Source organism: Mesorhizobium sp. YL-MeA3-2017 (assembly GCF_030814575.1).
Classification (GTDB): domain Bacteria; phylum Pseudomonadota; class Alphaproteobacteria; order Rhizobiales; family Rhizobiaceae; genus Mesorhizobium; species Mesorhizobium terrae.
Genome location: NZ_JAUSVH010000001.1, coordinates 5,478,151 through 5,526,534 on the forward strand (window position 1 = coordinate 5,478,151; position 48,384 = coordinate 5,526,534).

Genomic DNA, 48,384 nt, shown 5'->3' on the forward strand with positions numbered 1-48,384 from the left:
GCTCGACCGCACCCGCTTCGTGCCGATCATATTGCTGGCCAACCAGGGTGAAGAGGACAGGGTCATTCGCGGCCTGGAACTCGGCATCAACGACTATCTGACCAGGCCGATCGATCCGCATGAGTTGATCGCGCGGTTGCGCACGCAGGTTCGCCGCAAGCGCTACAATGACCAGCTGCGCGCTTCCGTGACCCAGACCATCGAGATGGCGGTGACGGACGGGCTGACCGGCCTGCACAACCGTCGCTACCTGGATAGCCATCTGCAAACCTTGTTCGACCGGGCTGTGGCGCGGCGCCGGCCGTTGGCGGTGATGATAACCGACCTCGATCGCTTCAAGACCATCAACGACACTTTTGGCCATGACGGTGGCGATGACGTGCTGCGCGAGTTTGCCTATCGCCTGCGCAAGAACGTTCGCGGCATCGACCTTGCCTGTCGTTTCGGCGGCGAGGAGTTCGTCGTGGTCATGCCGGATACGGAAGGCGCGATCGCCGAAAAGGTTGCCGAGCGCATTCGCGCCGAAATCGCGAAGGTGCCGTTTGCAATCGGGCGAGACGGACAGACCGCGGAGATTACGATCAGCGTCGGCGTTTCCTCGCTGCTGCACGGGCGCGATACGGTCGAGGCCTTGATGAAGCGGGCTGATCTGGCCCTCTACGAAGCCAAGAACAGCGGCCGCAACAGGGTGGTGGCCAACGCAGCCTGACGGCAAGCAGCCGCTCCGTGCTCGCCGATAACGCTGACTGTTTACCTTAACCCCGGCGATTCGCGGTCCGTGGTTAAGAAAGTGTTGATTTTTGAATAAGCTTGGGCAAATGTGCTCGCGCAAATGAGGGACGGTCGGTGCGGGGGCAAATCCGGCAGTTCCACTGATACCCCATGATGCTCAGGTCCGCCGCATCTCCTGGGTCCGTGGGGTCGGCCGGCCGGCGCTGGCATATAGTGGCCTCCTCGTACCGCTGCCATCACGCCGACCGGCCCCCTTATTCTTCACTCTCGACATCAACAAAATGTCCTAGAGGGTGGAGAATGCCGGTTTTCCGTCCGCGCAAACAAAAACGCCGCCCAGAGGGCGGCGTTTTGCATTTCATGACGGAAACCAGATTACTTGATCTTGGTTTCCTTGAATTCGACATGCTTCTTGGCGACCGGGTCGTACTTGCGGAACGACAGCTTGTCGGTCTTGGTGCGGCTGTTCTTGCTCGTCACATAGAAGAAGCCGGTGTCGGCGGTCGAAAGAAGCTTGATCTTGATGTTCGCGGCTTTGGCCATGATGTTCGTCCGTTGATTTCGTGGAGTTCGAGCCGCTGGGACACGGGAAGAAAACCCCGGACGCGGAAAACTTGGCCGGACACATAAAGAAAGCGCTCGGAAAGTCAAGTCCGGCCAAGGGCTAGGCCGGATTTTCATGCGTCTGCCGGCGTCCGTCAGCTCGTATGCGCGACGAGTTTGTTCACCGTTTCCGGGAAGAAGTCGGGCGCGGACCAGCGCTTGCCGAACATCATGTCGTACTGCAGGTAGCGATAGTCGCGGATGAGCGGGGCGATCTCCTTCTGCCTCGCCCAGTCGGCCGTGGCGGCGCCGTCGGTGGCAAGCAGCAGGTTGCGGTCGACAACGTTGTATCGTTCGCTGATCTGGCCGAGGAAGTCCGTGTAGTAGGGGTGCGTGATGCCTGCGGCCTTGAGCAGATGATAGGGCAGGAAGGCCGGGCTGATCGAGCCGACGTCCTTCGCCGGCCCCGTCCGGTTGGACCAGACGACCAGCGGCGTTTCGCGGTGCAGGCGCATCTGATCGGGCGCTTCCTTGCGTGGCGCCACATTGTCCTTCAGGAACCCGGTCTCGACATAGACCGGACCGAGCGGCGGCAGATGATCGCCGAAGAACACGATGACAGTCGGCCGCTCACGCTTCTGAGCCCAGTCCATCAGCCGCTTGAGATTGATATCCGCGTCAGCCGCACCCTCGGCATAAGAAGCCAGCGAATCCCGTGCCCATTGGCTGATCGGCGCCTGCACGACACGCGTGGTGTCGGAGTAGCGGGTGGGTTCGTAGGGGCCGTGATTCTGCAGGCTGACCGCGAAGTAGAAGAACGGCTCCTCCGAAGCGTCCGCCGCGCTGATGAGCTGGTCGGTCATCGCTTCGTCGGAGGCGAGCGGCCCGCGCTTTGCCATGTAAGGCATGGTCTCTTCCGACTGGAAGTCGTCGAAGCCGAAATCGGCATAGACCGCAGTGCGGTTCCAGAACCAGTTGGTGCCCGGATGGAAGGCCCGTGCCGAATAGCCTTCGCTCTTCAGAAATGTTGCCAACGAAGGAACCGGCGCGCGCACATATTGCTGGTAGGGAATGGAGCCGGCCGGCAGGAAGGCATTCGAGAAACCGGTCAGTGCTTCGAATTCGACATTGGCCGTCATGCCACCGAACTCGGGCGAAAACACCGAGCCAGCGCGGGCCGCACGTACCGTCGGGATGGGGTCAGGCGTGACGGAGACGTTCGGCAGCGTCATCGGATCCCAGAAGGATTCGCTCATCACCATGATGATGTCGGGCTTGTCCTCGGGCACAACCGCGCCCACCTCGGGTCTGGCGATCGTCTCGATTGCCTTGTCTGAATAGCCCAGGGGAGCCACGACATGGGCCATAGGCACGTTGAGTGCGAAGGCCAGCGCGAAGCCGTTCGAATTGTAGTTTTCCTTCTGGTCCCACATCATCGGGATGATCTGCAGACGATCGCGCGTCCACGAGAAAGCGGCGTAGTCCATGATCGAAACGAAGAACGCCAACAGGGGAATAGCCACGGTGAGGCGGGCGAGACGGGCCTTGTAGCGCAATGTCGAGGTGCGGCGGCGCCAGCCGAGCCACAATGCGATGAGCAAGGCAATCGTCGCCAGGATGCCTGCGCCGAGCGCAACGCCTGTCCAAGGGCGTTCGCGCACCAGGAGCGGCATCAGTTCCACAATCTGCCGCGCGTAAAGAAAGTCCGTGGGATAGAGCGGATCGCCGAGATAGCGCGATTTCTGGTGGCCGATGAAAGCGAGCGCCAGCGTCACCGGCGCGAAGATCATCACGCCCTGGTAATTGCGTCCAAGCAGGGCATCGAGGCCGATGAGGATGAGGGTGAACAGAACGACCGTCGTCCAGCCGGGCTTGAATGGCTGCACGAAGAAGCCGAGTGTGCTGACGATGTCGCCGCGGAAGATGAGCTCAATGGCGAAAACCAGCACGGCCGACGCCACCAGGGTGACCAGGCAATACCGCATGGCACGCCTTTCTTCTCCCGGCTCGAAGCCGGGGAAGGCGCTGTCATACTTATGCTTCGGCGCAGTCATACCGCTCCCCGACAAACCTTTCGCCAATTCGTAGATCCCCACCTGCATTATGAATGCGTCATCAAACTGTCATTCAAATGTCACGGAAAGCTAGCGCCTGTGGCAAAATTTAGAAGAGCCAGCAAACGAATCGTGTTCGGTTTTTATCATGATTGATCGCTGCAAAACTGGCTGGCGCCGCTCCGCGTGTCTCGCCCGGCGGGCACGCTGGGCTCTTGACTTGTGGGCTGGGCTTGCGCACAGGCAGGCGTGATTAACCAGTTGGAGCTCTCTATGGCGGTGGCATTCACCTTTCCGGGGCAGGGCAGCCAGGCTGTCGGCATGGGCAAGGACCTGGCCGAGGCATTCCCCGAGGCCCGGCGCGTCTTCGAAGAAGTCGATGAGGCCCTTGGTGAAAAACTGTCTTCCCTGATCTGGGAAGGGCCGGAGGAGACGCTGACGCTGACGGCCAACGCCCAGCCGGCGCTGATGGCCGTGTCGCTGGCTGCCGTCCGTGCGCTGGAAGCCCGTGGCTTTTCACTGAAGGACAAGGTTGCCTATGTCGCGGGCCATTCGCTTGGCGAATATTCCGCGCTCGCCGCTGCCGGTTTCGTCTCGGTGGCCGATGCCGCACGCCTGCTGCGCATTCGTGGCAATGCCATGCAATCGGCCGTTCCGGTGGGCGAGGGCGCCATGGCGGCCATTATCGGCCTTGAGCAGCCAGACGTCGAAGCCGCCTGTGCCGAAGCTGCAAAAGGCTCGGTCTGCCAGGTTGCCAACGACAATGGCGGCGGCCAACTGGTGATTTCCGGCGCCAAGGCGGCCGTGGAACTGGCCGCCAAGCTTTGCACGGAGAAGGGTGCCAAGCGTGCGCTGATGCTCCAGGTGTCGGCGCCTTTCCATTCCGCTTTGATGGCGCCGGCCGCCGAAGCCATGCGCGAGGCGCTGGCCGGGGTGGCGAAGAATGTCCCGATCGTTCCCGTTGTTTCCAATGTCTCGGTGTCGCCGACCACCGATCCGGATGCCATTGCCGCCCGTCTGGTCGAGCAGGTCACCGGCCGCGTGCGGTGGCGCGAGACGGTCGAATGGTTCGGCGCCAACGGCGTGACCGCGCTTTATGAAGTCGGCGCCGGCAAGGTGCTGTCCGGCTTGGCGCGGCGTATCAATCGCGATATCGCAACCGTTTCCGTCGGAACGCCTGCCGATATCGATGCCGCACTCGCGGCACTAGCCTAGAAAGCCTGATGACCCCACCCGTGTGAAGGGTGTGCTTGAGAGGGGACGAAACATGTTCGATTTGACCGGCCGCAAGGCGCTCGTCACCGGAGCCACCGGTGGCATTGGCGAGGCCATTGCACGCCTGCTCCATAGACAGGGCGCCATTGTCGGCCTGCATGGCACGCGCGTCGAGAAGCTGGAGACACTCGCTGCCGAGCTGGGCGACCGCGTGAAGATTTTTCCGGCAAACCTGTCCGACCGCGATGAAGTCAAGGCGCTCGGCCAGAAGGCGGAGGCCGATCTGGAGGGCGTGGATATCCTCGTCAACAATGCCGGCATCACCAAGGACGGCCTGTTCGTGCGCATGTCCGATGCCGACTGGGACAGCGTGATCGAAGTCAATTTGACCGCCGTGTTCCGGCTGACCCGCGAACTCACCCACCCGATGATGCGCCGCCGCTACGGCCGCATCATCAACATCACCTCCGTCGTGGGCGTCACCGGCAATCCCGGCCAGGCCAATTATTGCGCTTCCAAGGCCGGGATGATCGGCTTCTCAAAGTCGCTGGCGCAGGAGATCGCCACCCGCAACGTGACCGTCAACTGCGTCGCCCCCGGCTTTATCGAATCGGCCATGACCGACAAGCTGAACGAAAAACAGAAGGAAATGATCATGGCCGCCATTCCGGCCAAGCGCATGGGCACGGGCGAGGAAGTTGCGTCGGCGGTCGCCTATCTTGCGTCGACGGAAGCGTCCTACGTCACCGGCCAGACGCTCCACGTCAATGGCGGCATGGCGATGATCTGACGTTCCGACGCGACCCGTGATCGCGTTGGAAAAACACCCTTACCGCCTTGGATGCCAAGCCGTTTTCGTGTAATGCGGCCCGCAACCCGGCGGTTCGGGCAAAAGCCGGCCAGTTATTGTTGTATTCAGCCCGGCCTATCTTTCAGCTTGATTAGCGGCATTGTGCCCGCTAACGAAGACAAGACAATAGAACGAAGGATGCCAAAATGAGTGACACCGCAGAGCGCGTCAAAAAGATCGTTATCGAGCATCTGGGCGTCGATGCCGACAAGGTGACTGAGCAGGCCTCCTTCATCGACGATCTCGGCGCGGACAGCCTCGACACGGTTGAGCTTGTCATGGCGTTCGAGGAAGAGTTCGGCGTTGAAATCCCGGACGACGCGGCAGAGACCATCCTCACGGTCGGCGACGCCGTGAAGTACATCGACAAGGCCTCGGCCTGATTTTTCCGGCTTACGTCTTCGGAGAGGGCATGCAATGAGGCGCGTCGTCGTTACGGGCCTCGGCCTGCTTTCACCATTCGGCGTTGGGGTCGAGCACGGCTGGCGAGAATTGCTCACCGGCCGTAGCGCCGCGCGGCGCGTCACCGAGTTCGAGGTCGAAGATCTTGCCTGCAAGATCGCGCACGTGATTCCACGTGGTAACGGCGAGGACGCCACCTTCAACCCGGAAGCCTTCCTGGAACCCAAGGAACTGCGCAAGATCGGCGACTTCATCCTGTACGGGATTGCGGCCGCCGATGAAGCGCTGAGGGATTCCGGCTGGCAGCCGAAGACGCATGAAGAACAGTGCGCGACCGGCGTGATGATCGGTTCGGGCATTGGCGGCATCGAAGGCATCGCTGAGAATGCGCTGATCCTTCAGGAAAAAGGGCCGCGCCGTATCAGCCCCTTCTTCATTCCTGGGCAGATCATCAATCTGGTCTCTGGCCAGGTGTCGATTAGGCACGGTCTGAAGGGACCGAACCATGCCGTGGTGACGGCTTGCTCGACCGGCGCGCATGCGATCGGCGACGCAGCCAGGCTGATCCAGTTCGGCGATGCCGATGTCATGGTTGCGGGCGGTGCCGAAGCGCCGGTCACTCGCCTTTCGCTGGCTGGTTTCGCGGCTTGCCGCGCGCTTTCGACCGAGCGCAACGATACACCTGAAAAGGCTTCGCGCCCCTATGATCGCGACCGCGACGGTTTCGTCATGGGCGAGGGCGCCGGTGTGGTGGTTCTGGAAGAACTGGAACACGCCAAGGCGCGTGGCGCCAAGATTTACGCCGAGGTCACCGGTTACGGTCTCACCGGCGATGCCTATCACATCACCGCGCCGGCGGAAGACGGCGACGGTGCTTTCCGCTGCATGACGGCGGCGTTGAAGCGTGCCAAGCTGACGCCTGCCGACGTCGACTACATCAATGCCCATGGCACCTCGACCATGGCCGACACGATCGAGCTCGGCGCCGTCGAGCGCCTGGTCGGCAATGCAGCTTCGAAAGTTTCGATGTCGTCCACCAAATCGTCGATCGGCCATCTTCTGGGCGCCGCGGGCGCCGCGGAAGCGATCTTCTCGATTCTGGCCATTCGCGACAACATCGCACCGGCTACCATCAATCTCGACAATCCTGAACGCGAGACGGCAATCGACCTCGTGCCGAATAAGCCGCGCGAGCGTCAGATCGATGTGGCGCTGTCCAATTCCTTCGGATTTGGCGGCACCAACGCATCGCTGGTTTTCCAGCGCTACAATGGCTGATTGACCGGCTCCCAACGGTCTTTCGACAGCTCCAGGGCGGACAAGTCCGTCATTTTTGCCACAATCCCCTCTACTGTCCCGAGGGGATTCGTCGATAGAACCTATGGCAGGGCGTTATGAACACCACACCGGCGAACAACGAAGACGGCGGCCAGGTCACCACGCAGCCGACGACGATCATACCGAAGACCGCAAGCGAGGCCTTGCGCCCGGAAGCCGGTACGCCGCCGCCGTCCAAGCGTTCGCGCGCTTCGCGCGGCCAGATCGTGGTTTTCATGAACTTCTTGGTATCCTGCGTCATGCTCGCCGTTCTGGCGACCGGCGCCGCCGTCTATTTCGGTCGGCAGGAGTTCTTTGAGGCAGGCCCGTCGGCCAATGGCGACACCTTCCTGGTCAAGCCAGCCACCGGTGTCCAGGACATTGCCGATCAGCTCGAGCGGCGCGGCTTCATCAGCGATGCGCGCATCTTCCGGCTCGGTGTGCGGGCCTATGGCAACGACCAGGCGCTCAAGGCCGGCGAGTATGAGATCAAGCCGCATGCGTCGATGCGCGAGATCATGAATCTTCTGAAAAGCGGCAAGTCGGTGATGTATTCACTGACCATTCCGGAAGGTCTGACGGTCGAGCAGGCGTTTGCACGCGTCGCCGCGGAGGATGCCCTGACGGGCAACATGCCGACGCAACTGCCTGCTGAAGGCAGCCTGGCCACTGACACGCTGCGTTTCACGCGCGGTGCCACCCGCCAGCAGATGGTCGACAAGCTGCTTGCCGATCAGAAAGAGCTGGTCGATGAAATCTGGAAGCGTCGTTCGCCCGATCTGCCGTTGGCCAATGCCGACGAATTCGTCACCCTGGCTTCGATTGTCGAAAAGGAAACGGGCCGTAGCGACGAGCGCTCGCGCGTTGCAGCGGTCTTCCTCAATCGCCTCAACAAGGGTATGCGCCTGCAGTCGGATCCGACGATCATCTACGGATTGTTCGGCGGCAAGGGCAAACCCGGCGACCGGCCGATCTATCAGTCGGACATCGACAAGCAGACACCCTATAACACCTATCAGATCAACGGTTTGCCGCCGACGCCGATCGCCAATCCTGGCCGCGCTTCGCTTGAGGCCGTGGCCAATCCATCCAAGACCAAGGATCTCTATTTTGTCGCCGACGGCAATGGCGGGCATGTGTTTGCCGAAACGCTCGACGACCACAATCAGAATGTCGCCCGCTATCGCGCACTCGTGAAGAAGCAGGCGGAGGACGCGGCGAAGTCCGGCAATTCCGAGCAACCTGCTGACAACGGCGACAATGCCGGCACCGGGGCCAACGCGGCCCAATAATATGCGCTTGGGGGCGCCTGGCATGAATCTGCAAAGTATGACGGGCTTCGCACGCGCGGTTGCCGACCATCAGGGAACTGCGATTGCCTGGGAAGTGAAATCGGTCAACGGCAAAAGCGTTGAAGTTCGCTTGCGCCTGCCGCAGGGTTTCGACCGGCTGGAGCCTCTCGTCCGGCAGGTCGTGCAGAAGCGTTTCGCGCGCGGCAATTTCCAGGCGACACTGACTGTTGGTCGTCCCGGCGGTTCATCCGCGCAACCTGTGGTCAATGAGGCTTTCCTCAAAGACATCGCCGGTCTCGCCAAGCGGCTGCAGGATCAATTCGGCGCGTCTCCAGCTTCAGCTGACGGACTGCTCGCGTTGCGGGGTGTTCTTGAGGTTCCGGAGGCGGTTGAAACCGAGGAAATGCGCGGTGCGCTTGATGCAGTCATCGAACGCGCGCTCGACGAAGCGCTTACGGGGCTTGTGACTGCACGTCAGAACGAGGGCGAGGCCTTGCGTTCGGTGCTGTCCGGTCATCTGGATGTGATCGAAGCGCTGACCTTGCGCGCCGAGGCCGACCCTTCGCGTCAACCCGGTGTCATACGCGAGAAGATCGCCGAACAAGTGCGCCTGCTGATGGACACTGCTGCGGGGCTGGACGAGGCTCGTCTCAACATGGAAGCGGCCTTTCTGGCGACCAAGGCGGATATCCGCGAAGAGATCGACCGGCTCAAGACACATGTGGTCTCGGGCAGGGCGCTGCTTGCTGGCGGCGGTGCCGTGGGCCGAAAGCTCGATTTTCTGGCGCAGGAATTCAACCGCGAATCGAATACGCTGTGCTCGAAGTCGAACGCCGCAGCAGTCACCGCGATCGGATTGGAACTGAAGGCCGTCGTCGACCAGTTTCGCGAACAAGTTCAGAATCTGGAGTAGCAGATGGCCATCAAGGACACCGGTTCCCGCATCCGTCGCCGGGGCCTGATGCTCGTTCTGTCGTCGCCATCCGGTGCCGGCAAGTCCACCATCGCGCGCAATCTCCTGGAAGCCGACCATGGCTTCGAGCTGTCTGTCAGCGTGACCACCCGCCCGCGCCGCGGCAGCGAGATCGACGGTCGTCACTACCATTTCCGCACTAGGCGCGAATTCGAGATCCTGCGCGACAATGACGAACTGCTCGAATGGGCGGAGGTGCACGGCAATTTTTACGCGACCCCGCGGGAGCCGGCGGAACGAGCCATGGCCGAAGGCCGCGACATGTTGTTCGACATCGATTGGCAAGGTGCCAAGCAGCTGCGTGAGAAGATGCGCGGTGACATCGTGTCGGTCTTCATCTTGCCGCCGTCCATGGCTGAATTGAAGGCGCGACTGAAGCGGCGCGCCGAAGATCAGGAAGCCGTGATCGAAACCCGGCTGAAGAATGCTCGCGACGAGATCGAGCATTGGACCGAATACGACTTCGTTGTCATCAATGATGATCTGGATCGGGCTTTTACCGAAGTGAAGGCGATCATAAGCGCCGAACGGCTGCGGCGGGACCGCCGTCCCGGCCTGTTCGATTTTGTTTCCGGTCTGCTCGACGAGGCGCTCTGAGCCCCACGTCTTGCGATAGATCGCTAAAGCGAATTCGCCAGGCGCACAAATTCTTCGACACTGAGCGTTTCGGCACGGCGGGTCGGGTCGATACCGACACGATCCAGCAGTGCTTCACCGCCAAGGCTTTTCAGGCTTTGTCGCAGCATTTTTCGGCGTTGGCCGAAGGCCGCCTCGGTGACACGACCGAGCAATTTCACATTGACGGGCGAAGGCGCCGGTCGCGGCGTCAAATGCACCACCGACGACGTTACTTTCGGCGGCGGCGTGAAAGCCTGCGGCGGGACGTCGAAGGCGATCCTGGCTTCGGTGCGCCAGCCGGTGAGAACCCCAAGCCTGCCATAGGCATCGCCATTGGCCTTGGCCACGATCCGTTCCGCCACTTCGCGCTGGAACATCAGCGTCAGCGATTCGTAATAAGGCGGCCAAGTGTCGACGGTTAGCCAGCGAACGAGCAATTCCGTACCGATATTATAGGGCAGGTTGGCGACGATCTTGACGGGACCGTCTGGGACCAACGTTTCGAAATCGGTCTTCAGCGCATCGCCTGCAATCACTTCCAATCGACCCGGATAGTGGTTCGACACTTCCGCCAATGCGTCGAGGCAACGCTCGTCCCGCTCGATGGCGACGACGCGGCGGGCACCATTGAGCAACAATGCGCGCGTCAATCCACCAGGGCCGGGACCCACTTCGATAACCGTTGCTTGCGACAGATCGCCAGCGGTCCGTGCCACCTTGCTGGTCAGATTGAGGTCGAGCAGGAAGTTTTGACCCAGCGCCTTCTTTGCCTGAAGTCCGTGGCGCTCAATGACCTCGCGCAGTGGTGGCAGACCGTCAATGCTCATATCGTCACCGGCGCTCGGACATTATCGGCAAGTTTTCCAGCCAATGTCAGTGCAGCGATCAGGCTATCGGGGCGTGCGATACCCTTTCCCGCGATGTCGAAAGCCGTGCCATGGTCGGGCGAGGTACGAATGAACGGCAGGCCTAGCGTAACATTGACGGCTTCATCGAAGGCCAGCGTCTTGGCCGGGATCAGCGCCTGGTCATGATACATGCACAGTGCGACGTCGTAGCCGGAACGAGCCCGCGCGTGAAAAAGCGTGTCGGCCGGCAGCGGACCGCGCGCATCGATACCTTCGGCCCGTAAAATCTCAACAGCCGGGCGGACGATCTCCAGATCCTCCTTGCCCATGGAGCCATCCTCGCCAGCGTGCGGGTTGAGGCCCGCGACAGCTAGGCGCGGGTTCTTGATGCCGAAACGCGCCCTGAGATCCTGCGCCACGACCCGCGCGGTTGTCGTGATCAGATCGGTGGTGAGCACCTCCGGCACAGTTGCCAGCGCTATATGAATGGTGATCGGGACTGTGCGCAACTCAGGTCCAGCCAGCAACATGACTGGCGTCACCGTCTCGCCGGTGCGCCTGGTGGCGAGGTGCGCCAGGTATTCAGTATGGCCGGGGAAGCCGAAACCGGCGTCGTAGAGCGGCTTCTTGGCGATCGGGCAGGTGACCACGGCCGCTGCCTTGCCATCGAAAGTGTCGCTGACTGCCCGATCGATCGCCTCGATCACACCTTGCGCATTGGCAGGATCAGGCTGGCCCGGTGTGTCGACAAAACGGGCCGCCAGCGGCACGACAGGCAGGCTGTGCTCGAAGGCACGCGACGCTTCCTCCTGCGCAACTTCCTCGACCTTGACCCCGATGCCAACGCTACGCGCACGTGCAGCGACCAGTGCAGGATCACCAAGCAGATAAAACGGCCGAATGGAATGACGATGGCGGTTTTGCCAGGCAGCAAGGGCAATCTCGGGACCAACACCTGAGGGGTCGCCGATACTCAACGCGAGCGGTAGTTCGGTTGCGCCCACGGCCGATCAGCGCTGTACGATGACGGCCTTGGCCTTCAGCTCGGAAACGTATTTTTTGCTCAGTGCGTCGGCTGCGTCGTCCTTCTTGCCGCCGCCAAAGCCTTCGGTCTGCAGCACCATCTGGGCGACTTTGTCGTCCGAGACTTCGCGCGCCGAACACACGCCAATGAATTCGATGCCGCGATCGGTTTCGCGCACGCTGGTCGCGCCACCGGCCTTGGTTGCCTTGACCTGGTCGGCCCAATCCGCGGGCAGCTGCGGCGCCAACACGCGACCGAGATCACGTACTGTGACGTCGATCAGTCCCTTGGCGAATTCGCGCGTGGTGTTGCAACCATTGAACCGGGCGCGCATCGCTTCCGCTTCGCGCTTGCGTTTGGCCATCGACGAACCGCGTTCTGCAGGGGGTACGACGAAGATGATCTGCTGCAACAGATACTCGGTGGCGGAGGGCTTGCTGCCGCCTTTCTGCAGCATCTTGCGCACGGCATCCTGCTCGCTCAGCCCGCCTTGCTCGGAGCGGTTGCGCATGGTGAGCGCCTGATTCCAAGCCATCTGCGCGCGAATGAATTCCTTGAAATGCTGCTTGGTGACGCCGGACTTGTCCATGATCCCGTCGAGCTGGGCAAGTTGCATCTTGTTGGTCGAGGCAAAGCGCGCATAAGCGTCCTCCACCTGCTTGTCCGAGATGCGGATGCCCAACCGCCTGGCTTCGGCAAGACGCAGGGTCTGGTCGATCATCTCCTGGGAGGCGTCACCCTTGCGCTTCTGCAGGCGCAGGAAAGCGGCGCGATGCTGAATGTCGCCACTGGTGATGGCAAGGTTGTTGACGACATATTTGATTTCACTGGCGAAGACCGATTGCGTCGACAATGTCAGCGATATGCCGGCCGTTGCCACTAGGAGCGCCAAGCTCGCGGAAAAGAGCTGTTTCCTCATCGTCCGTTCCAAATCCAATCCGATTCCGGCTCAAATCTTAGCCAGATTTGTCGTTTGCATGCCTGTCCTATGCGGCGAAACCGTGTCCTGCAAGGGCTGGCTATTGGAAACTGCTGGTGGTCGAGCCGAAATCGCCGATCGTGCGGAACGAGATGTTGAAGCCGAAATTGCGAGTCACTTCCTTGGTCACGCGGTCACGGCTTTCCGAAACGGTCATCAGGTAGGTGAAGCACTCGTCGTCATAGGCAAAACCAAGACCATCGCTGGTCAGCACTTCGGCCTTGATGTCGTATGTGCTCGATCCGAAGATGCGCCAATTCTGGTTGAGGCGTGTCGAAGCACCGAATGTCACCTCATGGCGATCGACCGGGAAGCCATAGTCCGGCTGAGCCTGGATGAAGGCGTATTGCGCCGAGACCGAAATCGGCGACGAGCCGCTATAGGCCGTCCGCAGTTCTGTCCGACGGACTTCGAAAGTGCTGGCGTCGAAGCGCCCGCTGACTGACGCCGACAAACCACCGGGGCTAGTGAAGCCAGCCAGGCCGACGAAATCGGATGTGTCGGTCTGCAGGCCGGAATAGGCGCCGACATTGACGAGATCCGGCTGAGCGAAGGAATTCGTGCCCGACAGCTGATAAGATTGGCCAAACAGCGCGTTCGTCGTCCAGCCATTAGCGTAGCTGCCGGAATAACGCACACCCACATTGGCGCGGGTACCACCCTCGATCCGATCATAACCTGAGAATTTGTCGCGCTCGAACAGGGTCGTGGCGTCGAACACCATGCTCTGTGCGTCCTCATTGGGAACGCGCAGGCCACCGACATAAGGCTCGTTGGGGCGCAGGAACAGCTGAGCCATCGGCTCGACAACATGCGAGCCACCGGTCAGGCTGGAAAACAAAACCGGCCAGCGCATTTCAAGACCAGCCGTCGCCATGGTCCTTGCGAAGGACGAGCGCATGTCGGTAGCCACACCCTGTGCAACTGCCATCTGATTGATGGCGTTGATCGAACCCGAGGAGGCATTCAAGTAGTTTGCGTCCGCTTGGAAAGCGAGCAGCGGGGTGAGCACCAAACCGCCGTCGGTGACGAAACTACGCTTCCATTCGGCTTCTGCTGTCAGACGCCCGGATTCACCCTCGATGCCACGAACGCGCTGAACAGCCGACAGCGTATCGTAGGGCGTGACGAAGGCCTGATCGAGACGGTCGCGCCTGATAACGCGTGCATTCAGATTGACCGACAATTGGCCGCCAGCCAGCGGTGCGTCGGGGATGTAGGCATAGTCCAGCGACGGCAGTACCCACGGCTGGAATTCGTCGCGCGCACCGGTCTGATAGCGTGCGCCAGAGGTCTGCGGCAACGTCTTTTCTTGCACTTGGAAGTGCATCGCGCGCAAGTCGAAATAGTTCCTGTCGTTCAGGCCGGTCAAATAGACTTCCGACCGATGTACGGAGTCATTGTAGCCCTGAATATGATAGGTGCTCGAAAAGTTTTTATCCGTCTGTACCAGAATGTTCCAACCGAAATTCCAACGCGAATTGATCGCAAACTGGCCTTTGGTGCCCATCATGCCGCGGAGTTTGTTCGGGTCGCCATCTGGTCCGGAGTCGACGGTGTTCGCATCGAATTTTCCGGGTTGTTTCTGGTTGATGCCGGCAATGCGCAAGCTGTACTGGCCGTTGTCGAAACGCTGGCGCCACTCAGCCTCGCCCAGAAAGCCCTGATTCGTATAGTACGTGCCGCGCGCAGTGACGTCGTAGGTCGGTGACAGCGCCAAGTAGTACGGAATACTGATTCCCGTGCCAAGTTTGCTGTTGATAGAGATGCCTGGCATCAGGAAGCCGGTCTTGCGCTTTACGGTCGGGTCGGCGATTTCGAAAGCCGGCAGGAAGGCGAGGGGGAAGCCGAAGAACTCGAAATTGGAGTTCTCGAACCGCACCGTCTTCTTCTGGCCGTTCCAGATGATCTTGCGCGCCTTCACACGCCAAATCGGCGCCTTGTCCGGCTTGTCCTCACATGGCTCGCAGGCCGTATAGACACCATTGTGGAATGTGGTCAGGACGCCACCGATACGTTCGGCGCTTTCAGCGCCGAAATAGGTTTTGTCCGGGGTCTCGACACGCAGGGCGTTAACGAATCCGTCGGCGAAATCGTCGGTAAGATCGATGTGCTCGGAATTGATCTTGGTGCCATCGCTCTGCACCAACTGAGCGTTACCTGAGGCAACAAGGCGTTTCGTTTTGCGATCGTAGTCGACGCGCTGAGCGACAAGTTTGTTGCCGCCATATTCGATCTGGACGCCGCCGACCGCGGTCACCGTCTGCTTGTCGTTGTCGTAGACCAGCGTGTCTGATTCCAGGAGCATCTGGGAACCAGCCGGAACAGTGGGTGTCTCCACCTTTTGGGCCGCCGCCGGGGTGACAAAAACGCTGCCTGCAACAAGGCATGCCAAGACGCTCACGCCGCACAGCAACGCAGCGCGCATTGAATTACGGCCGTGCAAAACCGCCCTCACCACTAGCCGTCTTCCCTGTAAAGCAGGAACGTTACCCCAAAGAACATCGCCACGACCACCGGAAACCATGCAGCTACGATGGTCGGGACGAATCCCGCCACTCCAAACGCTTTGACCAAAACAGATACGACATAAAGCAGAAACCCCGCAACGACGCCACCCAGAATCATCGTTGCCGATTGTCCCATTCGTGCAAATCTCATCGAGACGGTTGCCGCAATAAGCGTCATCGCAATCAGAAGGAAGGGCATCGCGACCAACGAATCGAATTGCATGGCGAACGCATTTGCCTTCAGACCGAAAGATCGAGCAACTTCAATCTTCTGCGGCAGATCGTAAAATGGGATTGTCTCCGGCCGAGCCAACCGCTCTTGAACGAATTCCGGCCTGAGGTCGGTCGGCAGCCGGTCGGAATCCCGCTTGCTGGCGTTGCCGTCTTTCAGGATGGTTACGTCTTGCAGATCCCAATAGCCGTCGCGGAGGAATACCTTTTTGGCGTCCTTGCGTTCGATGATGTTGCCCTGGGGATCGAGCAGGAAGAACGACGCGTCCGCCATCTCCAATCCCTGGTTCAGGATGGCGCGAGCACCGATGATTGTGTCGCCTGCCGATGTTTTCTGCCGGATCCACGGGGCTGCGCTTGCCGAGACATCGTTGGATGAACCCGATCGAAGATCGCTTTCGATCTGCTCGGATTGAGAAAATCCATAAGCAGCCAGCGGGTTGAGCACGCCTACCGCGACGGCTCCGAACATCAGTGCGCCGATGCAGCAGGGGAGCAGGAACTGCCAGGCGGAAATGCCGGCGGAACGCGCGATCACCAATTCATATTTGCGGTTGAGCGACACGAGCGTGGCCATCGCCGAGAACAGACCGACGAACGGTACGGTCTGCAGCATGATCATCGGCACGCGCAGCGCCGAGATCGCGAAGCCGAGTTGATATGAAAAACCGGGCAGGCCGGCAATTCGGCCGGTCAATTCGGTAAAATCGATCAGGAAAACGAGCGCGAATAGCCCGAGGAAAATCCAGATGGTGATCCCGAGGTAACGGAAGAAGAAATAACGACCGAGCGTCCAACCCATCACGCTCTCCCTTGTCGGGAAGCGACCCGATTGGCCCACCAAAGTCGCAGGCGCGGACCGAAGTCACCCATTCGGGAAAACATGTTCGTCAGCCAGTCAGCCCAGCTTACCGGTAGCTCCATGCGATGATTGGAATAGATCACCCAGCCGGCCACGACCGACGCGGCAAAAGGCACGGCCAGCACAACATAGTTGTAAAATGGATTGGTGCTCGCTTTGCCGGCGGCGAAGAAACCCAGCCAACGCACGAACAATGCAATGCAAACGGCAGTGATCAGTGGATGGATGCGCGCCTCGCGATGCGATCGGGCATCGCCGGCGACGGCAAGGGCGATCATCGCGAAGGCCAGCGTATAAGCCCATTCCGAGAACCGCAGCGCCAGTTCGGCCCGGTACGTGTCCGGCGATTGCTGGTAGATCTTGTCGTTCGGGTTCGGATTGAGCAGGTACTGAGTCGTCTGGTCTTTTGGATAAAGCGTGGTTTGTGCCGCAGTCGCGAAGGCCGACAGGTCGAAGGCGTAGGATGTGAAACGAATGACCGAAACGTCGCCGGCTGGTGCCTTACGATGGACGACGCCATCGTTCATCAGCAGCACCTTTTCCTTGCCCTTGTCGATTACCGCCCCGGTCTTGGCGTAATACACCAGATCAGTCCCGGGCTGGCGGGAGTCCGCGACGAAGATGCTGCCCAGCCCGCCATCGGCAAAACGTTCGCCGATCTGCACGAACAGCCCATCTTCGATTTTCCGGAAGGTGCCTTCCTGAATGATCAGCGACAGGAAATCAGCGCGGGCGCTGGCGATGAGTTCCCGGTTCTTTTGACGGGCATAGGGCTCGACGCCATTATCGACGATGAAGGAAAATACGCCTGCCGCCAGCGCCAGGATCAGGATCGGCTTGATGACGGTCATACGCGACGAGCCGGCGGCGCTGATGACCACCAGTTCCGAATCGGAATTCATCACGCTCAGCGTCTGCGCGACCGCCACGATGAGGGCAAAGGGGACCACGATCGGTATGATCGTGGGCAAAATGAGAGCGGCGACCTGAAAAAAGGTAGCAGCCGACTGTCCGTTATCCGTGACCAGATTGATGCGCGTGAGGACCTGGGTCGTCCAGACAATTGCCAGCGTCCACGCCAACGCCGCGAGAAAGAGCGAGAGCGCACGCCGGAATATGTAGAGCTCGGCGACCTTCATTCAGGGCAGTTCTTCTCGATTGATCTCGACGTGTGTCGCTGGTTTGAAGTTATCTTTCCGGTGACACCCACACAACCGGCCTGATTTGGTTCCGTTTCAAGTCATCGTATCCCGTGAGCCGAGTCTGGTCGGCAATGGATAAGAAAAGGCGAAGAGGCATGGTTAACGACAAGCTCAGCCAGACATTTGTGCAATGCACAGTCGAACGTCAAGTGTCCGGTGCGGTCAAATCGTCTCGTCGGCATTGATGGTCCCCGCAGCCAACAGCTGTTGACCTATGGGCTCTCTTCATTACGCCAACCTTGCGCTGGCCAGTCTTGCCAAACGTCCCAAAAGCGCGAAATGTCGCAACTCGCTTCGAACAGAAAATCACGCAGGATCTCATGGCCGCCAGATACTCCATCGCCTTTTCCAAATTTGCTGCCGTGAAAAAAGGTGCGGTCTTCGTCCTGTCGGCGGAGGACGCCGGAATTTCGGAAACCGGCAAAGCACACGATCCTGCCAACACGCTTGCGCGGGCGCTGCCAATTGCCGACTTCTCCGGTAAATTTGGCTCTGTCGCCGAGGTGCTGGCACCTGAAGGTGCAGAAATCGGTCGATTGGCAGTGATCGGCGTCGGCAAGATATCGGCGCTGGACGAATATGCCTGGATGAAGCTTGGCGGGCAGATAGCGGCCTCGCTGCGCAAGGCGGAAGAAGTGGCGATCATACTCGATCTGCCCGGCGTGGAAGTTGGCGCAGCCGAAGCGGCCGGCCTGGCTGCCGGCATTCTTCTGCGCGGCTACTCCTTTGACAAATACAAGACGAAGAAGGGGGACGACGCCAAGGACGATAGCAAGGCTCCGGTGAAGATCACCATCCAGCTCTCGCATCCGAGTGCCGCCAAGAAGGCGTTTGCGGAAATCGAAGCCGTCGTGGACGGCGTGTGCCTGGCGCGCGACCTGGTCAACGAGCCGGCCAATATTCTGGGGCCGGTGGAATTCGCTGACCGGGCCAAGGAGCTGGAAGCGCTCGGCGTCAAGGTCGAAATCCTGGCCGAGAAGGAGATGAAAAAGCTCGGTATGGGATCCTTGCTCGGCGTCGCGCAGGGGTCGCCACGTGGCGCACGCCTGGCTGTGCTGCAATGGAATGGCGGCAAAGCCAAGGACAAGCCGGTGGCATTTGTCGGCAAGGGCGTGACCTTCGATACGGGTGGCAACTCGATGAAGCCGGCCTCCGGAATGGAGGAGATGAAGGGCGACATGGGCGGTGCCGCTGCCGTGACCGGCCTTATGCATGCACTGGCCGCCCGCAAAGCCAAGGCCAATGTGGTCGGCATTCTCGGCCTGGTGGAAAACAGCGTGGATGGCCATGCCCAGCGGCCGGGCGATATCGTCACCTCGATGTCGGGCCAGACCATCGAAGTGCTCAACACCGACGCGGAAGGCCGTCTCGTTCTGGCCGACGCGCTCTGGTATTGCAATGATCGCTTTCATCCCAAGCTGATCGTCGACCTCGCGACACTCACCGGAGCGATCATGGTGGCGCTTGGCCAGCATCATGCCGGGCTCTTCGCCAATGATGATGAACTTGCCAACCGGTTGCTGCAGGCGGGCACGGTCACGCAGGAAAAGCTCTGGCGCATGCCGCTCGGTTCCGAATACGACAAGCTGCTGGACTCAAAAAATGCCGATATGAAGAACATCGGCGGACGCTATGGCGGCGCCATTACGGCCGCGCAGTTTCTCCAGCGTTTCATCAAGGAGACCCCTTGGGCTCATCTGGACATTGCCGGTACGGCCATGGGGGCACCCTCCAGCGAGATCAATCAGTCCTGGGGATCGGGGTTCGGCGTCAGGCTTCTCGACCGGTTCGTGCGCGATAACTACGAAGGCTGAGTTCTTGGCCGAGGTTCTCTTTTATCACCTGACGGAATCGACGCTGGAGGAGGCGCTGCCAGGCCTGCTGGAGCGAAGTGTCGACCGCGGCTGGCGCGTCGTCGTGCAAACAGGCAGCGAAGAGCGTCGCGACGCGTTGGATCAGCACCTGTGGACTTTCCGCGACGACGCCTTCCTTGCGCATGCGACGGACCATGAAGCCCATCCCGCGGAGCAGCCGATCTTGCTAACTACCGGAGGGGCAAATCCAAACGGCGCGCAAATCCGTTTCCTGGTCGATGGTGCCTTGCCGCCTGATCTGTCGGGTTATGACCGAGCGGTCTTCCTGTTTGACGGGCACGATGCAGGGCAGGTGGAAGCCGCTCGCATGCATTGGAAAGACATGAAGGCGGCTGAGCATACCGTGACTTACTGGCAGCAGACCGCCGACCGGCGCTGGGAGCGAAAGGCGTGACCCGTTGAGTGGGTGAGTGCCTGCCTAGGCGCTTCCAGCAGCTCACCAAACGCTCTAAGGACACTCCATGCGCGCGTTCTTTCTGTTGATCATCGCTGTCGGTATTGCTCTCGGCCTTATTTATCCGTGGGCGGTCCGGAATTTTTCCGGGGACGCGATCGGTACCTGGAGTGTCTATGAAAATGGCCGCTTCAAGCCGGTTTCGGTGCCCCTGAAAGCCGACAACGGACCGGTGCGGATGTTGGTCGACCTGACAACCAATGCCGATCGCATCAATGCTTTTGACCGCACTGTGTTGACCCTTACAGCTGCTGTCGGAGGTCGCACGGTGCTCGCCAAGACGTTGCATTTCAGCGGCAACCCGACGCCACGTGAGCAGAGCCCGCAACTCACGGACAAGATCTTTCGCGAAGAGGTCGGACCATTCGATGTCGAGAAGCCCGGTGTCTACGTGTTCACCATCGGACCAGGCGACGCCGACAATATCCAGATCAAATCGGTCAGTCTCAATCTGCGCGCCGGCGCTGCGGTTCCGGATGAGAGAGGCAGCCAGATCGGATTCGGCATGATCGGAGTTGGTATCGTTGGCTTGATGCTGGCGATCCGCCTGGGCGGTCCGCGACGACCCAACGACCCGGACATGCCACCCAAGCCGCGCTGGGGCAGGGCGGGAAGCTCCGCTTGAGGTCATGAACTGAAGCCATGAACTATCGCCACGTCTATCATGCCGGAAATTTCGCTGACGTCGTCAAGCATGTCGTGCTGACGCGCCTGATCGAATATCTGAAACGCAAGGACAAAGCCTTCCGTGTCATGGATACGCATGCAGGCATCGGGCTCTACGATCTCTCGTCGACGGAAGCGCAGAAGACCGGCGAGTGGCGGGACGGCATTGGACGGCTGGCCGGCATCGATGCCGGTGCGGAGGTGGCGGCGTCGCTCGCGCCGTATCTCGACGCGGTGCGTGCCTGCAATCCCCAGGCAGGCCTGCAGTTCTATCCCGGTTCGCCATTGATCGCGCGGCACCTTTTGCGCAAGCAGGATCGCCTGACGGCCATCGAATTGCACCCGCAAGACGCGGTTCGCCTGAAGAGCCGTTTCGAAGGCGATTTTCAAACGCGCATTATCGAACTGGACGGTTGGCTGGCACTCGGCGCGCATCTGCCGCCCAAGGAAAAACGGGGCCTGGTGCTGATTGACCCGCCTTTCGAGCAGGAGGGTGAGTTCGATCGTCTCTCGGACGGGGTAATCAAGGCCTACGGGCGCTGGCCGGGTGGCGTCTACGCGCTCTGGTATCCGATCAAGGATCGGCGCTCGATCGCGGATTTCCGCCAGCGTCTGGCAGAGTCCGGCATGGCCAGGGTGCTCGACGTCGTTTTCGAGGCCCGGCCGGATTCCAACGGCGAGAGGCTGGACGGCACCGGGCTTGTGGTGGTGAACCCGCCATTCACGCTGGAAGCGGAGTTGCGTTTGCTGCTGCCGGTCCTAACAGCGGCCATGGCGGAGCCGCGAGCGGCCGGCTGGCGGCTCGACTGGTTAGCGCGCGACGACGGCTAGATCGCCGATTTGATCGAAGTCGGTTCACTCCCAGCTTGACCGCCTCGCGGCAAATTCGCACAGTGCCGCCGATCATGAAGAGAGGCGTCCCATGACTCGCTCCATCAAACTTCTTCTCGCAAGCCTGATTGGTCTGAGTTCTGTCTCCGTCGGGGCGCCCGTGGCGCAAGCGGCGGATCTTTCGCATTACTCCGGCGATCCAGGCGTTTGCGGCGAGGCGTGGGTGCTCAATAAGATCACCAGCCGCTTCGCTTATCAGGTGCGCCACGTTCCGCATCTGCCCAATGTCCAGATCACCGATTTCCGCCGCATCAATGAGCGGCGCTATCTGCCGGCGGAAGAAGAGTGGCCGATCGGCCGTCGCTATTGCAACGCCAAGGTCGCGCTTTCCGACGGGCGCGAACGGACCATCTGGTATCTGATCGAAGAAGGGCAGGGCTTCGCGGGCATTGGCGACAATGTCGAATTCTGCGTTTCGGGCTTCGACCGCTGGATGGTCTATAACGGCGCCTGCCGCGTCCTTCGTTAGGCCGTCCGGCTTCTTGCGCTGGGTTGCAATCTTGATTGTCACCTGAACTGGTCTTGTTTATCCACGAGGCCTGTTCATCTTCCATGCCAGTAGGCGCCAGGCTGAAACAGCATGTGTGCCGCGACGAGGAAATCATGCCCAGTCTGCTCTATGCCTCAGCCTCGCCCTACAGCGCCAAGGTGCGCATGGCCGCGCTCTATGCCGGCATCGCCATCGACCTGAAACCGACCAAAACCGACGAGCAGCCCGCCGACCTTCTTGTCGCCAACCCGCTCGGCAAGATCCCGGTTCTGGTGCTGGATGATGGCAAGGCCGTCCATGACAGCCGCGTCATCACCCAATATCTCAACAGGTTGTCGAAAAACGCGCTGTTCCCGCGCAATGCCGAAAAGCGCACGGAGGCGGAAGCCTTGGAAGCGCTTGCTGACGGCATTTGCGATTCGGCCCTGTCGATGGTCTATGAGCGCCGTTTCCGGCCCGAAGACCAGATTTCGCAACCTTGGCTCGACAAGCAGTGGGCAAAGATCACGCGGGCGCTGGATCTGCTCAATGCAAATCCACCCAAGCTGCCGACGAAGATCACCGTCGGCCAGATGGCCCTTCGCGCAACGCTGGGTTATCTCGCGCTGCGTTTCGCCGGCAAATGGGAGAAGGGGCGTGGGAGGTTGGTGCGCTGGGCGTCGCGCTTCGACGAGAAGTTTCCCGAACTGAAGGGCTGCGTGCCGTCCTGATCCGAGACAGAGCGGCATCGCTCTGCCTGACTGAGGGCATTTGCTCCGCTCAATTCGCCTTTGGACACCAGATACAAAAAAGCCGGGCGAAACGCCCGGCTTTTTGCAGTTTCGATCGGAAGCCGATCAGAACTTCATACCGACACCGAACTGGATGCGGTTGTCGCTGTCCTTGACCTTGCCGATGTTGTCGAAGGTCTTGGAGCCGTAGTCGGTGTAGCGATACTCGACGCGACCGAAGACGTTGTCGGTCAGCTTGATGTCAGTGCCGACGCCGGCAGTCCAGCCGAGCATCGCCTTGCTGTCGCTGACACCGGCGAGCTGGTCGGTGACCTTCAGCTTCTCAGCCGCGCCACCTGCCGTACCGTAGAGCAGGATGTTCGGGCTGACCGAATAGCCGAGACGGGCGCGCAGCGAGCCTTCGAGACCCGACTTCGCCTTGAAGTCATTGCTGGAGCCCTTGGTGCCGTTGTAGCCGAGGTCGCCCTCGACGCCGTACACGAAGTTGTCCTGCTGCCAGTTGTAGCCGGCGAAAGCGCCGCCAACGAAGCCGTTCTTGTTGATGCGGGTGTCCTGGTCCTCAAGGCGGGTGCGGCCCGAGAAGCCGTAGCCGAGATTCACACCGGCATAGGCGCCGGCCCAGGAAGCGACGGGCAGTTCGGCGACAGGTGCCGGAGCCGGCGGCTCTTCCGAAACGACGTCCGCGGCGAAGGCGGGAACGGTGCCGACGAGAGCCAGCAACCCGAGTGCTGCAACGGCCGGCCGCGCGAATTTGTGGTTGATATGCATAGTTCTTACTCCATAAAGCCACAGACGCTGGCTTGTTCGTCGTGATACGTGATCCGCCGGGGGGATAAACGGATCAGGCGTTCAACGGTTCCGGAATTTGGTCGGCAAATGCGGCGGAAGCGAACCTGAAACTGGGTCATTCCCCGGCGCCAATGAGGCTGAACCGTGACGTTGCACTAGTGCAACAAAGTTGTCAGGAGCGTTGTGCCCAAGCACCGCTGTCCGGCTTGGTGCAAGGGGTTGCGGTCCCTATATTGGCCGTTCCATGAACTGCCCGGGTCCGAGTCGAGACCCCCAACGGGAGCGACTTGACACAATGCTGCCACATGAACGAACGGCATTTTACCTTTTTTGCCGGCTGTATCGGGCGCAAGCCGCTTACAGCAAGGAGGCCCGATGACAACCGCGGCCATTGGAACGGCTCTCGTCACCGGCGGAGCGAAGCGGATCGGCAGGGCGATCGTCGAAGACCTGGCTGCGAACGGATTCGCTGTCGCCATTCATTGCAACCGCTCGCGCGCGGACGCGGAAACCCTCGCTGCCGATATCGTTGCCAGTGGCGGTCGCGCCGCTGTCGTTTCAGCCGACTTGACCGATATGGATGCGGTGGGCGGTCTGATCGATGCGGCAGCCGAAAAGCTCGGACCGGTCGACCTTCTGGTCAACAATGCATCTCTATTCGAAGAAGACACGATCGAGAATTTCGACTGGGCAGGTTGGGACAGGCATTTTGCCGTCCACGTAAAGGCGCCCGCGCTTCTTGCGCAGCGATTCGCCAGTGCTTTGCCGGCGGGTCGCGAAGGGTTGGTCGTCAACGTGATCGACCAGCGTGTCTGGCGGCCAACGCCGCGCTATTTTTCCTACGCGCTATCGAAGTCAGCATTGTGGGCGGCCACCCAGACATTGGCGCAGGCCCTCGCGCCGCGCATCCGCGTCAACGCGATTGGGCCGGGGCCGACGCTGAAGGGCGCGCGTCAGAACGACCGTGATTTCCAGACGCAGCTCGATGGGGTGTTGTTGAAGCGTGGCCCGACGCTTGGCGAATTTGGCGCGACGATACGATATCTGTGGGGTGTGCGCTCGGTGACCGGGCAGATGATCGCATTGGATGGCGGCCAGCATCTGGCCTGGCAGACACCTGATGTGGCAGGCGTGGTGGAATGAGTTCCGGCAAACAAAAAAACGGACATGCGGCGGGCGAGGACCTGCCCGACGTCGATCTGGACGATGAAGACAGCGGCGAACTGGAGGTAACGCCGTCCGGTCCCGAGCTTGCATTCACGACAGTCGACTGGACGCAGCATGCCGGCGACACCGAAGGCATGGTGGGTGCCGAGGTCATCCAGACGCTCGTAAAGCGCCTGCCAAACGCGCCGGGCGTCTACCGGATGATGAACACCGCCGGCGACGTGCTCTATGTCGGCAAGGCGCGCAGCCTGAAGAAGCGCGTCACCCAATATGCGCAAGGCCGCTTTCACACCAACCGCATCGGCCGGATGGTGCGCGAGACGGCGACGATGGAATTCGTCGTCACCCGCACCGAAATCGAAGCGCTGTTGTTGGAAGCCAATCTTATCAAGAGATTGCGGCCGCGCTTTAACGTCCTTTTGCGCGACGACAAATCGTTTCCGTATATCTTGCTCACCGGCGACCATGCATCGCCCGGCATCTACAAGCATCGCGGCGCGCGCTCGCGCAAGGGCGACTATTTCGGCCCGTTCGCCTCGGCGCAGGCGGTGGGGCGCACCATCAATTCGCTGCAGCGAGCTTTTTTGCTCAGGAGCTGCACCGATTCTTTCTACGAGAACCGCACGCGGCCCTGCCTGCTCTATCAGATCAAGCGCTGCGCCGGGCCGTGCACCGGCGAGATATCGCAAACCGGTTATGCCGAGCTGGTCGATGAGGCGAAGGGTTTCCTGTCCGGTCGCAGCCAGAAGGTGAAGACCGAGATTTCCGCCGCCATGCAGGTGGCCGCCGAAAATCTCGATTTCGAGCATGCCGCGATCTACCGCGATAGGCTGGCGGCGCTGGCCCATGTGCAGAGCCATCAAGGCATCAATCCGCAATCGGTGGAAGAAGCCGACGTCTTCGCCATCCATCAGGAGGGCGGTCAGGTCTGCATCCAGGTTTTCTTCTTCCGCACCGGCCAGAACTGGGGCAACCGCGCCTATTTCCCAAAGGCCGATCCTGCCATGGAAGCCGCCGAAGTGCTGGGCTCTTTCCTCGCCCAGTTCTATGACGACAAGCCGACGCCGCGCACGGTGCTGCTTTCGCATGCTGTGGACGAGCAGGAATTGCTCGCCGAGGCACTTTCCACCCGCGCCGGCCGCAAGGTGTCGATCTCAGTGCCGCAACGCGGCGAGAAGAAGGATCTGACCGACCACGCCTTGCAGAATGCGCGCGAGGCGCTGGGCCGTCGCCTCGCCGAAACCTCGACGCAGGCAAGGCTACTGGCCGGTTTCGCCGAGACGTTCGGGCTCGAGAAGCCACCCGTGCGCATCGAGGTCTACGACAACTCGCACATCATGGGCACCAACGCCGTCGGCGCCATGGTCGTCGCCGGTCCGGAAGGTTTTGTCAAAAACCAGTATCGCAAGTTCAACATCCGCTCGACCGAGATCACCCCCGGCGACGATTTCGGCATGATGCGCGAGGTGATGGAGCGCCGCTTCTCGCGCCTGATCAAGGAACATGGCGACGAGCCGGCGGGCGAAGGGGATGCCGAGCCGGACGACATCGTCTCCGCCAGTTTCCCGGCCTGGCCGGATGTAATCCTGATCGACGGTGGCCAAGGCCAGATGTCGGCCGTGCGCAAGATTCTCGCCGATCTCGGCATACAGGATCGTGTCGTGGCCATCGGCGTTGCCAAGGGCCAGGACCGCGAGGCCGGCCGCGAACGGTTTTTTGCCGAGGGCAAGCCATCCTTCACGCTGCCGGTGCGCGATCCCGTGCTCTATTTCATCCAGCGCCTGCGCGACGAGGCGCACCGTTTCGCCATCGGCTCGCATCGCGCCCGCCGCAAGAAGGAGATGGTGAAGAGCCCGCTCGACGAGATCGCCGGCATCGGCCCTGGCCGCAAGCGCGCGCTGCTGCTGCATTTCGGTACTGCCAAGGCGGTCAGCCGCGCCGCAATCGAGGACCTGATGACCGTCGACGGTATCTCGGAACAGGTCGCACGACTTGTTTACAATCATTTTCACGAGAATTGACTGGCCCAGCGCGCTTTTGCGCTGGCCATACGATTTTCGGCGGTTGACCCCTGATATCGGCTTCTGATTTGAGTACGCAGGCAAAAAGGAAAACCTGGGCCGCATGGCAAGACGCGCATTCAACCTCCCGAATATGCTCACTTATGCCCGCATCGTCGCGGTGCCGATGGTCGTGGTGTGCTTTTTCCTCGAAGGCCATCTGAAATCGAGCGATTTCGCCCGTTGGCTGGCTCTGGCGATCTTCCTTGCCGCCTCCATCACCGATTATTTCGACGGCTATCTGGCGCGCGCCTGGCAACAGACTTCCAACATCGGCAAGATGCTGGACCCGATTGCCGACAAACTTCTGGTCTCGACCTGTCTGCTTCTGCTCGCCGCCGACGATGAGGGCATCGCCGGCTGGTCGCTTTGGGCAGCGATCATCATCCTGTGCCGCGAGATTCTCGTCTCGGGCCTGCGCGAATATCTGGCCGCGCTGAAGGTTTCCGTGCCGGTCACGCAGCTCGCCAAGTGGAAGACGGCGATCCAGATGGTGGCGATCGCCTTCCTTTTGGCCGGGCCTGCCGGCGACAAGATTTTCCCCTTCACCACCCAGACCGGGCTGGTGCTGCTCTGGATCGCGGCCGTGGTGACGCTCTATACTGGCTACGATTATTTCCGCGCCGGCTTGAAGCATATCGTCGACGAATAGCGGGAAGGGCGATGAAGCTCATCTATTTCGCCTGGGTGCGCGAGCGCATCGGCAAGTCCGAGGAAGACGTCGATCTGCCGGGCGACGTGACGACGGTGGCCGAACTGCTGACCTGGCTGAAATCGCGCGGCGAGGAATATGAAAACGCCTTGCGGCATCCGCGCTCCATCCGCGTCGCCATCAATCAGGAACATGTCGAGCACAGCGAGAGAATCGCGGGGGCACGAGAGATCGCGCTGTTCCCGCCGATGACCGGGGGGTGAGGCCGTGGCCGATCCCGTCCAACCGAAAATCAAAATCCAGGCGCAGGACTTCGATATCGCCGCCGAGATCGGGGAACTGACCGCGGGGCGTGCTGACATTGGCGCGGTCGTCACTTTTTCGGGCCTCTGCCGCGATGAGGCTGGCGCGCTGGTTGCCCTGGAACTCGAGCACTATCCTGGCATGGCGGAAGCCGAGATCGGCCGCATCGCGGTCGAGGCCATCGGCCGGTGGCCACTGCAGGGGCTCACCGTCATTCATCGCCACGGCAGGATCCGGCCGGGTGAGAACATCGTCCTGGTGGTGACGGCGTCGGCGCATCGGCTGGCTGCCTTCGAGGCCGCCAATTTCCTGATGGACTATTTGAAATCGCGCGCGCCCTTCTGGAAGAAGGAACATCGCGCTGACGGCTCCGACGGCGGCTGGGTCGAAGCCAAGGACAGTGACGAGGCGGCGGCTGCGCGCTGGCGTTGACTGACTGCTGGGCGCTCGGTTGCCTGGATCAATCGACCAAGGGCGGCGATCAGGGCTGGGCAATGGAAAAATGAAAAAGCCGGGCAGGGTGCCCGGCTTTTTCGTCGAGAGGCAAGCCTCGTGTCCGAGGCCTATCGGTATCAGCCGACGATTTCGGTGCCCGAGAACCAGTAGGCGATCTCTTCGGCAGCAGTTTCCGGCGCGTCCGAGCCGTGCACCGAGTTCTCGCCGATCGACAGTGCGTGTACCTTGCGGATGGTGCCTTCGGCGGCGTTGGCCGGGTTGGTGGCGCCCATCACTTCGCGGTTCTTGGCGATGGCGTTGTCGCCTTCCAGAACCTGCACGATCGTCGGGCCCGACGACATGAATTCGGTCAGTTCGCCAAAGAAGGGGCGGTCCTTGTGGACGGCGTAGAAGCCCTGGGCTTCGCGCAGGCTCATCCAGACGCGGCGCGATGCGACGACGCGCAGGCCGGCGTCCTCGAGCATCTTGGTGATGGCGCCCGTGAGGTTACGCTTGGTGGCATCCGGCTTGATCATCGAGAAGGTGCGTTCGATCGCCATGGGTCGTCCTTTGGTGATGGGGATTGAGGTGTGGCGGGCTCTATACAGGCCGTCCGACGCATTGCCAAGGGGAAGAGAGGCAGTCAGGCCGCCGCGGGAACGCCGGCACCCAACCCGCCGAACAGACCGAGGCAACGGCGGAACCATTCGTCGATCGGATCGTCGTGGTCGAGCAGCGAATAGGGCGAACTCACGCGCGCCCATTGCAGCGCGCCAAAGACGATATAGTCGGCAAACAAAGGCGAGTGCCCACCAAGATAGGGCTGGTAGGAAAGCGTGCTGCGCAGGGGTTCCAGGGAGGCCCTGAACGCGCCGAGGCCTGCGTCGCGCGCAGCGGAAACATCTTCGAGCCGCTTGCCCAGTCGTGCTTCGCGGCTGCTGCGGAAATAGGGCACATTGCGCTCATCCTGCATCTGGAAGATGTCGAACACGATGGCGGTGGTGATGAACGGGTGCATGGTGATCTGTGTCCAGCGCTCGACGAAGCGAGCCATCGCCTTGCCGCCTTCGCCGCCGAAAAGCGTCGGCCTGTCCGGATAGGCCCCTTCGAGGTGGAGAGCGATTGCGAAGGAATCCGCCACAGCCCGGTCACCGTCGCGGATAACCGGAACGGTCTTGGACAGTCCATTTTCGACCTGGGCGATATCGAGGAAGCGGGTCGGAAGCGTTTCGAACGCCAGTCCCTTGTGGGCGAGCGCCATTTTCGCCTTCCAGCAATGCGGGCTGTAGGGGAGCTTTTCGTCCCGGCCGACGAGATCGTAGAGCAAAATGGTCATGGCCTTGGCCTTTCGGACGTTCTAGAGCAGTTCCCGCATTCAGGCATTCCGTTGGCGGGAACCGAGGGTAGGGATGAAAAGGCATTTCATGATGTTCGCCGCCTATAATCAATGGGCCAACAACCGCCTCTACAACGCCGCCGCCGACCTGACCGACGAAGAATTCAACCGCAACACCGGCGCTTTCTTCGGTTCGATGATGGGCACGTTGAATCACCTGCTTGTCACGGACCGCATCTGGATGAAGCGTTTCACCGGTGAAGGCGACGCGCCGTCGGCACTCGATGCCATCATTCAAAAAGCCCTGCCGGCTCTGTGGGTGGCCCGCGAAACCGAAGACAAGCGTATTGTCGACTGGGTTGAACGACTGGGCGATGCGGATATCGCCGGCCGCTTTTCCTATCTGACGGCGGATATGCGGACAATCTCGCAGAGGCTGGCGCCGGCACTCGATCACGTTTTCAACCACCAGACGCACCACCGTGGGCAGGCTCACATGATCCTGACAGTTCTCGGACGCCCTTCCTTGTCTTTGGATCTCATGTATTTCCAGCGCGCAGAAGAAGGGCGCGCCTACGCGTAATCTTTACGCATGTTCTAATTTTCATATATAATAAAATTCGACGGCAATTGACCCGAAGTGGCAAACGCGTCGAAAGCTATAAATATTGAAACGTCAGCGTGTATTGTAGGTTCTGATATTCTCCTATCGTTTTGATTTCGTGCCGGCCATGAAGGCCATGCTGTCGACGAAGCGCGAAACCATAAGGAGGATGTTATGGCTAGTTTCGTAAAGAGTCTCGCCGGAACATTGGCGAGTGGTGCCGTAGTTGTTTGTCTGGCATTTCCGGCGAATGCCGCAAGTCTTGGCGTATCCGTCGGAGGATCTGGCGGTATTAACGCCGGTGTTGGCGCCTCTATCGGTGGGTCGGGCGGTGTGAACGCCGGACTTGGCGCTTCGGTTGGCGGTTCAAACGGTGTGAACGCCGGCGCCGGTGCCTCGGTCGGTGGAACCAGCGGTGTCAATGCGGGCGCGACGGCTTCCATCGGTGGTTCCAATGGCGTGAATGCCGGCGCTGGCGCCTCGGTCGGCGGCACGAATGGTGTCACTGCCGGTCTTGGTGCCTCCGTTGGCGGTACGAGTGGCGTGAACGCCGGTCTCGGCGCTTCGGTTGGCGGCACGAACGGTGTCACTGCCGGTCTGGGGGCTTCTGTCGGCGGAACTGGCGGCCTGGGCGTCGGAGTTGGCGTAGGGGTCGGCGGCGGCACGAGTACTCCTTCGAACCCGTCTGGACCGAGTTCTCCGCGCAACCCGCTGAGCCCGGTCGCGCCGAGCGGACCGATTGTCAGCAATCCGAGCAATCCGAGCACCGTCAATCCCAACAATCCGGCCGTGCCGCGGGCTATTGCCCAATTGTCCGGCACGCAATTGGCCAAGCTCAAGATCCGCTGCGCCGAGGTGTTGAGAAGCGGAAGCTATGACAGCGACCTGCATGCCTTGTGCCTGCTTCTGGGTAAGGTCAATCGCTGAACCATCGCATTTTCCTGTAACGGACGGCCCGCTTCGGCGGGCCGTTTCGTTGCCGGTCACAGCATTCGAGTTGGGCGGGACGACAAGTTGTCTGGCCTAAATGTTCCCTTCATGTTCTCCCTTGCGGATATCTGCGACCAATGCGAAGCGATGCGCAGTCGAGTTATTTTTCGGGCGATTTTTTCGGGGCATTGGGCATTCATGAACAGCTATTCCGAACAGACAGGCCGCCTGGTTGCCCTTTTGCTCATCGCCGGCTCAGGCATCGTCGCCATCGCCAAGGGCATGAGCCTTTCGTTTCTGGCGATCAGGTTGCAGCGTGATTTCGGATTGGGACCCGCCGGCATCGGTGCGCTGATCGGGATCGGACCGTTGCTTGGCGCGATGGTCAGTCCGCTCGCCGGCACGGTTTCGGATCGGCTGGGGCGCCGTATGGTGCTCGCCATCGCCATCTCCTTTGCCGGTCTCGGCATGATCGGGCTTGGCCTCGCCCAGTCCGTTGCGGCGTTCGCGCTCTCGCACATTGCCGCCTCGATCGCCGGTGCGGTCTACGAGCCGGTGTCGCGAGCGATGATGAGTGACGCGGCGCCCGAAAAATTGCGCCTCAAGGTCTTCTCGTGGCGATATCTCGCCATCAATGCCGGTTGGGCGATCGGCCCGATGATCGGGCTGGCGTTCGGCGCGACGTCCGATGTGCTTTTCGTCGTCGCAGGTGTCGTCCATCTGGGTTTTGGGGCGGTCATCTTTCTGTTCGTGCCGGAAATCGCAGCGAACACGGAAACCGCCGCTGAGCAGCGCGTTGGCGGCCTACGACGCCTGATTGGCGCGTTTCGCGACCAGCGGCTCATGTTTTTCGCCGGTGGCGGCACCTTGCTGGTCGCTGTCTACGGGCAGTGGTCGGTGCCGCTGTCGCAATACATCACCAAGGATTTCGCCAGGGGCGTTGAGATTTTCGCGTTGCTGGTCAGCACGAACGCCGCTGCCGTGCTCGTCACCAGCACGCCGGCGCGCCTCGTCATCGAGCGCATCGGAGCGCTGCGCGCACTCGTGCTCGGTTGCCTGATGTTCCTCATCGGAAATCTGGGCTTTGCAATGTCTTCCAGCGTCGAGATGCTCGTCGTTTCAATGATTGTCTTTACGATCGGCGAAGTTCTGGTCGTGCCGGCCGAGTATATGCTGGTCGACGGCATTTCCACGGCCGCCAATCGCGGCACCTATTTCGGCGCGCACTCGTTTTCTTCGATCGGCAATTTCTTTGGACCGCTGCTGGCTGGAATGGCGCTCGGCGCCTATGGCGGAACCGGTATGTTCCTGTTGTTCGCGCTGTTTTCGGCCGGCAGCGCATTGCTTTTCGCCATCGGCCACTCGCTGCCCCCGCCGCGCCCATTGGGTGCGGGCGTTACTGCCAAGAACCCTGACGCCGTCCTCGGTGACCTGTTGCGGGCCGGCCGCTTGGTCGGAACTTGAGCCGGTCGTTGCCCGCCAGGCCAACTGGCACTGCCTCGGATTTAACGGTGTCGACTGGACGCCCTTGCCATTGTGGTCTGTCCGGGCCAAATACGCGCCGCTATGCTTATCATCAATGATCTCTCGCTCCGCATCGCCGGCCGCCTGCTTCTCGACCATGCCTCGCTGACGTTGCCGGCGGGCACGAAGGCCGGGCTCGTCGGACGCAACGGCACCGGCAAGACCACGCTGTTCAAGGCCATCACCGGCGATCTCAGCTCCGAGACCGGGTCAGTCAGCGTGCCGAAGAACACGCGCATCGGCCAGGTCGCGCAGGAAGCGCCCGGCACCGAGGATTCGCTGCTCGAGATCGTGCTTGCCGCCGACAAGGAGCGTGCGGCTCTCCTCGAAGAGGAAAAGACCGCGACCGATCCGCATCGCATCGCCGAAATCCATATCCGGCTAGCTGACATTGATGCGCATACCGCCGAATCCCGCGCCGCCACCATTCTGGCCGGCCTTGGCTTCGACGAAGTGGCGCAGCAGCGTCCGGCTTCGTCCTTTTCGGGCGGCTGGCGCATGCGTGTGGCGCTGGCCGCGGTGCTGTTCTCGCAGCCCGACCTTCTGCTCCTCGACGAGCCGACCAACTATCTCGACCTGGAAGGCACGCTCTGGCTGGAGAACTATGTTTCGAAGTACCCGCATACGGTGCTTCTGATCAGCCACGATCGCGATCTTCTGAACCGCGCGGTCAATTCGATCGTGCATCTAGACCAGCAGAAGCTGAGCTTCTGGCGCGGCGGGTACGACCAGTTCGAGCGGCAATTGTCCGAGCAGCAGGAGCTGCAGGAAAAGGGCCGGGTAAAACAGGAAGCGCAGCGCAAGCATCTGCAATCCTTCGTCGATCGCTTCCGCGCCAAGGCCTCGAAGGCGAGGCAGGCGCAGTCGCGCATCAAGGCGCTGGAGCGCATGAAGCCGATCGCCGCGCTGGTCAACGATAGCGTCAAGCCGTTCTCCTTCCCGGAGCCGGTCAAGACGGTGGCCTCGCCGATCGTTGCGCTCTCCGGTGTCAACGTCGGCTACGCGCCGGGCCAGCCGATCCTGAAGAAGATGACGCTGCGCATCGACGCCGACGATCGCATCGCGCTGCTCGGCGCCAACGGCAACGGCAAGTCGACCTTCGCCAAGTTGCTCGCCGGCAGGCTGAAGGCCGAGACCGGCACGATGACGATTGCGCCGGGGTTGAAGGTGGCGATCTTCGCCCAGCATCAGCTCGACGATCTGCGCCCCGACGAGAATGCCTATGAGCATGTGCGCCGGCTGATGCCGGAGGCGCCCGAATCGAAGGTTAGGGCGCGTGTCGCGCAATTCGGTCTGGCGACCGAGAAGATGAACACCCCCGCCAAGGATTTGTCCGGTGGCGAAAAAGCGCGCCTTCTCATGGGGTTGGCGGCTTTTGATGGACCGAACCTGTTCATCCTCGACGAGCCGACCAACCATCTCGACATCGATTCCCGCGAATCGTTGATCCATGCGCTCAACGATTTTCCGGGCGCCGTGATCCTGGTTTCCCACGACCGCCACCTGCTCGAAGCGACGGCCGACCGGCTGTGGCTAGTCAAGGACGGCGTGGTCAACCCGTATGATGGCGACCTCGACGACTACAAGACCTTGGTGACCGGCGTGTCGGGCGACCGTCGCGAGAAGCGCGAAGCCGACAAGGCCTCGAAGGCCGACCGCCGCCGCGAGGCCGCCGCAAGACGTGCAGCGCTGGAGCCTCTGGCCAAGGAAATCCGGGCGACAGAAGGACTTATGGACCGTCTGCGCAAGCGAATCGATCTGATCGAGGACGAGCTCGCCAATCCGGCGCTCTACGAAAAGGACCCGATCAAGGCGACGAGGCTGGCCAAGGAGCGTTCCGAGCTTTCCGGCCAGCTCAACGGCCATGAGGAGCGCTGGCTGACGATGTCAGCCGAATATGAGGAAGGCGTCGCGGAATAGGCGGATCAGCCGCTCGCGGTCGAAAAGTGGATATCCGCGCCGAACGGCAGCCGGAGTCAAAAAACTTCGCTTTTTCTTTTCAAGCGCTTGCGCGGATTTTGAAAGGAACGGCGATGCTTTTTGTTCACATGGGCGAAATCTGTCCGAAAATGCCCGTGTTTCCTTCGCTCGAAGGCTTATTGGCCGCGCAAATTACGAAATGACCGTGTCACCCGACCTCCGTCGAGTCGCAGCGGCGTCGAAACGAGAATCAGGATCATGAATCTGGTTCGATGAACGACCGTCCCTCCGCGTAACGGACGGACGGCCGCGCCCGATCTCAATGCAGCTTGCCGAGCACTGTGTCGCGAAGCTCGCGCGGTGCGACTTCGTATTTGGCCTTGAAGGCTCGTGAGAAGTGCGCGCTCGAATTGAAGCCGCAGGCAAAGGCGATTTCGGAAATCGAGACGTCGGCCGAGGCCAGCAGGGCCTCGCGGCTGCGCTCCAGTCGCCGGTCCCAGACGAAACGCTCCAGCGTCATGCCTTCGCCCTCGAAGGCGCGATGCAGGTAGCGGCGCGAGCAGCCCATATGGCGGGCGATCTCGTCGGTCGACAGGTTGGAGCGGGCCAGATTGGCGTCGATATAGGCGACGATGCGCTCGCGCAGCGCTTCCAGCGGGGCGCGACGCGCTTCGACCGGCTGCGGCTTGCCGCGGATCAGGCCGTTGACGAGCTGGATAAGGCTTTCGCCGACACGCCGGCAGCCGATCTCGTCGAGACGGCGTGCCTCGCCGATCGCCATCTGCATGAGGCCGGAGACGATGTGGGTCAGGCTGTCGTCTTCGCCCGGCAGCGGCAGCGGCGCGGCAAGCCGGGCCAGCGTGTCGTCGGTGAAGGTCGAACGCGGCACCTGCAGGATGAGCTGGTTGACGCCGCTGAGGTTCTGCAGCGTGTAGGCGCGCACCGGGTCGTAGATGATCGTGGATCGCGGATTGAGGTCGACGGCGATCGATTGCTGTTCGAATCGGCTGCGACCGTTGAGCTGCACGAGGATCTTGATGGCATCGGGGTCGAAGCTGCGCCAATAGGCGCGGTCATTGACCACCAGATGCGACTTGGCCCTGATTTCCGACAACCGGCAGGGCCCCAGATTGACCGAGACCAGCTTGGGGATGGATTCGGCCGACCCGCGCGCGAACCGCTGCGTGATCGGGCCGAACAACATGCGCGACGTGGACAGGAAGGCCTCGCCGTCGGCAACGCTCAGATGATGGGCGGCAGCTTGCATGTCGTTCCTCCTAGAAGCAGCCTCCCGTCTTGGCGCGGGATGGTGCTGCAGCCTAGCGCAAATGCGAGCGCGGCGCAGCCATCAAGGAACTTAACACGCTAATCATCTTCGGGGCAACGGGGCGAAGACGCGGCCGATGTCCATGTCAGACGGGGTCGCCGGCCAGCCTTGCCGAGATCTGGCGCGCCGCCCGCATCGCCGCTTCGCCCTGGCTGGCCGCAACCGCGTCGCTGGCCCGCGACATGGGGCAGGCGACGGCCATCGTGCCGATCGGCGCGTTGTCCGAACCCAGTATCGCCACAGCAACGCTGTGCACGCCTTCCTCGTAACCCTGGGCGCTGCGCGAATAGCCGTGCCTGGCGGCGAGGCGTATGGCCTCGATCAATTGGTCGCGGTCGGTGACGGTGTGCGGGGTAAAGCGATCGAGCGGCCTGTCGACATGGGTTTGCAAGATGTCGGCTCGCGAGGCGGACAGGAAGGCGATGCCCGACGCGGTGCCATGGAGCGGCAGCACCTGGCCGACATCGACATTGACGCGATTGGCCTTGGTCGACAGTTCCACATGCACGGTCAGCAGCGCGCCGGCGCTGAATTCCGAAAGGTGGACGGTCTCGCCCGTCTCGACAGACAGATCGCGTACGATGGGGGCGGCGACCCGCACATAGGGAAAATGCGCGTCGCGGATGCGGCCGAGCCGAGACAGGCCGGCGCCGAGCCGATAGCGCCGGCTATGCGGCTCTTGTTCGATCAGGCGATGGCCGGCGAGCGCGACGAGCAGTCGCCGCGCCGTCGCCTTGTCGAGCCCCGCCTTGCGGGCAATGTCCGACAGGCCGATTTCGGGCTCGGCCAGGGTGAACAGTTCCAGCAGTGAGATGGCTTTGTGAACGGTGCTCATCGAGCAGGTCTCTCCGAGATAATTAGCGTGTGAATTAACTTGACAGCACGCGATTCAACCGACAGTCTGTCTACAACATATAAAACGTCGGTTCAAATAATGAACCGAAGCGAGTTGGAACGTGTTGCGGCGACGCAGGTCCGGGCAACGCCAAGGGAGACGATGATTGTGACGGCAGCCGCCCGAACCGATTCACATGCCGCGACGATCGACACGCTGCTGGACCGCGAGCAGGAACGCTTCCTGCGTCTTCATCCTCGCTCCGCCCAGGACTGGGAAGCTGGCAAGCAACATTTCCTCTATGGCGGACCGTCGCACTGGATGCGCCGCTGGGCCGGCGGCTTTCCCGTCTATGCCGCCGAAGCCAAGGGTGCCCATATCCGCGATGTCGACGGCAACGACTATGTCGACTTCGCGCTTGGCGACACCGGCGGCATGTGCGGCCATGCCCCGGAGGCGGTGACGCGCGCGGCCGTTCGGCAATTGCAGAACGGCACCACCATGATGTTGCCGACCGAGGACAGCCTCTGGGTCGGCGCCGAACTGACGCGCCGCTTCGGCATGCCTTACTGGACGCTGACCACCTCGGCCACCGACGCCAATCGCGGCGCCATCCGCATCGCCCGCATGATCACGGGCCGGCCGAAGGTGCTGGTCTTCTCCGGCTGCTATCACGGCGGCGTCGAGGAAGCGCATGTCGAAATCCGCGACGGGCGCGTCGGCCTGCGCAACATGATCCATCCGAACGGCGTCGATCATTCCACCGTCTCGCGCGTGGTCGAGTTCAACGATGTCGCGGCCCTTGAGCAGGCGCTGTCGGCCGGCGACGTCGCCTGCGTGCTGACCGAGCCGCTGATGACCAATTTCGGCATGATCCCGGTGGCCGACGGTTTCCACGAAGCGCTGCGCGAAATCACCCGGCGCACCGGCACGGTGCTGATCATTGACGAGACCCACACCATTTCCAGCGGGCCGGGCGGCTACACCAGCCAGCACGGCCTGGAGCCGGACATTCTCGTAGCGGGCAAGGCGATCGCCGGTGGCATTCCGGCCGGCGTGTTCGGCGTTTCCCAGGAGATTGCGGAACGGCTGTGGGCGATCGTGCCGATGGTCAACCCGCGCGTGCGGCAGTCAGCCCATCTCGGCATCGGCGGCACGCTGGCCGGCAATGCGCTGACGGTGGCCACCATGCGCGCGGTGCTGGAAGAGGTGCTGACGCCGGCGAACTTCGAACGGATGATCGCCAATGCCACACGCCTTGCCGACGGCGCGCGCGGCATCATCGAGGCGCGCAAATTGCCCTGGCACGTCACCCAGATCGGTGCGCGCGCCGAGATCATGTTCATGCCGAAGCCGCCGCGCAACGGCGCCGACGTGATCGCCGGCCGGCGCGGCGACCTCGAGACGCTGCTGCACGCCTATTACATGAACGAAGGCATATTGGTGACGCCGTTCCACACAATGTTCCTGATGTGCCCGGCGACGACGGCCGCTCAAGTCGACCGTCATACCGAGGTTTTCGGACGCTTCGTCGATCTTTTGGCCGACGCGGGAGTGTCCTGACCGATGAGCGCGCCCGCCTTCGATCTGAGCGGACGGGTCGCCCTGGTGACGGGCGGCGGACGCGGCATCGGCGCCGCGATCGCGACGCGTTTGGCCGAGGCCGGAGCTTCCGTCGTCATCGCCAACCGCACGCTCGATGTCGCGGAAGCGCTCGCCGCCGACCTCACCGCTCGCAACCTTTCGGCGCGGACCGCGCCGTTGCCGGGTCTCGGAAGGGCGGAGTTGCATGATCTCGTCGGCAGCGCGGCGGCAGGGGCGGGACGGCTCGACATCGTCGTGCACAATGCCGGCGGCTGTCCCTGGGCGTCGATCGACGAGCTGGACGAAGAGAAGCTCGAACAGGCGCTGTCGCTGAACCTCAAGGCCTGTTTCTGGCTGGCGCAGGCGGCGGCGCCGATCATGCGCAGGCAGAATTTCGGCCGCATCCTGGTGACGTCGTCGGTCTCGGCGCGTGTCGCCATGGCCGGCGGCGCGCATTATTCGGCGGCCAAGGCCGGCGTGAACGCCTTTATCCGGGGCGCCGCCTTCGAATATGCCCGCGACGGCATCACGGTGAACGGCGTCGAGCCGGGCTTCATCGCCAAGGATCGCGGCTCGATGAGCAAGCCTGAGGTGGCGGACAGGCTCGGCCAGTTCATCCCGGTCGGCCACTATGGCGAGGCCGACGATATCGCCTTCGCCATGCTCTATCTGGCGTCTGAGCAAGCCAAATACACCACCGGCCAGACCATCGTCGTCGACGGCGGCTCGACCCTGCCGGAAACCGGATACGCGGTCGAAAAGCATTGGGGGCTGTCGTGAGCGGGCGTTTGCAGGGGCGCAGGGCGCTGATCACCGGTGCCGCCACCGGCATGGGGCGGGCGACCGCCGAATTGTTCAGCAGGCAGGGCGCCGAGATCGTGCTGTTCGGCCTCGGTGGTGAGGCATTGGACGATGCGGCGAAGGCAAGCGGCGGCAGGGCCGTGCATGGCGACATCACCGAGAAAGCCGACGTCAACCGCGCCATCGATGCCTGCGATGGCCAGCTCGACATCGTCGTCAATGCCGCCGGGTTGATGATCCTCGACGAACCGGAAACGCTGACCGACGAGACCTGGGAGAAAAGCTTCGCCGTCAATGTCACCGGTTCGATGATGGTGTGCCGGGCGGCGCTGCCATTGCTGAAGAAAAAGGGCGGCGCGGTCGTCAACATCGCCTCGGTCGGCGCCTTCAACGCCAGCGCCCAGAACGCCGCATATTCGGCGAGCAAGGCGGCGCTCGTCTCCTACACACGCTCGCTCGCCTATGCGCACGGGCCGGACGGCATCCGCGCCAACGCGCTGGCGCCGGGCTGGGTGCGCACGCCGATGAGCGAGGAGGAGATGGAGGCCGCCGCTGCCCTGAGCGGCGCGACGCCGGAACAGGAATTCGCGGCGCTGACCGGACGCATCGCGCTGAGGCGCATCGCCGACCCCGCCGAGATCGCGTCCTGCTGCCTTTTTCTCGCGTCCGACGAGGCGTCGTTCGTGACGGGCGCGGTGCTGGTTGCCGACGGCGGAGGACGGGCGCCGACCCACAACAGGGCGGTGTGAGGAGAACACGGTCGGCAAACGGCCGAATGCATTGGGTGGAGGAAATTGAGAATGCCTGACAAAAGTGCCGACCTGGTTCTTGGGCAGGGCCGCATCTACACGATGAACCGCAGGCAGCCCTGGGCATCGCATGTTGCGGTGAAGGGCGGCCGCATCGTCGCGGTCGGCGACGCGGCGAGCGTCGCGCCTTTTACCGGCAAGAATACGCGTTCGGTCGATCTCAAGGGCACGATGCTGATGCCGGGCGTCGTCGACGTGCACGCCCATTTGATGATGGGCGGCCAGGCGGAACTGTTCGAGCTGCGTTATGCCTCGACCTCCAGCTTCGAGACCATTGTCGAGAAGGTGCGCGAGAAGGCGGCCTCGACCAAGCCCGGCAGCTGGATCATCGGCGGCCAGTGGGGCAGCGACCTGCATGCGAAGCTGAACAGCCTCGAAGCGCTGGCCAGGCTGGATGATGCCGCGCAAGGCCGTCCGGTGATGCTGCGCGACGACAGCTATCACAACCGCTGGGTGAATTCCGAAGCGATGCGGCTGGCCGGCATCACCCGGGAGACGCCGGACCCCGACAAGGGCTCGATCGGCCGCGACCCGGCAACCGGCGCGCCGACCGGCCTGATGATCGAATCCGCCTCGGGCCTGGTCGAAAGCGTGATCGCCAATTCCGGCTACTACACGCAGGAAATGGACCGGGCGGCGATGGCGCAATCCATCTCGACGCTGAATTCCTACGGCGTGACGGCCTTTCTGGACGCCGCCGCCATGCAGCCGATCCTGGCCGCGTTGAAGGGCCTCGACGATCGCGGCGAACTGACCGCCTGGTCGGTGTCGGCGATGCCGGCGGTGGAACCGTCCTTCATGTTCGGCATCGCCGGCGACGAGTTGATCGCGCTGAAGGAGCAGTATCGCAGCGCCCATGCCAAGCCGGACTTCGTGAAGGTCTTCCTCGACGGCGTGCCGGGCGCCAAGACCGCCGCCTTCCACGAGCCCTATGTCGCCGACCCGATCCTGGGCTGCTGTTTCCGCGGCTCGACCATCGTCACCGTGCCGGACCTGATCCGCTGGGTCGGCAAATGCGAAAAGCTCGGGCTGGCGGTGAAGATCCACTGCGCCGGCGATGCGGCGGTGACCCAGGCACTCGACGCCATCGATGTCGTGCGCTCCTTCAATGGCCCGACCAGGCTGATCCACCACATCGCCCATGCCAGCTATATCGCGCCCGCCGACATTGCGCGCTTCGCCGAACTCGGCGTCGCCGCCGATTTGTCGCCGTTCCTCTGGTATCCGACCAGCTTCCTCGAGGGTCACAAGCAGGCGATGGGCGTGGAGCGGGCGCTGCGCTTCTGGCCGAACAAGCAATTGTTGGCGGCCGGCGCGCTGCTGGCCGGCGGTTCCGACTGGCCGGTGATGCCCAATCCCGACCCGTGGAACGGCATCGAGGGCCTGGTGACGCGCCAGAACCCGAGCGGCGAGTTCGCCGGCGAAGCGCTCTGGCCGGAAGAGGCGATCGACGTCGCCACAGCACTCGAGATCTTCACCATCAACTCGGCCCGCGCCATCGGGCTCGGCGAGACGATCGGCTCGATCGAGGTCGGCAAGTCGGCCGACTTCATCGAACTCGACCGCAACGTGCTCGACATTCCGGCCGACGAGATCGCCGACATCAAGGTGATGACCACCTGGTTCGAGGGGAGGGTGGTGTATGAACGAAGCTGACGCTGGGCTCATCCCGGTCACCATCCTCACCGGCTTCCTCGGCTCCGGCAAGACGACGCTGCTCAACCGGCTGCTGAAAGAGCCCTCGCTGGCGGGTGCGGCCGTCATCGTCAACGAGTTCGGCGCGGTCGGGCTCGACCATCTGCTGATCGAGGCCAGCGAGGAGCAGTTCCAGTTGCTCGACAATGGCTGCGTGTGCTGCACGGTGCGTGGCGATCTGGTCGAGACGCTGAAGGCGCTGCACCGCCGCACCGCCGAGGGCGAGCTGCCGCAACTCAGCCGCGTCGTCATCGAGACGACGGGTCTGGCCGATCCCGCGCCGATCCTGCACACGCTGATCGCCGAACCGGAGCTCGCCAGCCGCTACCGCATCGCCGGTGTGGTCACCACGGTCGACGCCGTCAACGGTCCGGCGACGCTGGAGCGCCATGCCGAGGCGGCGAAGCAGGTGGCGGTGGCCGACCGCCTGATCATCACCAAGGCCGATCTTGCCGACGGCTGGACGGTGGAAGCGCTGGAGCGCCGGCTTGCGGCGCTGGCGCCGGCGGCGGAGCGGAGCCTCGTCGCGGATGTCGAGCTGGAGACCCTGCTCGACGCCGAGACGCTTGCGGGCGAGGCGCGGGCGGACAGGATCGCGGCATGGTTCGACAAGGCCGAGCAGTCGGTTCACGACCACGCGCATGAATGCGGCGCCGGTTGCGATCACCATGACCATGACCACCATCATGATCATGGCCGCCACCACGGCATCCAGTCCTACAGCTTCGTCATCGACGAGCCGGTCGAGTGGTCGGCCTTCGCCACCTGGCTCGACTACGTCGCGGCGTTGAAGGGGGAGGACCTTCTGCGCCTGAAGGGGCTGGTCTGCGTCGCCGACGATCCGGAACGTCCGCTGGTGCTGCACGGCGTGCAGCATGTGTTCCATCCGCCGGTCCGGCTCGACGCTTGGCCGTCTGAGGATCGGCGCACCAGGCTCGTCTTTATCGTCCGCGATATCGCGCGGGAGGTGATCGAACGGACGCTCGTGAAATTCGCCGGGGTTCGCCCGGCGGGACCGCAGGCGCCCGAAAGACATGCGGCATGACAACCAACAATCAAGGGGAGTGAGACACATGCATTGGAAATCAGCTTTGCTTTCTGGCGTCTTTGCCGCGATCGGCATCGGCGCCCTGACGGGAGGTGCCGCGGCCGCCGGTCCGACCTGCGCCAACGGCACGATCAAGGTCGGCGCGGTCTCGACCATCACCGGCCCCGCCGATTTCAGCGAAGTGCCGAAGGCGACGCAGGCTGCGTTCGATGCCGTCAACGCCGCCGGCGGCATCAATGGCTGCAAGATCGAATACACGATCGCCGACGACAAGGCCGATCCCGCCGTTGCCGCCCAGGCCGCGCGCGACCTGATCGACAACAAGGAAGCGGTCGCCCTCGTCGGTTCGGGCAGCCTGCTCGACTGCGCCGTCAACGCCGTCAACTACAGCCGCAAGAAGGTCCTGTCGGTGCAGGGGCTGGGTGTCGACGCCGCCTGTTTCTCCTCGCCCAGCGTCGCACCCGTCAATGTCGGCCCGTTCACGCTGTCGACCGCCATGGGCTACTACGCAACCAATGTGCTGAAGAGCCAGAAGTTCTGCGCTTTCTTCATCATCATCGGCGGCACCCAGGAAGCCTATAAGAAGGGTATCGAGGATTGGGAGAAGATCACCGGCCAGAAGGTGCATCTGCTCGATCTGACGCTGCCGTTCCAGGGCGACCTGACGCCCTACGTCATCAAGGCGCGCGATGCCGGCTGCGACACGGTGCTGACCAACCAGGTCGAGCCGCAGGTGGTGCAACTGATCAAGACGGTGGATGCGCAGAAGATCACCGGCATCAACTGGCTGTTCCTGGCGCCGGGCTACACGGTGCAGGTGGCGAAGGCGCTCGCCGACACCAAGCAGCCGATCTATGCCGGCACCGAATGGGAGCCCTTCACCGAAACCGGGTCGGCCGCCAACGCTCAATGGATCGCCGACATGAACAAAGCCGGCCGGCCGCTCACCGCCTTCTCGCAGGGTGGCTATCTGGCCGCCAAGATGTTCCTCAAGGTGATCGAGGGCATCGATGGCGAAGTGACGCGCGAAAGCGTGAGCAAGGCGCTTCTGCAAATGAAGCCGATCTCCGATCCGCTCGCCGGCTCGCCCTACGTATTCGGTGAAGCAAAGACCCATTCGCCGATGCGCGCTACCAAGGTCATGAAGCTCGAAATGGGGGCCTGGAAGGTGGAGACACCGGAATGGGTCGTGCTTCCTGACGCAAAGTAGCCGCTGGCTGGGGGGCGGCGGACAGGTTCCGCCGTCCTCTTTTTTCATTCGGGATCATCAATGAATTCGTTTCTCACACCCGCAATCGCGGGGCTGGCGGCAGGCGGCACCTATGCGCTGCTCGGCGTCTGCGCCGTCTTCACCTACCGGCTCGTCGCCGTGGTCAATTTCACCGGTGCCGCGATCGGCTCGGCCGGCACCTTCGCGCTGATCGCGCTGACCGAGACTGGTTATCCGACATTTCCGTCGGTCATCGCCGGCATCCTGGTCGGCGCCGCGGTCGGTGTCGCGATCGGTTTCATCATGACCCGCTGGTTCGCGGAAGCGAGCCCGTCGACCAAGGCGGCGGTGACGGCGGCCATGCTGGTCGGCCTGATCGCCATCGGGTTGCGACTGACCGGCGGCCAGCATCCGCGCGTCATGCCGGACCTGTTTCCGGGCTCGGCCTTCCGCATGGCTGGCGTCGAGGTGACGATCGCCTCCGTTCTCACCATCGGCCTTGCCGTGCTTTTCACCGTGCTGTCCGACCTGTTCCTTAACCGCACCCGCATTGGCCTGCATCTTCGCGCGCTGTCGGAGCGGCCGCTTGCCGCCGAACTCTTGGGCGTCAAGGTCAGGCTTTTGTCTCTCCTGGTATGGGGTGCGACCGGCGCCTTCACCACCTTCGCGCTGATGATCATCGCGCCGCAGCGCTCGCCGAACTTCATGACACTGAGCCTGCTGGTTGTTCCGGCGCTGGCGGCTGCCCTTGTCGGGCTGTTCCGCAGCTTCTGGCTGACGCTTGCCGGCGGCATTCTGCTCGGCGTCGCCGAGGGCCTGGCGAGCTCGGTCGATTCGATCAGCCAATACCGCAGCGCCATTCCGTTCCTGGTCATCTTGGCCGTGCTTCTGTGGTCGCAGAGGGAGGCCCGCTGGGATGAAGCGCGCTAGTATCCGGGCCTCGCTCGTCATTCTTGCCGCCGCCATCGTGCTGGGCGGTGTCATCGTCGGGCTTTTGCCGTCCTATTGGGTGTTCCTGGCGACATCGGTGCTGATCACCGGCGTCGCGCTGCAGAGCCTCGGTCTCGTCGCCGGTCGCACCGGCATGATCGCGCTGTGCCAGATGTCCTTCGCCGGTGTCGGCGCATGGACGGTGGGTTATCTCAACCTCGCCGAAGCGCCGGGCGGACTGGCGACATGGATCCTGCTCGGCGGGTTTGCCGCCGTGCCGCTGGGCGTCGCCATCGGCCTGCCGGCGCTGCGCCTGCGCGGCATCAACCTTGCCATCGTCACTCTGTCCTTCGCCGCCGCCTTCGACGTCATCCTGGCGACCATGACCTTTCCCGGCCAGACCGCCTTCATCCAGGTGCCGCGACCGGCATTGTTCGACAGCGACGAGGGCTATTTCATCTTCGCGCTGATCTTCTATGTCGCGATTGCCGTCGTGCTGGAATTCCTGGCGCGTTCGCGGCTGGGAGCTTCCTGGCTGGCGGTGCGCCATTCCGAGCGCGCCGCCGCCGCCCACGGCGTCAGCGTCGCCAAGGCTAAATTGTCCGCCTTCGCCATCAGCGCCTTCATTGCCGGTATCTCCGGCGGCTTGCTGGCCGGTTATCTCGGCACGCTGGTCGCCGAGAATTTCTCGATGATGCAGTCGCTCAGCCTCTATGCGGTGGCGGTGATGACCGGCGCGCATTTTGCCGAAGGCGCCATCATCGGCGGCATTCTGGTGGTCATGTTCCCCGAACTGCTGCGTCGCTTCAACCTGCCGCAGGATCTCGGCAACGTGCTGTTCGCGGTCGGCGCGGTGCAGGCACTGTCGACCGGCGAGACGATGAGCGAGACCTTCCGCCGCCTGTTTCGCAAGCTGGCGCGCCGGCCGGGTCGGGTCGGCGGCGCGAAGGGCGATGACGGCGGCCTGCCGGCGCGCGTGTCGCATCCGGCGGGTGCTGCCCTGCAGGTGGACAAGCTGACCGTGCGCTATGGCAGCGTGGTTGCTCTCGATGGTGTCGACCTGACCGTTCCGGCCGGCATCGTCGCGGGCCTGATCGGCCCGAACGGCGCCGGCAAATCGACTTTCATCGACGCGGTGTCGGGGTTCCTTCGTTCCTATGAAGGATCCGTGCGATTGGGCGGCGTTGCACTCGAGGGACGGTCCGCGCATGAGCGCGCCCGTGCCGGCGTGCGCCGCACCTGGCAGACCAACCGCATCGCGCCGGAACTGACCGTCGGCGGCTATCTGCGGCTGGCGGCGGGAAACCTGACGGAGACCGAGGTGCGCGCGATGCTGGACTGGCTGGATTGCCCGGACCCGGAAACACCTGTCGTTGCCGTCGATGCCGGCACGCGCCGTCTGCTCGATGTCGCCGGCGTGGTGGCGGCGAGGCCCGCCGTCATCCTGCTGGACGAACCCGCCGCCGGCCAGTCGCACGAAGAGACGTTGAGGCTTGGCAGGCGCATCGCCGAAATTCCGGCGCGCTTCGGCTCCTCCGTGCTGCTCGTCGAGCACGACATGGATCTGGTGCGCAGCGCCTGCAGCCAGGTGACCGTGCTCGATTTCGGCCGTGTCATCGCGTCCGGCCCGCCGGCTGTTGTGCTCGACCAGAGCGCGGTCAAGCGCGCCTATCTCGGCATTGAGGAGAGTGTCGCGGCATGAGCGAACTTGTCATTTCTTCGCTGTCGATCAGCCGGGCCGAACTGCCGGTTGTCACGGGCCTCGACGCGCGCGTCGAAAGCGGCTCGATCAGTGTCGTTTTGGGCGCCAACGGTGCCGGCAAGACGACCTTGCTGGAAGGATTGTCCGGCGTCATCCCGGTCAGCGGCGGCGTGGTTTCGATCGACGGCCGCGAAATCCAGAAGGCGAGGCCCGGCCAGCGCTCGCGCGAGGGGCTGGCGCATGTCGAACAGGGCCGCACCATTTTCAGCCAGCTGACCACCGAGGAGAATTTGCGCGTGGCGCTGCGCGACGGCAGCGGTCTTTCCGAAGCCTATGCGCTGTTTCCGGAACTTCTGCAGCGCCGTTCCGTGCGGGCCGGCCTGTTGTCGGGCGGCGAGCAGCAGATGCTGGTGATTGCGCGTGCGCTGCTGACCCGGCCGAAGGTTTTGATGATCGACGAGATGTCGGCGGGGCTGGCGCCGGTGATCGTGTCCAGGCTGATGGCGGCGGTGCGCCGGCTGGCCGACACCGGCCTCGCGGTCCTTCTGGTCGAGCAGTTCGCAGCGCTCGCTCTGTCGATCGGCGACCGCGCCTATGTCATGCGCCGCGGCCGCGTCGTCTATGACGGCGACTGCCCGAGCCTGCTGCGCGCGCCGGACGAATTGCACCGGCTTTATCTCGGAGGGTAGGGCGGTCCGCCGCACCCACTTCGCCGCCCGATTTTTGCACACGCAAGCCGGACGGCGTCTGGTGTAATGGGGCTAAGTCCCGGATGTTTTAGCCGCTTCGCAAAAACGACACGTGCACAAGCGATCCTTGTTAAGGATTTGTTAAATGCGCGGTCTTGCTATTGGCGGCCATGGACGACGTGTTTCTGAAACTGTCGGAAATTCAGGAGCGTTCCGGCGCGTTCATTGCGCTTTACGACGGTTCCGACTGCTTGCGCTTCGCCAACCGGGCCTTTCGGGAAGCCTATTTCATCGAACCGGACGAAACGCCGCTCTGGGCGGATCTGATGCGCCGCAACTTCGCCGCCGCGCGCGGCACGGTGATCCGCACCCATGCCTTCGAGGAATGGCTGGTCTCGACGCAATCCCGGCGCGGCAAGGTCGGCTTCAGGGCGTTCGAGACCGATCTCGCCGACGGCCGCTGGCTCTGGATGACCGAAACCGTCGACGACAATGGCTGGATGCTGTGCATCGCCTCCGACATCACCTCGATCCGGGCGGCCGAACGCAAAGTGCGGCAGGACCGCGACTTTGCCATGAAAGTTGCCCAGACCGATGAACTGACCGGCGTCGCCAACCGCCGTTTCGTCCTGGCCCGCGCCGAGGACGTCATCGCCAAGGCCGCCGCCTTGTCCAAGAGCGTCGGCTGCCTGGCGATCCTCGACCTCGACAATTTCAAATACATCAACGACCGTTTCGGCCATGCAGCGGGCGACATCGTGCTGCGCGACTTCGCCAGGAAGATCCACGGACAGGTACGCCGGCTGGACAGTTTTGGCCGGATCGGCGGCGAGGAGTTCGCCCTCGTCCTGCCGGCGACCCGGCTGGAAGAGGCCGAACTGATTGTCGGCCGCATGCTGCTTCAGGTCAGGCAATCGCGCCCGCTCAGGGGCAATGCGGAATTCACCTACACATTCTCCGCCGGGATTTCCGAAGTCCGCGGCAACGATACGCTCGACACGCTCTATGAGCGCGCCGACAAGGCGCTTTATTGCGCCAAGCTCGGCGGCCGCGACCGCATCCAGGTGGAAAAGCCGACCGAAGGCGAGCCCGCGGCGGTCGGTTGACGCGGGGAGGGGGCTGGCGCGCATCCCTGGGGAAAAAGATGTAGCCGGTTTCCGAGCCTTTTTGCCGCGCAAACCGGCGGATTTGCGGGCTTTTCGACCTTGTGTTGCGCTCCCGTCAGTACCGGGTCGCGGAAAAAAATCACAAAGACGGCAAAACTATCCACATCGGC

The 48,384-nt window shown here is 62.4% G+C and carries 47 protein-coding genes (1 of these 47 only partly in view); 34 read left to right on the forward strand and 13 right to left on the reverse strand.

Features of this window, described 5'->3' with window-relative positions; all coding sequences use genetic code 11:
• Positions 1 to 709 carry the 3' portion of a PleD family two-component system response regulator gene (locus tag QFZ88_RS25990; RefSeq protein ID WP_024926173.1) on the forward strand. 665 nt of this gene lie to the left of the window's left edge, so only the last 709 of its 1,374 coding nucleotides appear in the window; its start codon lies beyond the left edge, outside the window; the stop codon is at positions 707 to 709.
• Between the two features lie 398 nt (positions 710 to 1,107).
• On the opposite strand, the gene rpmG is transcribed toward QFZ88_RS25990, so the two are convergent.
• Both rpmG and QFZ88_RS26000 read right to left on the reverse strand, forming a co-directional pair.
• Entirely contained in the window at positions 1,108 to 1,275 is a 168-nt protein-coding gene (gene rpmG / locus QFZ88_RS25995; RefSeq protein ID WP_006201775.1) for a 50S ribosomal protein L33, read from the reverse strand.
• A 155-nt stretch (positions 1,276 to 1,430) separates the two neighbouring features.
• Positions 1,431 to 3,329 carry an LTA synthase family protein gene (locus QFZ88_RS26000; RefSeq protein ID WP_373426399.1) on the reverse strand — a complete coding sequence of 633 codons (1,899 nt, stop codon included), beginning with the start codon at positions 3,327 to 3,329 and terminating at the stop codon, positions 1,431 to 1,433.
• Between the two features lie 273 nt (positions 3,330 to 3,602).
• Here QFZ88_RS26000 and fabD point away from each other — a divergent pair, with 273 nt between their 5' ends.
• From fabD to gmk, 7 genes are all read left to right on the forward strand, one after another.
• Positions 3,603 to 4,544 carry an ACP S-malonyltransferase gene (gene fabD, locus QFZ88_RS26005; protein WP_024926175.1) on the forward strand — a complete coding sequence of 314 codons (942 nt, stop codon included), beginning with the start codon at positions 3,603 to 3,605 and terminating at the stop codon, positions 4,542 to 4,544.
• Between the two features lie 52 nt (positions 4,545 to 4,596).
• Positions 4,597 to 5,334: a 3-oxoacyl-[acyl-carrier-protein] reductase gene (gene fabG, locus QFZ88_RS26010; protein ID WP_024926176.1), complete on the forward strand. Its 738-nt coding sequence runs from the start codon at positions 4,597 to 4,599 to the stop codon at positions 5,332 to 5,334.
• Positions 5,335 to 5,540: 206 nt separating this feature from the next.
• Complete coding sequence (locus QFZ88_RS26015; RefSeq protein ID WP_006203723.1) at positions 5,541 to 5,777, forward strand: acyl carrier protein; 237 nt, start codon at positions 5,541 to 5,543, stop codon at positions 5,775 to 5,777.
• 34 nt (positions 5,778 to 5,811) lie between these two features.
• Positions 5,812 to 7,074, forward strand: coding sequence for a beta-ketoacyl-ACP synthase II (gene fabF, locus QFZ88_RS26020; protein WP_024926177.1), 1,263 nt, complete (start codon positions 5,812 to 5,814; stop codon positions 7,072 to 7,074).
• A gap of 116 nt (positions 7,075 to 7,190) precedes the next feature.
• A complete protein-coding gene (mltG, locus tag QFZ88_RS26025; protein ID WP_024926178.1) occupies positions 7,191 to 8,405 on the forward strand; it encodes an endolytic transglycosylase MltG in 1,215 nt (404 codons plus the stop codon).
• A 22-nt stretch (positions 8,406 to 8,427) separates the two neighbouring features.
• Positions 8,428 to 9,318 carry a YicC/YloC family endoribonuclease gene (locus tag QFZ88_RS26030; RefSeq protein WP_024926179.1) on the forward strand — a complete coding sequence of 297 codons (891 nt, stop codon included), beginning with the start codon at positions 8,428 to 8,430 and terminating at the stop codon, positions 9,316 to 9,318.
• A 3-nt stretch (positions 9,319 to 9,321) separates the two neighbouring features.
• A complete protein-coding gene (gene gmk / locus QFZ88_RS26035) occupies positions 9,322 to 9,975 on the forward strand; it encodes a guanylate kinase (RefSeq protein WP_024926180.1) in 654 nt (217 codons plus the stop codon).
• A gap of 23 nt (positions 9,976 to 9,998) precedes the next feature.
• Here the strand turns inward: gmk and rsmA are convergent, their stop codons facing one another.
• The 6 genes from rsmA to lptF form a co-directional block, all read right to left on the reverse strand.
• The gene (gene rsmA, locus QFZ88_RS26040) at positions 9,999 to 10,823 is read right to left on the reverse strand and encodes a 16S rRNA (adenine(1518)-N(6)/adenine(1519)-N(6))-dimethyltransferase RsmA (protein ID WP_024926181.1); all 825 of its coding nucleotides are present in this window, start codon (positions 10,821 to 10,823) and stop codon (positions 9,999 to 10,001) included.
• Entirely contained in the window at positions 10,820 to 11,848 is a 1,029-nt protein-coding gene (gene pdxA, locus QFZ88_RS26045) for a 4-hydroxythreonine-4-phosphate dehydrogenase PdxA (protein WP_024926182.1), read from the reverse strand. The genes rsmA and pdxA overlap by 4 nt, the downstream gene beginning before the upstream one ends.
• Before the next feature lie 6 nt (positions 11,849 to 11,854).
• Positions 11,855 to 12,787 carry a peptidylprolyl isomerase gene (locus QFZ88_RS26050; RefSeq protein ID WP_024926183.1) on the reverse strand — a complete coding sequence of 311 codons (933 nt, stop codon included), beginning with the start codon at positions 12,785 to 12,787 and terminating at the stop codon, positions 11,855 to 11,857.
• Positions 12,788 to 12,887: 100 nt separating this feature from the next.
• The gene (locus QFZ88_RS26055) at positions 12,888 to 15,275 is read right to left on the reverse strand and encodes an LPS-assembly protein LptD (protein ID WP_036254018.1); all 2,388 of its coding nucleotides are present in this window, start codon (positions 15,273 to 15,275) and stop codon (positions 12,888 to 12,890) included.
• Between the two features lie 32 nt (positions 15,276 to 15,307).
• Positions 15,308 to 16,393: an LPS export ABC transporter permease LptG gene (lptG, locus tag QFZ88_RS26060; protein ID WP_024926185.1), complete on the reverse strand. Its 1,086-nt coding sequence runs from the start codon at positions 16,391 to 16,393 to the stop codon at positions 15,308 to 15,310.
• Positions 16,390 to 17,589: an LPS export ABC transporter permease LptF gene (lptF, locus tag QFZ88_RS26065; protein WP_024926186.1), complete on the reverse strand. Its 1,200-nt coding sequence runs from the start codon at positions 17,587 to 17,589 to the stop codon at positions 16,390 to 16,392. The genes lptG and lptF overlap by 4 nt, the downstream gene beginning before the upstream one ends.
• Positions 17,590 to 17,972: 383 nt before the next feature.
• Here lptF and QFZ88_RS26070 point away from each other — a divergent pair, with 383 nt between their 5' ends.
• The 6 genes from QFZ88_RS26070 to QFZ88_RS26095 all read left to right on the forward strand — a co-directional run bounded on the left by QFZ88_RS26070 (position 17,973) and on the right by QFZ88_RS26095 (position 22,737).
• Positions 17,973 to 19,466 (forward strand): leucyl aminopeptidase, encoded by a 1,494-nt coding sequence (locus tag QFZ88_RS26070; protein WP_024926187.1) that lies wholly within the window; start codon positions 17,973 to 17,975, stop codon positions 19,464 to 19,466.
• Between the two features lie 4 nt (positions 19,467 to 19,470).
• Positions 19,471 to 19,920 (forward strand): DNA polymerase III subunit chi, encoded by a 450-nt coding sequence (locus QFZ88_RS26075; protein ID WP_024926188.1) that lies wholly within the window; start codon positions 19,471 to 19,473, stop codon positions 19,918 to 19,920.
• A gap of 67 nt (positions 19,921 to 19,987) precedes the next feature.
• Positions 19,988 to 20,605, forward strand: a complete 618-nt coding sequence (locus QFZ88_RS26080) for a hypothetical protein (protein ID WP_024926189.1) — start codon at positions 19,988 to 19,990, stop codon at positions 20,603 to 20,605.
• 17 nt (positions 20,606 to 20,622) lie between these two features.
• Positions 20,623 to 21,477 (forward strand): 23S rRNA (adenine(2030)-N(6))-methyltransferase RlmJ, encoded by an 855-nt coding sequence (locus tag QFZ88_RS26085; RefSeq protein WP_024926190.1) that lies wholly within the window; start codon positions 20,623 to 20,625, stop codon positions 21,475 to 21,477.
• A 91-nt stretch (positions 21,478 to 21,568) separates the two neighbouring features.
• On the forward strand, positions 21,569 to 22,006 hold the full coding sequence (locus QFZ88_RS26090; RefSeq protein ID WP_024926191.1) for a hypothetical protein: 438 nt from the start codon (positions 21,569 to 21,571) through the stop codon (positions 22,004 to 22,006).
• Between the two features lie 134 nt (positions 22,007 to 22,140).
• The gene (locus tag QFZ88_RS26095; protein ID WP_024926192.1) at positions 22,141 to 22,737 is read left to right on the forward strand and encodes a glutathione S-transferase family protein; all 597 of its coding nucleotides are present in this window, start codon (positions 22,141 to 22,143) and stop codon (positions 22,735 to 22,737) included.
• A 126-nt stretch (positions 22,738 to 22,863) separates the two neighbouring features.
• On the opposite strand, the gene QFZ88_RS26100 is transcribed toward QFZ88_RS26095, so the two are convergent.
• A complete protein-coding gene (locus tag QFZ88_RS26100; protein WP_024926193.1) occupies positions 22,864 to 23,526 on the reverse strand; it encodes an outer membrane protein in 663 nt (220 codons plus the stop codon).
• A 396-nt stretch (positions 23,527 to 23,922) separates the two neighbouring features.
• Here QFZ88_RS26100 and QFZ88_RS26105 point away from each other — a divergent pair, with 396 nt between their 5' ends.
• The 5 genes from QFZ88_RS26105 (at position 23,923) to QFZ88_RS26125 (ending at position 28,161) form a co-directional block, all read left to right on the forward strand.
• Complete coding sequence (locus QFZ88_RS26105; protein WP_024926194.1) at positions 23,923 to 24,690, forward strand: SDR family oxidoreductase; 768 nt, start codon at positions 23,923 to 23,925, stop codon at positions 24,688 to 24,690.
• The gene (gene uvrC / locus QFZ88_RS26110) at positions 24,687 to 26,735 is read left to right on the forward strand and encodes an excinuclease ABC subunit UvrC (RefSeq protein ID WP_024926195.1); all 2,049 of its coding nucleotides are present in this window, start codon (positions 24,687 to 24,689) and stop codon (positions 26,733 to 26,735) included. Before QFZ88_RS26105 ends, uvrC begins: the two co-directional genes overlap by 4 nt.
• Before the next feature lie 103 nt (positions 26,736 to 26,838).
• Positions 26,839 to 27,426 (forward strand): CDP-diacylglycerol--glycerol-3-phosphate 3-phosphatidyltransferase, encoded by a 588-nt coding sequence (gene pgsA, locus QFZ88_RS26115; RefSeq protein WP_024926196.1) that lies wholly within the window; start codon positions 26,839 to 26,841, stop codon positions 27,424 to 27,426.
• 11 nt (positions 27,427 to 27,437) lie between these two features.
• Complete coding sequence (gene moaD / locus QFZ88_RS26120; RefSeq protein WP_024926197.1) at positions 27,438 to 27,689, forward strand: molybdopterin converting factor subunit 1; 252 nt, start codon at positions 27,438 to 27,440, stop codon at positions 27,687 to 27,689.
• Between the two features lie 4 nt (positions 27,690 to 27,693).
• A complete protein-coding gene (locus tag QFZ88_RS26125) occupies positions 27,694 to 28,161 on the forward strand; it encodes a molybdenum cofactor biosynthesis protein MoaE (protein WP_024926198.1) in 468 nt (155 codons plus the stop codon).
• A 140-nt stretch (positions 28,162 to 28,301) separates the two neighbouring features.
• On the opposite strand, the gene ndk is transcribed toward QFZ88_RS26125, so the two are convergent.
• The gene (gene ndk / locus QFZ88_RS26130) at positions 28,302 to 28,724 is read right to left on the reverse strand and encodes a nucleoside-diphosphate kinase (RefSeq protein ID WP_024926199.1); all 423 of its coding nucleotides are present in this window, start codon (positions 28,722 to 28,724) and stop codon (positions 28,302 to 28,304) included.
• 83 nt (positions 28,725 to 28,807) lie between these two features.
• Entirely contained in the window at positions 28,808 to 29,500 is a 693-nt protein-coding gene (locus tag QFZ88_RS26135; protein ID WP_024926200.1) for a glutathione S-transferase family protein, read from the reverse strand.
• 73 nt (positions 29,501 to 29,573) lie between these two features.
• On the opposite strand from QFZ88_RS26135, the gene QFZ88_RS26140 reads away from it, so the two are divergent.
• The 5 genes from QFZ88_RS26140 (at position 29,574) to QFZ88_RS26160 (ending at position 34,681) form a co-directional block, all read left to right on the forward strand.
• Positions 29,574 to 30,083: a DinB family protein gene (locus QFZ88_RS26140; RefSeq protein ID WP_024926201.1), complete on the forward strand. Its 510-nt coding sequence runs from the start codon at positions 29,574 to 29,576 to the stop codon at positions 30,081 to 30,083.
• Positions 30,084 to 30,437: 354 nt separating this feature from the next.
• Positions 30,438 to 31,031 carry a hypothetical protein gene (locus QFZ88_RS26145; RefSeq protein ID WP_307420571.1) on the forward strand — a complete coding sequence of 198 codons (594 nt, stop codon included), beginning with the start codon at positions 30,438 to 30,440 and terminating at the stop codon, positions 31,029 to 31,031.
• Positions 31,032 to 31,232: 201 nt separating this feature from the next.
• Complete coding sequence (locus QFZ88_RS26150; protein WP_024926203.1) at positions 31,233 to 32,498, forward strand: MFS transporter; 1,266 nt, start codon at positions 31,233 to 31,235, stop codon at positions 32,496 to 32,498.
• A 102-nt stretch (positions 32,499 to 32,600) separates the two neighbouring features.
• A complete protein-coding gene (locus QFZ88_RS26155; protein WP_024926204.1) occupies positions 32,601 to 34,478 on the forward strand; it encodes an ABC-F family ATP-binding cassette domain-containing protein in 1,878 nt (625 codons plus the stop codon).
• A 26-nt stretch (positions 34,479 to 34,504) separates the two neighbouring features.
• On the forward strand, positions 34,505 to 34,681 hold the full coding sequence (locus tag QFZ88_RS26160) for a hypothetical protein (RefSeq protein ID WP_161773090.1): 177 nt from the start codon (positions 34,505 to 34,507) through the stop codon (positions 34,679 to 34,681).
• Between the two features lie 116 nt (positions 34,682 to 34,797).
• On the opposite strand, the gene QFZ88_RS26165 is transcribed toward QFZ88_RS26160, so the two are convergent.
• Together QFZ88_RS26165 and QFZ88_RS26170 are read right to left on the reverse strand one after the other, a co-directional pair.
• The gene (locus QFZ88_RS26165) at positions 34,798 to 35,745 is read right to left on the reverse strand and encodes an AraC family transcriptional regulator (protein WP_024926205.1); all 948 of its coding nucleotides are present in this window, start codon (positions 35,743 to 35,745) and stop codon (positions 34,798 to 34,800) included.
• Between the two features lie 145 nt (positions 35,746 to 35,890).
• Positions 35,891 to 36,640 (reverse strand): IclR family transcriptional regulator, encoded by a 750-nt coding sequence (locus QFZ88_RS26170; RefSeq protein WP_024926206.1) that lies wholly within the window; start codon positions 36,638 to 36,640, stop codon positions 35,891 to 35,893.
• Between the two features lie 162 nt (positions 36,641 to 36,802).
• On the opposite strand from QFZ88_RS26170, the gene QFZ88_RS26175 reads away from it, so the two are divergent.
• The 10 genes from QFZ88_RS26175 to QFZ88_RS26220 all read left to right on the forward strand — a co-directional run bounded on the left by QFZ88_RS26175 (position 36,803) and on the right by QFZ88_RS26220 (position 48,214).
• Positions 36,803 to 38,203, forward strand: coding sequence for a transaminase (locus tag QFZ88_RS26175; RefSeq protein WP_024926207.1), 1,401 nt, complete (start codon positions 36,803 to 36,805; stop codon positions 38,201 to 38,203).
• A 3-nt stretch (positions 38,204 to 38,206) separates the two neighbouring features.
• Positions 38,207 to 39,004, forward strand: a complete 798-nt coding sequence (locus tag QFZ88_RS26180; RefSeq protein ID WP_024926208.1) for an SDR family oxidoreductase — start codon at positions 38,207 to 38,209, stop codon at positions 39,002 to 39,004.
• Positions 39,001 to 39,774, forward strand: a complete 774-nt coding sequence (locus tag QFZ88_RS26185; RefSeq protein ID WP_024926209.1) for an SDR family NAD(P)-dependent oxidoreductase — start codon at positions 39,001 to 39,003, stop codon at positions 39,772 to 39,774. Before QFZ88_RS26180 ends, QFZ88_RS26185 begins: the two co-directional genes overlap by 4 nt.
• Positions 39,775 to 39,825: 51 nt before the next feature.
• Positions 39,826 to 41,490, forward strand: a complete 1,665-nt coding sequence (locus QFZ88_RS26190) for an amidohydrolase (protein ID WP_024926210.1) — start codon at positions 39,826 to 39,828, stop codon at positions 41,488 to 41,490.
• Positions 41,477 to 42,574 carry a CobW family GTP-binding protein gene (locus QFZ88_RS26195; protein ID WP_024926211.1) on the forward strand — a complete coding sequence of 366 codons (1,098 nt, stop codon included), beginning with the start codon at positions 41,477 to 41,479 and terminating at the stop codon, positions 42,572 to 42,574. The genes QFZ88_RS26190 and QFZ88_RS26195 overlap by 14 nt, the downstream gene beginning before the upstream one ends.
• Before the next feature lie 28 nt (positions 42,575 to 42,602).
• Positions 42,603 to 43,787, forward strand: coding sequence for an ABC transporter substrate-binding protein (locus QFZ88_RS26200; protein WP_036254024.1), 1,185 nt, complete (start codon positions 42,603 to 42,605; stop codon positions 43,785 to 43,787).
• Between the two features lie 60 nt (positions 43,788 to 43,847).
• Complete coding sequence (locus tag QFZ88_RS26205; protein ID WP_024926213.1) at positions 43,848 to 44,717, forward strand: branched-chain amino acid ABC transporter permease; 870 nt, start codon at positions 43,848 to 43,850, stop codon at positions 44,715 to 44,717.
• Complete coding sequence (locus QFZ88_RS26210) at positions 44,704 to 46,419, forward strand: ABC transporter permease subunit (protein WP_024926214.1); 1,716 nt, start codon at positions 44,704 to 44,706, stop codon at positions 46,417 to 46,419. The genes QFZ88_RS26205 and QFZ88_RS26210 overlap by 14 nt, the downstream gene beginning before the upstream one ends.
• On the forward strand, positions 46,416 to 47,108 hold the full coding sequence (locus QFZ88_RS26215) for an ABC transporter ATP-binding protein (protein WP_024926215.1): 693 nt from the start codon (positions 46,416 to 46,418) through the stop codon (positions 47,106 to 47,108). The genes QFZ88_RS26210 and QFZ88_RS26215 overlap by 4 nt, the downstream gene beginning before the upstream one ends.
• A gap of 170 nt (positions 47,109 to 47,278) precedes the next feature.
• Positions 47,279 to 48,214, forward strand: a complete 936-nt coding sequence (locus tag QFZ88_RS26220) for a sensor domain-containing diguanylate cyclase (protein ID WP_024926216.1) — start codon at positions 47,279 to 47,281, stop codon at positions 48,212 to 48,214.
• The last annotated feature ends 170 nt before the right edge of the window (positions 48,215 to 48,384 follow it).

Bases quoted from the DNA above. Each gene is read 5' to 3' on its own strand.
- QFZ88_RS26030 (WP_024926179.1), top strand. From the start codon at position 8,428: ATGAATCTGCAAAGTATGACGGGCTTCGCACGCGCGGTTGCCGACCAT.
- pgsA (WP_024926196.1), top strand. From the start codon at position 26,839: ATGGCAAGACGCGCATTCAACCTCCCGAATATGCTCACTTATGCCCGC.
- QFZ88_RS26150 (WP_024926203.1), top strand. From the start codon at position 31,233: ATGAACAGCTATTCCGAACAGACAGGCCGCCTGGTTGCCCTTTTGCTC.
- QFZ88_RS26180 (WP_024926208.1), top strand. From the start codon at position 38,207: ATGAGCGCGCCCGCCTTCGATCTGAGCGGACGGGTCGCCCTGGTGACG.
- QFZ88_RS26215 (WP_024926215.1), top strand. From the start codon at position 46,416: ATGAGCGAACTTGTCATTTCTTCGCTGTCGATCAGCCGGGCCGAACTG.
- QFZ88_RS26170 (WP_024926206.1), bottom strand. From the start codon at position 36,640: ATGAGCACCGTTCACAAAGCCATCTCACTGCTGGAACTGTTCACCCTG.
- QFZ88_RS26095 (WP_024926192.1), top strand. From the start codon at position 22,141: ATGCCCAGTCTGCTCTATGCCTCAGCCTCGCCCTACAGCGCCAAGGTG.
- QFZ88_RS26210 (WP_024926214.1), top strand. From the start codon at position 44,704: ATGAAGCGCGCTAGTATCCGGGCCTCGCTCGTCATTCTTGCCGCCGCC.
- QFZ88_RS26195 (WP_024926211.1), top strand. From the start codon at position 41,477: ATGAACGAAGCTGACGCTGGGCTCATCCCGGTCACCATCCTCACCGGC.
- QFZ88_RS26205 (WP_024926213.1), top strand. From the start codon at position 43,848: ATGAATTCGTTTCTCACACCCGCAATCGCGGGGCTGGCGGCAGGCGGC.
- fabF (WP_024926177.1), top strand. From the start codon at position 5,812: ATGAGGCGCGTCGTCGTTACGGGCCTCGGCCTGCTTTCACCATTCGGC.
- QFZ88_RS26090 (WP_024926191.1), top strand. From the start codon at position 21,569: ATGACTCGCTCCATCAAACTTCTTCTCGCAAGCCTGATTGGTCTGAGT.
- QFZ88_RS26080 (WP_024926189.1), top strand. From the start codon at position 19,988: ATGCGCGCGTTCTTTCTGTTGATCATCGCTGTCGGTATTGCTCTCGGC.
- QFZ88_RS26050 (WP_024926183.1), bottom strand. From the start codon at position 12,787: ATGAGGAAACAGCTCTTTTCCGCGAGCTTGGCGCTCCTAGTGGCAACG.
- QFZ88_RS26200 (WP_036254024.1), top strand. From the start codon at position 42,603: ATGCATTGGAAATCAGCTTTGCTTTCTGGCGTCTTTGCCGCGATCGGC.
- fabD (WP_024926175.1), top strand. From the start codon at position 3,603: ATGGCGGTGGCATTCACCTTTCCGGGGCAGGGCAGCCAGGCTGTCGGC.
- fabG (WP_024926176.1), top strand. From the start codon at position 4,597: ATGTTCGATTTGACCGGCCGCAAGGCGCTCGTCACCGGAGCCACCGGT.
- QFZ88_RS26085 (WP_024926190.1), top strand. From the start codon at position 20,623: ATGAACTATCGCCACGTCTATCATGCCGGAAATTTCGCTGACGTCGTC.
- QFZ88_RS26175 (WP_024926207.1), top strand. From the start codon at position 36,803: ATGATTGTGACGGCAGCCGCCCGAACCGATTCACATGCCGCGACGATC.
- QFZ88_RS26165 (WP_024926205.1), bottom strand. From the start codon at position 35,745: ATGCAAGCTGCCGCCCATCATCTGAGCGTTGCCGACGGCGAGGCCTTC.
- lptF (WP_024926186.1), bottom strand. From the start codon at position 17,589: ATGAAGGTCGCCGAGCTCTACATATTCCGGCGTGCGCTCTCGCTCTTT.
- QFZ88_RS26155 (WP_024926204.1), top strand. From the start codon at position 32,601: ATGCTTATCATCAATGATCTCTCGCTCCGCATCGCCGGCCGCCTGCTT.
- gmk (WP_024926180.1), top strand. From the start codon at position 9,322: ATGGCCATCAAGGACACCGGTTCCCGCATCCGTCGCCGGGGCCTGATG.
- rpmG (WP_006201775.1), bottom strand. From the start codon at position 1,275: ATGGCCAAAGCCGCGAACATCAAGATCAAGCTTCTTTCGACCGCCGAC.
- QFZ88_RS26135 (WP_024926200.1), bottom strand. From the start codon at position 29,500: ATGACCATTTTGCTCTACGATCTCGTCGGCCGGGACGAAAAGCTCCCC.
- ndk (WP_024926199.1), bottom strand. From the start codon at position 28,724: ATGGCGATCGAACGCACCTTCTCGATGATCAAGCCGGATGCCACCAAG.
- QFZ88_RS26015 (WP_006203723.1), top strand. From the start codon at position 5,541: ATGAGTGACACCGCAGAGCGCGTCAAAAAGATCGTTATCGAGCATCTG.
- mltG (WP_024926178.1), top strand. From the start codon at position 7,191: ATGAACACCACACCGGCGAACAACGAAGACGGCGGCCAGGTCACCACG.
- uvrC (WP_024926195.1), top strand. From the start codon at position 24,687: ATGAGTTCCGGCAAACAAAAAAACGGACATGCGGCGGGCGAGGACCTG.
- QFZ88_RS26220 (WP_024926216.1), top strand. From the start codon at position 47,279: ATGGACGACGTGTTTCTGAAACTGTCGGAAATTCAGGAGCGTTCCGGC.
- QFZ88_RS26100 (WP_024926193.1), bottom strand. From the start codon at position 23,526: ATGCATATCAACCACAAATTCGCGCGGCCGGCCGTTGCAGCACTCGGG.
- moaD (WP_024926197.1), top strand. From the start codon at position 27,438: ATGAAGCTCATCTATTTCGCCTGGGTGCGCGAGCGCATCGGCAAGTCC.
- QFZ88_RS26190 (WP_024926210.1), top strand. From the start codon at position 39,826: ATGCCTGACAAAAGTGCCGACCTGGTTCTTGGGCAGGGCCGCATCTAC.
- QFZ88_RS26140 (WP_024926201.1), top strand. From the start codon at position 29,574: ATGAAAAGGCATTTCATGATGTTCGCCGCCTATAATCAATGGGCCAAC.
- QFZ88_RS26070 (WP_024926187.1), top strand. From the start codon at position 17,973: ATGGCCGCCAGATACTCCATCGCCTTTTCCAAATTTGCTGCCGTGAAA.
- QFZ88_RS26000 (WP_373426399.1), bottom strand. From the start codon at position 3,329: ATGACTGCGCCGAAGCATAAGTATGACAGCGCCTTCCCCGGCTTCGAG.
- QFZ88_RS26105 (WP_024926194.1), top strand. From the start codon at position 23,923: ATGACAACCGCGGCCATTGGAACGGCTCTCGTCACCGGCGGAGCGAAG.
- rsmA (WP_024926181.1), bottom strand. From the start codon at position 10,823: ATGAGCATTGACGGTCTGCCACCACTGCGCGAGGTCATTGAGCGCCAC.
- QFZ88_RS26055 (WP_036254018.1), bottom strand. From the start codon at position 15,275: ATGCGCGCTGCGTTGCTGTGCGGCGTGAGCGTCTTGGCATGCCTTGTT.